Source organism: Thermogemmatispora carboxidivorans (assembly GCF_000702505.1).
GTDB lineage: Bacteria > Chloroflexota > Ktedonobacteria > Ktedonobacterales > Ktedonobacteraceae > Thermogemmatispora > Thermogemmatispora carboxidivorans.
In genome coordinates, this window is record NZ_JNIM01000001.1 from 2,821,959 (window position 1) to 2,879,629 (window position 57,671).

Genomic DNA, 57,671 nt, shown 5'->3' on the forward strand with positions numbered 1-57,671 from the left:
TGGCACCGAGCTGCATTATTACGAGCACGAGGGGGAGACCTTCCGCGGGCGCTCCGGTCCCCTGCACATCCCCCAAGAGCTTGAGCCGATTGTGGTCGGTGTCTTTGGATTGGACGATCGTCCCCAGGCCCAGCCTCATCTGCGCTTTGCCGCACCTGCCGGGGCGAGCGCCCCGGTAGAAACCGCCACCGTCAGCTATACCCCGCTGCAGGTCGCCCAGCTCTATAACTTTCCGAGCGGCCTGACCGGCAGCGGCCAGTGTATCGCCCTGATCGAGCTGGGCGGAGGCTACAACAGCGAGGATCTGGCCACCTACTTCCAGCAGCTCGGTCTGAAGCCTCCGACGGTCGTCAGCGTCTCTGTCGACGGCGGAGAGAATAGCCCAACAGGTGACCCGAATAGCGCGGATGGGGAGGTCGCCCTCGATATCGAGATTGCCGGTGCCATCGCTCCCGCAGCCCGCATCGCCGTCTACTTTGCGCCCAATACCGACCGCGGCTTTCTGGATGCTATCACCCAGGCCATCCACGATACTACGAACACGCCGTCGGTGATCTCCATTAGCTGGGGCGCCCCCGAGGGAAGCTGGACGCGCCAGGCGCTGACTACCATGAACGAGGCTTTTCAGGCCGCGGCCTCCCTGGGGATCACGATCTGTGTGGCTGCCGGCGATAACGGCTCAAGCGATGGGGTAAACGATCAGAAGGCCCATGTGGATTTTCCGGCCTCCAGTCCCTATGTGCTTGGCTGCGGCGGCACCCGGCTGGAGGCCCAGAACAGACAGATTGTCAGCGAAGTGGTCTGGAATGAGACCGCCAGCGGCGCTGGCGCGACCGGCGGCGGCATCAGCGATGTGTTTCCGCTCCCCACCTGGCAGGCGAACGCTCATGTTCCCCCCTCGATTAACGATCAGCACCAGGGACGCGGCGTACCCGATGTGGCCGGCAACGCAGACCCGCAAACGGGCTACCAGATCCTTGTCGATGGCCAGAGCATTTCCGTCGGTGGCACCAGCGCGGTGGCTCCGCTATGGGCCGGCCTGATTGCGCTGCTCAATCAGCGGCGCGGCCAGTCCGTTGGGTACCTGAACCCGTTCCTCTATCAGCATTACACCCAATTGCTGCAGCAAAAGGCGCTGCGCGACGTGACGAGCGGCAATAACGGCGGCTACAGCGCCGGCCCCGGTTGGGATGCCTGTACGGGCCTGGGCACGCCCGATGGCGCGCTGCTGCTGCAGGCCCTGCTGACTTCCTCAGCTAGCTAGCTCGCTCGTTCTATCATCATCGAGCGGGAGCCGCCTCGCAGCCAAGCAGGCAAAGCTTTTCCGACGCGGCGGCTCCCGACGCTGACCGGGCCGCGCCGTCCAGCGCCCGGCGGCTGGTCCCGTGCACCCGTGCCGCGGTGGCAGGTCCAGAGGAAGCTGCGCCATGCCCTGGCATCGGCGCCAGTCGTCAGAGCGGAGTCTGTTGCTGTCTGGGGCTACCCCCTCCCATCGCTGTTGAGCCAGCCAGGGTTTCTTTTTCAGCTTGGGTCTGCTATACTTTCACACATAGCTATCTGCCAGGCGGCCCTTAGACAACTGGGGCCGCTTTTGTCCAGATGGCGACCAATAGGCAAAACACAAGAGAAGCGGCCTGCTTCTCTGGAAAGCATAAGCGTATGGTGATCTGGGAACGTCATCTTTGTCCCGATTGCAGTTTGATATGGGAGCGCAATCTCGACGGCGCCTGGCGCTATACGGCGCTGATCGCCGTGCCCCTGCCTGCCGAGCGGCGCTGTCCGCTCTGCGCCAGCCACCTGCAGATCCGCTGGGTGCGTCCTCTGCCCGTGCTGCCAGAAACGGATAACGGCTAAGCTAAGGCCAGCCCTGGCACCTCTCAGCCCCGCTGGTTCTCTGCATTGATCTTGACCCCAGGGAGAGTAGAACAGAGGAGGGTAGGCAAGAGCTTTGTTTTCGCTCTCACCACCCTCCTCGCGTGTGGCTTTTTGCTGCCTCTGCTGCCTCGCTCAGGGCTTGAGCACGACCTTGGTATAGCCCTCGACGCGCTTATCAAATTTTTCATAGGCTGTGGGGGCGTTATCTAAGGGTACATGATGCGAGACAATGAAGCTGGGCCTGGCTCGTCCTGCAATGATCAGATCGCGCAGATAACGATTGTAGCGCTTGACATTGCACTGCCCGGTGGCCAGGCGCAGGCCCTTCTCAAAGAGCTTGCCAAAGGAGATGAGCAGGCGTCCCTCTCTGGCGTGCGGATCAACGCCTCCCGGATCGGCTGGCACGTAGAGGCCAGGAATGCCCAGAATCCCGGTCGGATTGACGATCTGAATAAGCGCCTCCAGCACTGCCGAAGGAGCTTCTTTGTCCTGACCTGGCTGGATGGCCTGATAGCCGACGGCATCGATGCCCTTGTCAACGCCATCGCCTCCCCGCATCTGACGGATCTGCTCGACCGGGTCCCCCTTGCTGAAGTCGATTGGAATGGCCCCGATCTCCTCGATCTTCTTCAGGCGCTCCGGCACGCGGTCGACGACATAGACCTCGGCGGCGCCCCGCAGCAGGCAGCTATAGGCGGCCATCGCCCCCACCGGGCCAGCTCCGAAGATCACCACGCTCTCCCCGGGCGAGACCTGCGCTAGCTCGGCCCCGTGATAGCCCGTGGGGAAGATATCCGCCAGCAAGACAAAGTCATCTTCGTGCTCGTCGCCAGGCGGCAGCTTGAGCGCATTGAAGTCCGCATAGGGTACCCGCAAATATTCTGCCTGCCCACCCGGATAGGGTCCCATCGCCACATAGCCATAGGCACCGCCGGCAAAGCCGGGATTGACGGTCAGGCAGAAGCCGGTAAAGCCGCGCTCGCAGTTCTTGCAGAAGCCACAAGCGACGTTGAAGGGCATCACTACGCGATCCCCTTTTTTGAGCGTCGTGACCGCCGAGCCGACTTCTTCGACGATGCCCAGGTTCTCGTGACCGAAGATGAGACCCGGCGGCGCCGCGGTGCGCCCCTCGTACATGTGCAAGTCAGAGCCGCAGATGCAGGTCGAGGTGATGCGGACAATCGCGTCGTTGGGATGCTGAATTTTGGGATCAGGGACCTGCTCGACCGCTACTTTAAAGGGTTCTTTGTAGACGACGGCTTTCATCTCTGGCGTCCTTTCTCTCGTCAACGTGACGTCAGCCTGGCCCCCACACTGGCCAGGCATGACACTACAACACCGTAGTACAGACAAAACAACGCCGTTTGTCAGACTGAGCAAGCTCCCGACAACGTCTTCTTGCGACCAGAACGATAGGCGCTGCAGATTGCTCAGCCGCGCCCATTCTTGAGAGGCCCCTACCACGTTTCAGAAAGAAACTCATCAAAAGTCGATCTTCACAACTATATAGTATATAATCCATAAATCAAAGTCAATGACAATAAACTCAACAATCTCAAGACAAAAAGTACATCCTTAATCCAGGCATGTAGCGCTCCAATCTGGACCGGCGCCACAGATGCGGCAGGCGCACATCCATAGGGCAGGAGCCGGCGAGCAGCCAGACAGAAGGGGAAGAGTGCTCGCCGACCCCTGTTCTTGCTCAAACCTCTTGCTGATCTTCCTCCTTTTGCTGGCTGCTCTTCAAGTGAATGTCTTGAAAAGTTAAGTAGGTAATTGTGTCCCAGGCGTTATGAATGCCAACGAGGAGCATAAGAACAGCGGCAGCGCCAATGACCAGGAGCGCGGGCCAGGCACTGCTTAGCAGCGCTACCCCTGCACCGAGAAAGGAGGCATAGGCGAGGAAGGGGAGAATCACATGCCAGATCCAGTCTTCTAAGACAGGCTGATAGCTCCTTTGGCGGCGCGCCCGTCGAATCACGATGAGCACATAGATGAGGCCAGCCAGGCCACCGATGTCTATTAGCAAGGCCGCCTGCCAGAGCGCCGGCCAGGGGACGGAGAGGATCAGGGAGACGAGGAAGGCAGCACACATATGGACCACTGTGGGCGTGCCAAAAGCTCCTATGGCCTCTTCACTGGCCTGATGTGCTCTTCTTGAGGCCAGCAAGGTGATCACAATAAACATCAGCCCGATCAAGGTGGCAGAGGCCGAGCCGAGAATGACGTAAAAATTCTGCCAGCTGCTCTGAATAGATTCCTGCATGAATCAGCTTTTCTCCTTCAACAAGTGACACAAGGCTAGCTCGCTAGCCACCTAGTCAGCCAGCTCGCCCGGCCTTTCTCTCCTCCGCCCAGCACCAAAGACGCCTTTCGGCAGCCGGGAACACTCGATCAGTCAGCCCTCCGGTTGCGGAGGAGGCTCCTGGGGCACTGAGGAGGCAGAGCCAGGCACACATACATACCACTGTTTGCCATCGCTGCGCTGGATCTCAAAGAGACCCTCGGCTCGCGCCTGCTCTAACAGCTCCCTCAGCGAGCGAAAACCATAGGTTTTGGGCTTGAACTGAGGCGCCCGTTTGTGCAGATGCTGCCCGAGCTGGGACTCGCTCATCCAGCCATCCTGGCGCTTGCTCGTCTGAGTGGCATCTTGATAGGCCAACAGCAACAGCTCTCTAGGCAGCGTTCGGGCCTGCTGACCCTCCTTCTCAGCAGTAGGCTGAGGCTGGACCTGCTTCGATGGCACAGTCGGGGAGGGCAGGGGCGGGGACGGCTCTTTCACAGGAGCTGGCTGCTCCCTGGTGGTGAGCTGGCTTTCCTGGGCTGTGGTCAGCGCTGTTTTGGGGAGCCGCAGCCGATGCAGCTGATCAGTGGTAATAAAAACGTGGCAGGCTTCGCAGAGCATCTGAGAGACCGGTGGATGGCCAATACCCACCACAAAGCAGCCTGCCTCGCGCAGGCGCCTGACCAGGGGCGCATAGTCGCTATCGCTACTCACCAGACAGAAGCTGCGCAGTCCTTCAACAAAGAGGAGATCCATCGCATCGACCGCGAGCGCGAGATCCACGGTGTTCTTGCCGGTCACGGCTCGTGGAACCTGGACCTGTTGGAAGCCACAGCACTCCGCGACGGTGCGCCATGAAGCCATGCAGCTTGTAGTCCAATCCCCATAGACGCGCCGGACGGTCAGGCATCCGAACTGGCTGGCTTTGACCACAATGGCCGCCGCCCACTCTGGTCCGATATTCTCCCCATCGACGAGAAGAGCCATCACCAATTGCCGGCGGTCCAGTTGAGACAGCCTTCTTCGTCGCCTCCAACCGCCGATGAGAGCTGCAATGAGACGAATCAGGATACGCATCGTTTTCTTCCTGCATGCTGAGGGGCCTCACTCGCCAGAGCAACAAGGAGAGAGCACGGGCAGGGCAGGAGCTGGCGCGCGGAGCATCCTCTCCGAAGATCGCCCTTCCTGCCTGCCAGATGATAATGTCTCCTCTACCACTTTCCGAGAGCGCTGCCCCTCTTCTGGCGATCCTCTTTTTTTCTGTTATGCAGACAGGAGAAAAGTGCTCCTGGAGAGTCCCCAGGAGTTCCGGCTCTTCAGACGCCAGGGCGTCAGCAGGCCAGCGTCCGTGCCCAAAGGGAGCGGTCACCCCTGACGCAGGGGCGCTCCTCTAACAGCCTGGGCCAGGCTTTCAATAGCACGAAACCAGACAACAACCGACCATTAATCAAGTCGAAGGCGGCCTCCGGGAAAGGCCGAGACTCCACGACGTTGCCCATCCCATCTGGAAGCAAAAGGCCAGCCCATAAGGCTCAGCCACCGGGACCGCAGGCCAGATCAAGGACTCGCCCCGTTGCCGGCAGGTTGATCCCCTCTTCCAGGAGAAGGCCCCCTTCGCTTCAGTGAGCAGGCGCTCCCGAGCAGAGAAAGGTCTCTAACAGGAGCACCTTCAGACCACTGTTGCCCGTTTCTGAAGCTGCCTCTTCAAGTGTAACAGCAGCCGGCCTGGCAATGAAAGGGGAAGATGAACGGGCAGCCCAGCCCAGGCCAGCACCGATGGCCAGTGACGGCGCTCGCCTCCCCCAGGCTCACCAGCGAGACATTGTATATATTGCCCAAAACCCAGCGGCAGATCCTCGGCTAAAGTGGCTATAGCCTCCGGCCTCCTTGCCTCCTTATACTCTCTACAGAGGGAGTGACGGCGCACGATCTGGGCACTTTGTCCTAAACAACTGACCTCACGCGGGGAAGCATCGCTGTCAAAGTTGATCAGCCACCACCAACAGCAAGCCAGCAGCATCAATGCGCGTCATCAACCTTTACTACATTTTCAACTTTATCGGTAAAAAGGGCGCTCTTTTTGGATAGTGACTAGAAGAGAGGTAGCGCTCTTTTCTTGCCTGTTTTACCTGTTGAGAGAGGCGAGTGTCCTCGACGCCCTTCTCTGCGCTTGCCGGCTCTCCCTCTATTGCCAGCGATTGGCCAGATGGGTCCGTCCGGTCAGGGTGCTGTGCAGTAAAGGGCTGACCTCGACTTTGGACGTGAAACCGACGGAGCGTCAGCCGATCACGAAGACCATGTCTAGGGAGGGAACAGGTTTCATGAGCTTCTTTCACAATCATGGCCTCAGCCATCGGGAAAGCAAGGATGCCTCCTTTAGCCGAGAAGATTTTGACGGGTATAGCGCAGCCCAGGCAGAGGCAAAGTTACCTCAAGCCCGTAGTGAGGCGGAGATAAGCCGGGCCATTGCTCTGGGGTTAGAAGCGGCCCAGAGCATCGAGGATCGAACGATCTCCTGCTTCAGTCGCGGGGAGCTCCCTCATTGGGCAGGCATCAATACCTTTCTGAAGATGCCCTTCCTTGAGAATGTCCATGAGGTGGATCAATACGACATCGCCATTCTGGGCGTGCCCTTTGACATCGGCACGACCTACCGACCAGGCACTCGCTTTGGACCGCAGGCCATCCGCCGCATCTCAGCCCTCTACACCACCTATAACTACGAGCTGGGCGTTGACCTGCGCGAGCAGGTCAAAATGTGCGATCTGGGCGATGTCTTCACAGTGGCCAATATCGAAAAGAGCTTCGACCAGATCAGCAAGGCCGTCTCGTTTGTGCTGAGCAAAGGGACCATGCCCATTATCCTGGGCGGCGATCATGCCATCGGCTACCCATGCCTGCGAGGAATAGCAGAGAACATCGAAGGCAACGTTGGCATTATCCACCTTGACCGCCATGTCGACACGCAAGAAAAGGACATGGATGAGCGCATGCACACGACCCCCTGGTTTCACGCTACCAATATCCCCAATGCTCCCCCCGCAAACCTGGTTCAGATTGGCATCGGCGGCTGGCAGGTCCCCCGCGCCGGCGTCGCGGTAGCACGCGAGCGAGGAACAACCATTCTGACTATCAATGATGTTGAACGCCTGGGCATCGAGAAAGTGGCCGAGATCGCCCTAGAGGTGGCCTGGAAAGGAGCAAAGGCAGTCTACTTAAGCTTCGATATCGATTCGCTCGACGCCGGGTTTGTGCCTGGCACCGGCTGGCCAGAGCCTGGCGGCTTCCTTCCCAGGGAGGCTTTGAAGCTGCTGCAACTGGTGGCCCGGGAAGGTGTCTGTGGCATGGAGGTCGTAGAGGTCTCGCCCCCCTATGACATCAGCGATACGACGGCCCTGATGGCAGTACGCGCCATTGTCGACGTGATCGCTACGATGGTTCTTCATGGCAAGATCGGGGGCCGCTGAGCTATCCTGCGCCGCCGCTTTGCCGTTCAGGATCAGTGACATGATGCGTTCGATAACGGAGGCAAAGGATGACTCGCGGAACGCGGATCTTCTACGCGAGCGATATCCACGGCTCGGAACGCTGCTTTTTGAAATTCCTCAACGCTGCTCAGTTCTATAAGGCCAACGTGCTCATCCTTGGCGGCGATATCACAGGAAAGATCGTGGTGCCTCTCCTTCGCCGCGGCAGCGGCTACGAGGCCAATTTCCTGGGACGCACCCAGCGAGCCGAGACCAGCGACGAGGTGCAAGCCTTGGAAAAGGCTATTCGCTTCAATGGCTTCTACCCCGTGCGCCTGGAACAGGATGAGTATGAGGCTATTCTGGCAGATAAAGCCAAACAGAGCGCCCTCTTCGAACGGCTCGTCGTGGAAACCCTTGAACGCTGGCTGACCATCGCTGAGGAGCGCCTGCAACACCTGGGGGTGCGCTGCTTCATCAACCCGGGCAACGATGATGAGTGGATAGTGGATCGCGTCCTGGGACAGACACAGTACGTGAAGAACGCTGACGGGCAGGTCACTGCTCTGGACGACGAACATGAGATGATCGTGGTTGGCTACAGCAATCGCACCCCTTTTGATAGCCCGCGCGAGCTGCCGGAGGAGGAGCTGGAAGCCCTGATCATCCGCCTCGCTGATCAGTTGGCTCATCCAGAACGCGCGATCTTTACCTTGCACGTTCCCCCCCACGGCTCAGGACTGGATCATGCCCCCCTGCTCCGCGATGGACAGGTGGTCACACGCGCCGGTCACACGGTGATGACCCCAGTGGGCAGCCTGGCTGTGCGTCGGACCATTGAGCGCTATCAGCCATTGCTAGGACTGCATGGACATGTCCACGAGTCGCGCGGCGCACGCAAGCTGGGCCGTACCTTGTGCCTGAATCCAGGTAGCGAGTATGGCGAGGGCGTGCTGCATGGCGCAATCATTCAGCTCGCCCGGGACCGCGTGGCTGGCTACCAACTGGTGACCGCATGACGGTCACCCGTTTGATTGGATGACTGTACATACGAAGGAGCGTCTCCATATGGTCAGCACTTTCTCTCGTAAAGCTACAGGGCTGGTGCGGCAGGCCAAAGCTTCCGATGTCTTCATCTACAATGTGAACTTCATCAACATTGCCATCGGGGTGGCCTTTATGTTCCTCTTCCTCCCGACCGACGCTTACCCCGGTGCTAACATGTATCTGGCCACGCTGCTCTGCTTCGTAGCAGTCCTGCCCTGTAGCCTGGTCTATGCCATGTTCGCCAGCGCGATGCCACGCTCCGGCGGCGAATACGTCTATGTCAGCCGCTCGCTCTCACCGGTCTGGGGCTTCGTCGCCAACTGGAATTACACGCTTTGGAGTTTTCTTTATATTGGCGTGCCTGCGGCTTTCCTGGGCAAGTATGGCATCTCCGCCCTCTGCCGTAGCCTGAGTGTCTATTTTCACGCTCCAGTGCTGGCGACCATCGGTAACTGGTTCACGACTCCCACCGGGGTCTTCTTGACAGGGAGCCTGCTGATCCTCGCCTACGTGGTCGTCTTTTCGATCGGCATCAACACCTATATGACCCTGCAGCGCTGGCTCTTCATTATCGCCTCTGCCGGGCTGGTGGCGATCTGCCTGGTCTTCCTATTTCATGCCAACAGCCTGGTCACTGCCTTCAATAGCTATCTGGCTCCTTTCACTGGCCTGAGCGACACCTACCACTACTTGCTCAGGAATGCCGGAAGCTCCCCATCTCCTTCCCTGAACTGGCTGTCAACCATCGCTGGCATGACCTGGCCTTTCAGTGTGCTTGGCTTCAGCATCGCCTCGGCCTATATCGGCGGCGAAATCAAAGGGGCGAACCGCGCCCAGATGCTCGGCATGCCAGGCTCACTCATTTACTCGACCGTCTGGATTCTGCTGCTGGTCTGGGCCGCTTTGCAGGCCGCTGCTCTGCCTTTCTGGCGTGCGTTGGACAGTGCCGATCTGGCAGCGCTGCATCTGAGCTTTATCCCAACGTTCGCAGAAATTGCGACGATGCTCACGCATAATCTGTTTCTGATCGTGTTGATGGGTGTCGGCTTCGCTCTCTGGACGTTTGCCTGGCTGCCGATCTATATCCTGACAACGACGCGCAATTTGATGGCCTGGGCCCTGGATGGCCTGGCTCCTGCACGTCTGGCCGAGGTGAGCGAGCGCACGCATGCCCCGATCTGGTCAATCGGGCTTTCGGGCCTGCTCGGTCTGGCGCTGCTGGCAGTCTATGCCTACGACCCTTCGTTCGCGACCATTGCCGGCTTCTTCGGTCAGGTGTTTACTTTCCTCTTGACCTCAATCGCGGCCATCGTCTTCCCACTCCGGCAGCGGGAAATGTTCGAGGCCTCACCGGTAAACTGGCGTCTGGGACGCCTGCCCTTGCTCTCTGTGCTGGGAGGGATCAGCGTGGCGGGCCTCTTACTCATTGAGTGGGCTTTCCTTCTGGACCCCAATTCGGGTATCAGCTTCGCGCAGCCAACCATGCTCTTGATCAATATCGCAGTCTTTCTGTCCGGCTTCCTCTACTATGCCGCCATGCGCTGGCTGCGCGCGCGCCAGGGCATCGATCTCGATCTCGTTTTCCAGGAAATTCCGCCAGAGTAAGCTTTGTCGACACTCTCGATTACTTCGCCAGGAGCAAACACCAATGGAGACAAGTCTGCCAACGAGCCACTGGTCGAAGACGCTGCTAGAAACCCTCGTGACGGGACCAGACATCGGTATACGGTTGCTCGGCGGGCATGCAGTGCAGTTCCATGCCGCTCGCGCTCAGGTCCCCCCTTCTCTACTCCGACAGCCCGGCGATCTCGATCTCTTCACGACAAGCTCTCAACGTCGCCGTGCACAGCAGTGGCTGGAAGAGCTGGGCCTTTTCCCAAACAAGGCTTTTAATGTGTTGCATGGCCGCTACCGCCTGATGTATTTCGCTCAAGGCGAAAAGGTAGATATATTCATTGATGAATTTCAGATGTGCCACCGCCTTGCATTCTCCGATCGCCTCGCCCTCCAGCCCGTGACGCTGCCGCTCGCGGACCTTTTACTGACGAAGCTTCAGATCGTGGAGCTTACGGAGAAAGATATGCGGGATGCACTCGCTCTGATGCTAGCGGCTTCCTGGGGCACACGCGATGAAGCAGGCATGTTGAATGTCAGTCGCATTGCCGCCCTGCTTGCCCGCGACTGGGGACTTTGGAAAACGGTGACGACGAATCTCTCCCTCCTAAGAGAACGCGCGCCTCTTCTGGTCGAGAGGAATGACGCTCTCGCTCTAGTGCATGATCGCCTCCTGCAGCTGCAGGAGGCGATCGAAAGCGCCCGCAAAGGCTGGCGCTGGCGTTGGCGGGCTATCATCGGTGAGCGCGTGCGCTGGTACGAACTGCCAGAAGAGCCTTAGTTGCCTCTAGCAGGTCCATAGGGATGAAGAGGGGGCAAGAGGCAGCAGCGGTCTTACCTATGAAATCACGGCGTTGGCTGCTCATCGGATGATCCCTATACCCAGGTTGGGAAAGCTGGCTCGATGCGATCAGGCTTCTCCCTCAGCCGCACAGCACCAGTCGCCCAGCCAAGGCTTTACTCGCCCTGCCTCTGAGCGGGCTGGGTCTGGTCCTGGACCACCTGCCGCCCTTGCGGACTGCTCTGGGTCTCCAGACTGTGGACAATGGCCTGCTCAACATCGTCGAGATGAGCGATCATAGAGGCACGGGCTGCCTGCGGATCATGGGCGGCGATTGCCTCGACGATGGCCGCATGCTGTTCGAGCGAGCGCCTGATACGCTCCGGTAAGACCAGACTGCGACTGCGCGCCGTCGCCAGCTCATCAAGCAGGGATGCCATGAGCAAGACCAGCAGGCGATTGGCCGTACTGGCGGCAATCAAGGCGTGGAGTTGCCCATCCAGCTCGCTGATGAGCGCGCGATCGATCTCCTCAGCCGTGCGCAGAGCGCGATCTCTGGCGAGGACGGCCTGCATCTCAGCAATCTGCTCCGGCTGCGCCCGCTGGGCCGCCCACTCCGCCGCGGCCCCCTCCAACACCCGGCGGATCTCGAAGAGCTGACGGATGCGCGCCACACTCTCCTCTTCCGTCTCGCGAGCCTCCAGCGCCAGCGACAGGCGCTGCGCCGTGGCCTGCAGCGATCCCCCAACCACAAAGACCCCACGGCCATGCCGCGCCTCCACCAGGCCGAGTGCCGCCAGCGTATGCAGCGCCTCCCGCAGCGCCGTGCGGCTCACCCGCAGCTGGGCAGCCAGCTCCCGCTCAGGCGGCAGACGCTCGCCAGGCGTCAGCACACCCTGCTCGACCAGGTCACGAATATAGGAAACGATGCGTCCCTCCAGGCTGCGATGATCATCCTGTACCGGTTGAAAGACACCCATTGCTCTACGGTGCTCTCCATACAAGCGGCCTGACGCCAAGCTCTGCACCCAGCGCGTCCAGCTCGGCGCGTGTCGCTGGATCAAGGGGAATGCCCTGAGCCAGGCGCTGGGTTCGCGTCGTTGCCCGCCGTGCCCCGGGGATACGAATCTGCTCGCCGGGAGCAGCAGGCTCCCGCTGGAGCGCCTCCAACAGGCTCCCCAGGCGCTGCTGATAGATCTCCAGGGGCATCAGCGCTGGTAGAGAGAGCGCCAGACACCAGAGGCCCGCATCGGTCGGCCCCGTCCAGTCTTGATACGGCGAACGCAGCTGCGGCCCCCAGCTTGATCCGGGGACGATTGCCGAGAGAATCTCGATCATGAGCGCAAGCGCGTAGCCTTTGGGGCCAGCCATCGGCAAGACAGCCCCCGCGAGAGCGGCCTGCGCATCAGTCGTCGGACGCCCTTCGCTATCAACAGCCCACCCCTCGGGGATCGAGCGCCCCTCACGGGCAGCCATGATAATATTACCACGCGCTACCACGGTCGTCGCCATATCGACCACTACCGGTGGCTCATCGGGCGCCGCGCCGGGTGCAGCAAAGGCCAGCGGGTTGGTGCCGAGAAAAGCCCGGCGCCCACCCCAGGGCGGCATGGCTGGCGGCGTATTGCAGACCATCAGCGCCAGACAACCAGCTTCGGTCGCGCGCTCAACATAGGCCGAGAGCGCCGCCGCATGATTCGTATGGGCAACCGCCACCATGCCGCTCCCCTGGCTGCGGGCCAGACGCACGGCCTCGTCCATCGCCGCCACCGCAGCCACCGGGCCGAGTGCGTTATCTGCATCGAGCAGGGCCACCGCCGGCGCCGGATGACTCCAGCGCAACCGGGGACGGGCGGCGGCCAGACCAGCACGCACCCGCCGTGCATAGAGGGCCAGGCGCGAAACCCCATGCGTGTCGATCCCTTCCAGATTGGCCGCCACCAGCGCCCAGGCCACCGTACGTGCATCGGCATCTGGCAGACCGACAGCCTCCATGACCGCTGCGGCAAACCGCTCCAGCTCCGAGGCCTCCACCAGAGCTGGCGCCGCGCTAGCCGTATCTGCCATTGTTGTCCCTCCTTTCGCAACAGACCCCACTCAGACCAGTCGCAGCCAACTGCTCTCTCGACTAGCTGACTGGGCGGTTCTCTTCCCCCTTCTGGAGACTCGCCAGGCGCTGCACGACCTCCGTGACCACCAGGCGCGAGGTTCGTTCCTGGGCCTCCGCCGTTAGACCAGCGATATGCGGCGTGAGAAGCACAGAAGGACAGGAGCGCAAAGGACTTTCCGCCGGTAGCGGCTCTTGCTCAGTGACGTCCAGCACGGCATACCGTAGCCGTCCTGCTGCGAGCGCCTCGACCAGCGCGCTTTCATCGACAATGCCACCGCGTGCCGTATTGATCAAGACGGCCTGGGGGCGCATCTGAGCCAGCCGAGAGGCATCAAGCAGATGATAGGTCTCCGGCGAGAGAGGCACATGCACGCTCACTACATCGGCCTGCGCCAGCACCTCGGCGAGCGGGAGCAGACGAATCCCCAGTTCCGCCGGTGCATAGTCGTAGGGACCGATAAAGGGATCATAGCCGATCACGCCCATCCCAAAGGCCAGGGCGCGCCTGGCCACCCGCCTCCCAATCTCCCCTACCCCAACCAGGCCCAGGGTACGCCCCCATAGCTCCGTCCCCCCGAGCTGCTCCCGCTCCCACTTGCCGGCCCGCACACTGTCATCCGCTGCCGCCAGGTTGCGCGTCACATGCAACATGGCCGCCATGACATACTCAGCGACGGCAATGGCATTGGCCTGGCGCGCCGTCACCAGCTCGATCCCCCGGGATCGCAGTGCCTCCAGGTCGATGTTGTCAAGTCCCACCCCCAGGCGCCCAACCACTCGCAGGCGAGGCGCCGCCTCTAAGAGGGAGGCCGTCACCCGCGTCTGGTTGCGTACAATGAGCGCCGCAGCGTCGGTCAGCAGCTCCCGCAGGCGCTCAGGATCTCGCCAGAGGATGGGATCAAAGCAAATCGTGTGGCCAGAGGCCGCCAGCAATTCGGGACCGGGCGAGGCCAGCCACTCGCTGACAACAATCAACACCGTGCTTCCTCCTTTGATCGAGGCTGCCAGCAGGCGCTCACCACTCACAGCAGAGATATTTGACCTCTTGAAACTCATCGAGGCCCTCATGCGAGCCTTCACGCCCCAGGCCGCTCTGCTTCAGACCACCCATCGGCGCATAGGCTACCGAAGGCAAGGGCGCGTTCAACCCAATGATTCCCGCTTCCAGCGCCTCCGCTACACGCCAGGCCCGCTCAAGCTGGCGCGTATAGAAATAGGCCGCCAGCCCCATTTCACTGGCATTCGCCTGCGCAATGACCTCCTCTTCCGTTTCGAACGGGAAAACGAGCGCCACAGGCCCAAAGACCTCCTCCTGAGCAAGCCCACTTTCGATAGGGAGATCAACCAGGAGGGCCGGCGCGACGAAGCTTCCCTGGACAGGAACCGCCACCGCGTCGGTGACAACACGGGCCCCCTGCGCTTGAGCCTCCTCCACCAGGCCGGTGAGCGCGCGCTGACGTTGCTCGTCGATCACTGGGCCGAGATCGGGAATCGGCTCCTGAACGGGATTGCCGACCCGCATGGCGTTGATACGGGCTGCGAAGCGCTCGACAAACTCGGCGAAGATGGGGGCCTCTACGAAGAAGCGATTGGCCGCGATACACGATTGCCCATTGTTGCGGAACTTAGCGAGCATGGCCCCCTCGACTGCACGCTCCAGATCGGCATCGGCGAAGACGATAAAGGGGGCGTTCCCTCCCAGCTCCAGCAGGGGACGAACCACCCGCTCCGCCGCCTGTCGCATAATCTGGCGTCCAACCTCGGTCGAACCGGTGAAGCTCACGACCCGTACGGCGGGATGGCTCAGCAAGGTCTGCGCGATCTCCGCCGCCGGCCCGTGGACCAGATTGGCCACGCCAGGCGGTAGACCAGCGTCGTCTAGACAGCGAAAGAGTTCCATCACAGCTAACGGCGCCTTCTCCGAGGGGCGCGAGACGACGGTACAGCCAGCCGCCAGGGCCGCTGCAATTTTGCGCGCCTGAATCGAGACCGGGAAATTCCACGGCGTGAAGCAGAGCGCTACCCCGCAGGGCTGCCGCAGGGTGAGCTGCCGCCGCCGAGCGCTCTCAGGAGACAACAGCTCCCCCGCCGGGCGCCGTACTTGCTCGGCAAACCAGCGCAGATATTCAACGGCGAAACGTACCTCCGCCACGGCTTCGGGCAAGCGCTTGCCCGACTCCAGAGCTAGTAGATAGCCGATCCGCTCGGCTCGCTCTTGTAACAAGCGACTGGCCTGCAAGAGCAGGTCAGCCCGCGCCCGCGCCGGCAGATTCGCCCAGGCAGGAAAGGCTCCCTGGGCCGCATCGGCTGCCGCCAGGGCCTCGGCTCGACCGCCATAGCCAATAGCCGCCACCAGTGAGCCATTGGCAGGGTTGCGTACCTCCCGCAGGCTCCCGGCATCAGGCAGGCACCACTCTCCCCGAATATAGAGCGAGGCTGGCCTCGAAAGACTGTGATCAGCCATAGCGATAGATCGTCCTTCTGTTCCGTTCGCAGTAGCAGTGCTTTCTCCTCGATCAAGCAAAATCAGTGGGCCTGTTCAGGCACTGCGGTAGAGTTTTGTCAGAACAAATTCACGGTGGCCCAGGGCTTCGGCACAGGTCAGACGACCATTGATGGTGCGATCGATGAGAGCCATCAGGCGGTCCCCGGCTTCTCGCAGGCCATACTCACGCCGGAGCAGCCCCGAGACATCAAGATCGATGTGTTCGGCCATCGTCTCCGCCGTCAGGGGATTGGCCGTAATCTTGATGACAGGCACAATCGGATGGCCAACGATGTTGCCCTGTCCCGTGGGGAAAAGATGCACTACAGCCCCCGCAGCCCCCATCAGGGTGATGAATTCGGCAGCCGCCGAGGAAGAATCCATGAAATTGAGGCCACGCCTGGTCGGGGCCCGGGCCGGCTCCAGGGCATCTACTACCGGTACAGTGCCGGTCTTGGCAATATTGCCCAGGGCCTTCTCCTCAATGGTGCTCAGACCACCGCGGATGTTGCCTTGTGTTGGCTGCGATCCCAGCAGATTGGCCCCACTGGCTTCAATTTCGCGAATGTAGTCTTCATACATGGCCTGGAAGCGAGCTCGCACGGCCTCGTCGATGCAGCGCTGGGCGATCAGATGTTCCCCACCCGTCAATTCTGAGGTCTCACCAAAGATCACAGTGCCCCCCGCCTGCACATGGCGATCAACGACCTGGGCCACCGTCGGGCAGGAGGCCAGCCCAGTGGTGGTGTCCGATTCGCCACATTTGATGCTGATGACGATCTCTTCGCGCTCCAGCGGCTCACGACGCAGCTCCGAGGCATCTTGCAGCATGAGCTGCGCTACTCGGGCCGCCCTCTCCAGCGTTTTCAGGTCGCCAAAGCGCTCGATAGAGAAACCTTCGACTGGCTTGCCGCTTGGGGCGATACCTTCAACGATGCGCTGGGTCCAGTTCGGCTCAATGCCGATGACGACCACCGCCGCTACGTTGGGGTTGGCCCCGGTCCCCGCCAGGGTGCGAAAGGTTAATTCGAGATCAGCACCATACTGCAGCCGCCCATAGGCATGGGGCAGGGCTAACGTGCCGGGTACGGTGCGCGCCACGGCCTCGCACACGGCATTTGAGAGGTCATCGACAGGGAGAATCACGACATGATTGCGAATGCCAACCCGTCCGTCAGGACGACGGTAGCCGGTCAGATGCTCTTCTGCCATCGCGCGCTCCTGATGTTGTGAGTGTGCACATGCTGCCCGGCCTGGATAGGCCGGCGCGCCAGTCCAATGGGTAGACCATATTCGATCACGGCCTGCCCTTCGTTCAGGTCGCTGAGGGCCACTTTGTGCCCCAGAGGAATGGCCTCCAGCACGGTGATGGTGATCTCACGCTCGCTGTCCATGTAGACAGCACTGTGGCGACCTGGCTGCACATCTTGGACGGCAACAGCGACATGGTCGCCTTCGTTGTGAATGAGGAAACCCGGCGCCGCTGAGGGGCTCCGCCGCTCCTCTCGGGCCTGACCTTGAGCCTGGCTCATGCTCATGGCTTTCCTGCTCCTCTTTCTCTTCCCGTTTCGCGATGCAGTGGCGGCTTGGGAAACCGCCGAACACCCCCGGACTCTCTCACTGGCGCAAGAGGTAGGAGGTATGACCACACGTTGAGGAGTATAGTCGCCGAGCAGAGAGCTGTCAAGGGTTGTGGCTCTCGCGCCGCTTGCCAGCGGCTGGCAGCCTCCTCCTCTCAGTCTCGCACACATAGGTTATCCGCATCACCTCTTCGCTTCCAGGGCGGCGCCCCTTGACAGGGGCGCCATCGCCGGGTATAGTCTTGGACAAGGCTTCAAATTAATTAACTAAATCAATTTAAGGTGTGGCGCGAGGAGGAGCGATGACCACCAGTCTGACGCGGCATGGGTTACGCGAGGTTAACCGGGAGCAGACCCTGCGCATCATCTTACGGGAAGGGCCACTGGCGCGGATCGATCTGGCACACCGCACGGGCCTGACCGCTGCGGCCATCAGCCACATTACGCGCGAACTGATCGAGGACGGGCTGTTGAGAGAGGTCGGACCAGCGCCAGGCAAACGAGTGGGGGCGAGCGCTATTCTGCTTGATCTGCCGGACGATGGTCCTCTCATTGGAGCAGTGCACCAGGGAGTAAGCGCGCTGCGTCTGGCGTTATGCACCCTGCGCGGGCGCGTGCTAGCGCGCAGCCAGGTCAACACCCCGTATCCCCTCAGTCCTGACGAGACGGTCGCCCTGATTGGCCAGCAGCTGGCCGATCTCCTGGCCGCCAACGGATATACGAAAGCCGCTCTTAGTGGTGTGGGAGCGGGCGTCGTTGGCCTGGTGGACAGCGAGCGGGGCCTGGTCAAGCGGGCGCCGCGTCTTGGCTGGGAAAAGGTCCCGCTGGGGGATCTACTAGCAGAGCAGCTGAGCTGTCCGGTGGCAATCGAAAACAATGTGCGTGCAATGGCGCTAGGCGAGGCGCTGCTCGGTCAGGGGCGTTTCTGGCCCGACTTCGCTTTTGTCTATGTCGGCACCGGCATCGGCTCTGGACTGATCGTCAACGGCTATCCCTATCGGGGGGCCCACGGCAGCGCCGGCGAGATCGGCCACATCACTGTCGACCCACAGGGCGAACGTTGTGCCTGTGGCAATCGTGGCTGTCTGGAGACCATTGCTGCCGAGCCGGCCATTGTGCGCCTGGCTCGCACCCAGGGCCTGGCTCTCCTCCAGGAGGCAGCCAGTCCCAAGGAAGCCGTGCGGTGGCTGGCGGCTCTTGCGCGCCAGGGAGACGAAGCGGCCCGCGCCGTTGTGCGCACCTGTGGCGAATCGTTGGGGATCGCCCTTTCGACGCTGACCGATATTTTGAATCCGAGCCGCATCGTCCTGCATGGTGCGATCGCCGAGGCTGGTGATCTCTTCTTCTCCGCCGTCAGTGTCTCGCTCCACCAGCGGGCCTTTCTGACCAGAGACGAATCTGTAGAGCTTGTCGCCCCCACGTTCGGGGAAGACGCCGGTCTGGTTGGTGCTGCCAGTGTGGCCCTTGAAGCCCTGGTACTACGGGCAGCTGGGCGAGAGCGCTAACCACCAACGGGGAAGAGCTATCGTCTTTCCAGGTCGAGTGAGCAAAGGACAAAGCACGTGAATGTGAGCAGCGAGAATCGACGAGAAGCGCCGCTACCAGCGCTGGCCTTTGCCAGCATTGCGCGCCCTACTTTCGCGGTTGAGTACGCCGGATCGATGGCGGAGAAGGCCCTGGCGGCCCTTCAACGAGAAGGGTGGCCAGTCTACGGCGACAGCAGCCTGCTGATGGATGCCCAGGCCGCACTCCAGCAGGCTGCCCGCCTCCAAGAACAGACTCCCGACGTGCTCGTTTTGCTATGCGCGACCTTCAGCGACGCCAGTATGGCCGTTGAGCTGGCCTCACATATCTCCGCCCCTGTTTGTCTGTGGGCCTTACGTGAGCCGGGGTCTCCTGGTGAGCGCCTCTGGCTCAACTCGCTCTGTGGGGTCCATCTGGCAGCTCATGCCCTGCACAAAGCAGGGAAGGTTGTACGCTATATCTATGGTGATCCGGGGGAGGCCGGTCTCTTTGAGCCGCTCAGGGCTTTGGCGCAAGCTGCAGCCACCCGCAAGCGCCTGCGTACGAGCCGTCTTGGTCTTGTCGGCGAGGCGCCTACTGGCTTCTATAGCTGCCAGTTCGATGAGCTGGAACTCGCCCGGGTGATCGGGACCACTGTGAGCCGGATCAATCTGGCTCAGATTTTCCAGGCTGCCAGTCAGGCGCCAGCGGAGGCCGTCGCAGCAGCCATCACCTCAACACAGCTGCGCTCTCCCAGTCTGCAGATGCTTCACCCGGACGAGGTTCAGCGTTTTGGAGCCGCCTACGTGACCTTGCGCACCCTGCTTGAGGAGCAGCAGCTTGATGGGCTGGCCGTGCGTTGCTGGCCAGAGTTTCCCCAGGATTTCGGTCTGATGCCCTGTGCCACGCTAGGCCGTTTGGCCGACGATGGTTTTATCTGCGCCTGCGAAGCCGATCTTCATGGGGCCGTCACGTTGCTGATCCTGCAGTGGTTGAGTGGAGCCGCTCCCTTGCTGGCCGATGTCGTAGCGCTCAATGAGGAGGCAGGCACGATCTCACTCTGGCACTGCGGCAATGCTCCCGCCTGTCTGGCCCGCCCGGGTGAGGAGGTCCCGCTCACCGTCCACTGCAACCGTCGGATCGGGGTGGCCGGTAACTTCGCTATTCGTCCCGGACCGGCTACACTGGCCCGCCTCGGCGTTGGCCCTCGCGGCTATCGCCTGCTGTATGTCGAGGGCGAGCTGCTTGATGAGCCGGTCAACCGCTTTGCGGGCAACACGGCAGTGTTTCGTCCTGGCTGTGCTGCTCGCCAGGTGCTCGATACCCTCATTGAAGGCGGTTGGGAGCACCACGTCGCTTTTGTTGAGGGCCATCAGGCAGCGGCGCTTGAGGCTCTGGCAGAGCTGCTGGAGATTGAGCAGGTCGCGCTCTAGCCAGTTGCGCCAGAGCTGAACGAGAGAGCGACCGGTGAGAGGTGGGGGTCAGTCGGGGCAGCCCGAGGAGCTGGCTGCCCAGCGCCCACGTGGGGCTACTGGCAAGCACTGATCCCCATGACTTGTCTTGCTCTTAGCACAACAGAAAGGTCGGTATGTCACATGGCAATCAATGAGGATGCTCTGCAGATGCAGTCTGTACGATCTGAGATGGAACCAGCGGCTGGTTCCGGTTCCCGGCTTGAGGCAGAGCCAGACCAGGTGAGCAGCCCCAGGCTCACCCGGCGCAAGTTGCTCGGCCAGGGGGTCAAGGCTGGCCTTGGGGTGACCGCCCTTGGCTCCTGGCTGGCCGCCTGTGGCGGCGCTCCGGCCTCTACAAGCGGCCCTGTGACCATCCAGTTCGCAGCTCTGGTCGATACCACCGGTGAGCAGACGGCGGAGATCAAGCGTTTCAATGACTTGCATGCCGGCAAGATCCATGTGGACTATGTCGAGCTGCCGTCGGTAGCAACTGATCAGTATAGTAAGTTCGTCAATGCCTTCCGCGCCCAGTCAGCCACGCCCGATGTGGTCCAGATCGATGTGACCTGGCCCGCGCAGTTCGCCCTCCCCGGCTGGCTGGCCCCCATCGATCAGTACGTCTCCTCCAGCTATCTGAGCCAGTTCTGGCCAAGCGCGCGCGCCGTGGGCCGCGTTAATGGCCATCTCTATGGCATTCAGCGCTATATGGATATCGGCATGTTCTATTACCGCACCGATCTGGTTGAGAAGTATGGCGGGAGCGTTCCACAAACCCGAGAAGAAATGCAGACAATGGCTGAACGCATCCTGGCTGCAGAATCCTCGCAGGGCATCAGCTATGGCTACCTGATGCCGGGGAAGAAGATCGAGGCCATTGTCGATGAGTGGCTAGAATTCCTCTGGGGCGCCGGCGGCTCGATTGGCGAGCCGGGCAAGCTGCAGGTCAATGGCGCGCTCCAGGTCGATGCTCTGCAGTATATGCATGACTTGATCTATAAGTTCCGGCTGGCGCCAACGGGGACCTCGACCTATGCCCCCAATGATATTTTGGCCCTCTTCAGCCAGGGGAAGGCACCGTTCATGCGCAACTGGGTCTTCGCCTATGCAATCGCGAATACGCCTTCGCGCTCAAAGGTGGCTGGAAAGGTCGGCGTGGCGCCCACGCTGGCCACCAGTGGTCACAGCGGTCACGGCTGCACTGGCGGCTGGGTCCTGGCGATCAACGCCAATTCGCAATATAAAGATGCCGCCTGGACCTTCATCGACTATATGCTGAGCAAGGAGACGCAGACCTCGATGGCTCTCAACGCGGGCTTGATTCCCAGCCGCCCCGATGTGGTCAGTGATGCCTCGGTCCAGGCTAAGGTGCCTTACTTTAAGCAGATCGGCAGTATCCTGAACAGCGGTCAGAATCGCCCGACGCTGAAGAACTATAACCAGTTCACCACTCCGCTGCAGGCGGCGATCAACTCTGTGCTGAGCAACCAGGCCAGTCCGGGCGAAGCTCTCAATAGTGTCCAGACACAGGTGGCCTCGTTGACATGAGGTAAGCCGCGCACGGCAGTGGAAGGAGAAGAGAGGAGAGGGCGGGGGCCAGCACCGCCGGGCAAAGGCTGGCCCTCGTTCCCGTCTCCAAACGAGCTGGGGAGAACCCATCGGCTTCTCCTGTCCTCTTGTCCGTCCCTTGCTGCCAGAGATCGAGATCCTGGCCTTTGTGACTCTGCCCAAAGCAAGAACGAGGTGTATTCATGGCTACGATCGGGGCGCCGCTGCTGCAAGCCAAAGAAGGTAGTCCTCGCGGTCCTTTGGAGCGCCGTGAGGAGCGGCTGGCTTGGCTGATGCTGCTGCCTGTGATTCTGGCCCTGCTTGCGCTGGGCGTCTACCCAGTGTTAAGTACGCTCTGGTTTTCCTTTCAGCAGGGTGGCTCTTTCGGCCTGGGGACGACGAGCGCAGGCCTGGCCAACTATCTGCGTCTGCTCCATGATGAGCAGTTTTGGAGCGCTCTGCGTTTCTCGCTGCTCTATAGCCTCGTGACGGTCTGTGGCCAGATGCTTTGCGGAACGGCCCTGGCACTGTTTGCCAATCGTCGTTTTCGTGGGCGCTGGTTGGCGCGGGCTGCTATTCTCTTTCCCTGGGCCATTCCTACCGCTACGAACTCGGTGATCTGGGCCTATATGTTTAACGACCAGTACGGCCTGATCAATAGCCTGCTGGAACACCTGGGCCTCTTGAACCCGGCGCACCCGATCGTTTGGCTGGGTTCCGCTCAGCTGGCGACGCTGCTCATCTATGTGCTGGCGATCTGGAAGGCCAATTCCCTGGTGGCCCTGCTGGTGCTGGCGGGACTGCAGGGCATCCCCGAGGAGGTCTATGAGGCGGCACGCGTCGACGGGGCCTCACGCTGGCAGCTCCTCTGGCGTGTCACGCTCCCGCTGCTGCGTCCAGTGTTGCTGGTGACGCTGATTCTGCGCACCATTGAGTCGCTGCAGGCTTTTGATCTGATCAGCGCTTTTACGAACGGCGGCCCGGGCAACGCTACCCAGAACCTTGGCCTGTATATCTATCTGCAGATCCAACAGTTCGGCGATTTCGGCTATGGCTCGACGATCGCTGTGGTACTGACAGCTATTACGCTGCTGTTCATCGTGCTCTATATGCGGACGCTTCTGCGGACAGGCACGAGATAACAGGGGTGTCGCTGAAGGAGAAACGAGCATGGCACTGGCTCCTACGACGACAGCACCAGCAACAGAATCCTCTCGCCCAACGGCAAGGTCCCGCGGTCCTCTGCTGAAGCCGCTGACTCGACAGACGCTGCTCTATCTTGCGCTGGCGGTGATCATCGTCGTGCAGTTTCTGCCCCTGATCTGGGCGCTCCTGACCTCGCTGATGACCCCCCAGGAGACCACTTCGATCCCGGCGACGCTCTGGCCAGTCCATCCTACGCTGAGCAGCTATATCGAGGCTCTCCAGGGAGATATTGGGCGCTACTATCTCAATAGCATCATTGCCTCGCTGGTCTCAACTCTGGTGACGATGGTCCTGGCCACACTGGCCGCTTATGCCTTTGCTCGCCTGCGCTTTCGCTGGAAGCGGCTGGCGCTGCTTTTCGTCGTCTCGCTCTCTCTTTTTCCACCGTTCTCCCAGGTGATTCCGCTGTATATGATGCTGCAGGGCGTGCATTTGATCGGCACGCTCCTGGCCTTGATTATTCCGTATTCGGTCTTTGGCCTGCCGATGGCGATCCTCATTCTGATGGCCTTTTTACAGGAGGTGCCTTTCGAATATGAGGAGGCGGCGGCTCTCGATGGCATGAGCCGTCTTGGAGCCTTCGTGCGCATCGTGCTGCCTATGATCATCCCCGGACTGTTCACGACGGCGGTGATTGTCTTTGTCGGGGATTGGAATGAATACCTGTTCGCGCTGAACTATACGACGACGGCGACGTACACGCTGCCTGTGGGGATCGTGATCCTGAGCCAGACGGAATTTACGACGAATTTTGGCGTGCTGTCGGCGGCAATGGTGATGTCGGTGGTGCCCCTGGTGGCACTCATTCTGTTGCTAGAGCGACGCATTGTCTCAGGTCTGACCGCCGGCGGTTTGAAAGGTTAAAAAGGAGGTTGCCCGGTTATGGAATTCTATCTTGATACGGCGCAGCTGGAGGAAGTGCGCGCGGCTGCCGCCTGGGGGGTACTGCGTGGCGTGACGACTAACCCCAGCCATATGGCGCGCGCCGGTGTGCGCGAGAGCGAGATGCGACGCCATGTGCAAGAGCTGTGCTGGATCGCCGACGTGCCAATCAGCGTTGAGGTGGTGGCCCTCGATGCCGAGGGGATGGTGACCCAGGGATTGGACTTTGCGACCTGGTCGCCCCATGTGGTGGTGAAGCTGCCGACAACCCCGGAGGGACTGAAGGCGATGGCACGCTTGAGTCGGAGCGAGGTCACGGCCTCTTGCCAGGGCTGCGCCCACTTGACTGATTGCCCAATCCGGGCCCGTTTCGCTCAGCAACAGCAACTGACCCGCCGACCTGAGATCAACGCGACGCTGATTTTTACAGTCAATCAGGCCCTGTTAGCCCTGGCGGCGGGTGCGAGCTATGTGAGTCCTTTTGTCGGTCGCCTTGACGCTGTCGGCGAGGATGGGGTGGCCCTGGTGGCTGATCTGGCCCAGACATTGCGCGTCCAGCAGCAACCCGGGAAGATTATTGCGGCAGCCTTGCGCCACCCTGTGCATGTGACGGCGGTCGCCAGGGCCGGTGCCCATATTGCGACGATGGCCTACACGATCCTGACGCAGTTGATCGAGCACCCACTGACAACAGCGGGCCTTGAGGCGTTCTTGCAGGACTACCGACGGAGCCAGGAGGAACAATGAGCGGAGCTGATCAGGTGGTGAGCAGCGACAGGCCGGTTATGGTGACGCAGGGCCATTATCTGAGGCGTCTGGCTCAGGTCACGCCTCTTCCGGGAGGGGTGCGGGCCGAGGTGGCACTGGTTCCATTTCGGACATTTGGCGCTCCGCTCCGTCCTGTGGTGGTGAGCGCCGAGCCGCTGGCCCAGCAGATGACGACGACAGGGGTGCCTAATCGCCCGACAGAGACCGGGAACCTGGCCGGAACCGGAGGTGAGGCCAAGGCCGGCGCTCAGGACGCCCTGCTGACGGCTGAGGCTCAGTTGAGGCTAGAGCTACAGGTGCTGGCTCCTCGCATTGTGCGCCTGCGGCTAGGAACGCCCGAGACCTTGCGGCAGGTGCGGGCCTCGGAGATGCTGGCGCCCGGCGCCCTGGAAGAGGTACTGGCCGCAACCTACGGTTCTCAGCCGCCATTCCCTGCTCTTGAGGAGACGGCGACAGGGCTTCGCGTGACTCTGGAGGGAATCAAGATCACGTTGGAGCGCGACCCTTTTGCCCTTCAAATGAGCAGCGACGCTGCTCCCGAGGTCACCTGGCGTACAGCACTGGACGATCGCAATGTGCATGGCCTCCTCTGCACGCCACCACCGGGCCTGCATGCGACGCCAGGGGAGCAGGCCGCCGCTGCCGCCTACTGGTCATGGGCCATCGATCCCGCTGAGCATTTCTATGGCCTGGGCGAGCGCTTTGCGCGCCTGGATCATCGCGGCACGATGGTCCACCTCTTCAATATTGACGCCTGGGGGACGACGACCGAAGGATCGTATAAGAATGTGCCTTTTCTGCTGTCGTCGCGCGGCTATGGCCTCTTCATGCACACAGCTGCGCCTGTGACCCTGGCATTGGGGACGCCTTCAGCCCGGGCTGCGCTGGTGCGCTGCGCGGAGCCGAGCCTTGATCTGTTTGTATTTTTCGGGCGAGAGGCGCGCGAGGTGCTGGAAGAGTACACGCGCCTGACTGGACGGGCGACGCTGCCTCCGCGCTGGGCTTTCGGCGTCTGGCTTTCGCGCTGTCGCTATCAGAGCCGGGCAGAGGTAGAGGAGGTGGCAACACGGGCCAGGGCCGAGGGCGTGCCTTGCGACGTGCTGCATATTGATCCAGCCTGGCTGGCGCATCCAAATCTCTCCTGTGATTTCACGGTCAACGAGGAGGCTTTCCCGGATCTGCCGGGGTTGATCCGCGAGCTGGGTGAGCGCGGCTTTAAGGTCTCGCTCTGGGAGCTGCCGTATATCTCCGAGCAGGCGCCGCGCTATGAGGAGGCGGCCAGGGCAGGCTACTTCTTGCACGATGAGCAGGGCGAGCCGATTGGGGCCGATTTTGGGGGGCCGCCGCCCGATGGTCGCAAGCGTGCGATCGTCGATTTTACTAATCCGGCGGCGCGCGCCTGGTGGCAGGATCTGCATCGTCCGCTGCTACGGGCTGGAGTAGCGGTTTTCAAGACGGACTTCGGCGAGGGTGTGCCGATGGAGGCATGCGCGGCCAACGGCATGCGCGGCCACGAGTTGCGCAATCTGTATCCGCTGCTCTACAATGCCGCCGTCCATGAGGTGATCACCCAGGAGACGGGGCGCCCCGGTCTCGTTTGGGGGCGCTCGGGCTGGGCGGGTACGCAACGCTATCCAGCCCAATGGGGCGGTGATCCCAAAACCGATGCGGTGGCGATGGCCTGCTCTCTGCGCGGCGGCTTGAATCTGGCCCTGAGCGCTCCGGGCCTCTGGGCCCATGACATCGGGGGCTTTTACGGGCCGCCGCCATCGCCGGAGCTGTATATTCGCTGGGCCCAATTTGGCCTTTTCTCGCCGCTGGCGCGGGCACACGGGACTACGCCTCGGGAACCCTGGGCCTTCGGAGAGGAAGCTCTGGCCATTTTCCGCCGCTACGCGCGGCTGCGCCTGCGCCTCAATCCCTATCTGTACAGCCTGGCCTGGGAGGCCCATGCCCACGGCCTGCCGATGCTGCGCCCGCTGCTGCTCGAATTCCCTGAAGATCCGACTGCCGCCGTGATCGATGATGCCTACTTGCTCGGCCCGGCGTTGCTCGTGGCGCCAGTCTTTAGCGAGGCCCGTGAGCCGGTGGCTCGCCGCCTCTATCTTCCTGCTGGGGAGTGGATCGATTTCTGGAGCGACGAGCGCCTGGAGGGTGGACGCTATGTGACGCGCCTGGCTCCGTTGGAGGTCTTGCCTGTCTATGTGCGCGCTGGTAGCGTACTGCCGCTCGGACCGGAGCGGGCTTTCTTGCATGAGGAAGCCCCCGACGAGGTGACGCTGGAGGTCTACCCTGGCGCTCCAGGTCGCGGGCGCCTTGTCTGGGATGCCAGTGGCGCAGCTACGGAATGGCAGCTGTTGCCCACCGCTTCAGACGGCTGGCAGCTGCAGATTACAGGCAAGCGCCCGGCCCACTGGTCGGTACGCTGGCATACAGCCAGAGGTATAGTGGAGCAGGTGGCGGGCTATACGGCCAGCGCTGTGGTTTCTCTGTAACGGGGCAGAGGCCGCCGATGGGAGGGTGAGTGATGCTGGTTGATCTCTGGCTGTCAGGTCGCCCATACTACTATAGGAAGTATCGCGAGGGGAGTAGCCAGATTGCCAGCGCGCTATTCCTCACAATTGATGTATAAGACAAAAAAAGAAAATACGGCTTTGTCGCTCTCTACCCTCCTGTCCAGCGTAGCTCGCCTGCGTCTATCAGGCCGATCTTCTGAAATATACACCGACAACAGAGTAATTAAAGTGTGAGAGATGTAGAAGGCGAGAGAGCATGGCTGACGCTGTCCCCTCTGAGCGCGCCTGGACATGCTCTCTTGCCTGCGTTCTCAGTCAGACGCTGCTGACCAGGGTCGAGACGCCCGAGCCAGAGAGGAAGCCAGACTACACCCGGCAGATTAGCCAGTGAGCGGCTTCTGTCCGTAGACAATCATAAAATAGCCTTTTGTCTGCAGCGCGTTCCACTCGTGATTAACCTGCTCGATCATATCGAGGACCTCCTGCTCCGAGCGGCCAAAGCGCGCGGCGATCGGCCCACTCACCGCTTTGGCCCCCTCTTTAAAGTCCAGGGCCATCAGCGAACCCAGGCGCCCGCCCCAGTCGCCGACCGGGACCTCCAGGGGACGGCGCTGGATGTTGATTAGACCAGCCTCTGCCAGATAGCGTTCGAGCGAGCGCATCACCTCGCCCTCGGTATCCAGCCCACGCAAGGCCGCCAGCTGCCCCATCCAGTCGAGCAGCTGCTGCGTCGCAGGTCCACAGGGCACAAAGCCATTGGCACTGATGCTTCCCTCCACCAGTTCAACCCAGCCACCAGGAGCCGTCACCCGCACCAGCTCCTGCACCACCCCCGGCCAGGCCGCCAGCGGAATCGCCAGCAGCAGCAAGCGCTGATGCACAAAATCAAAGGTGTTCTCCTCAAACGGCAGACCCTGCAGCACATCCCCCCGAACAAAGCGATAGTTCGAGGGCATGCGACTCGTACTCTTGGCCTGCTCCACATCCACCCCGATCACCTCCGCCTGCGGAAATTGCTGCGCCAGCTCTATGGCCCACCGTCCAGTCCCACAGCCCACATCGAGAATGCGCCTCGGCTGCCCAATCGGCGCCAGGTAGTTTCCACGCAGCGCGGCACGTAACATGTAGTGCTGGAAATCGAGTCGATTGACTTCGCCGAGATCCTTCGGCAACAAGTAGGGCTGCTCCTGCAGGTAGCGGCGCCGGCCCTGCAAGCGCGGCAAGGCTACGTCCCCCAGGCGCCAACCCGTTCCGCTGGCCTGTCCTGTCGCTCCCGTCGACAGCGTGCCCCCACCCCGCCGACGGAAAAACCACCAGGGCATCTACTCCTCCTTTCTGCTCTCCTAGTCATATCACCCATGCTGCTATCATCCGGTGTCGTATTCCTGGGAAGGCAAAAAGCTCTTGAATCATTTCCCAAACTCTATCAGCTGTAGCACATGAAGGTAGATAGTTCAGTGAAGAGTGTAAATAAGGAGATGTGTATCTGTCAACGCAGCTAGCAAGGAATAAGCGTAGACCTATTAATTTTTATCAATTTTTTATGGGGGAAGCGATCGAAGAGAGGACCTTCTACATCAGAGCTGGTCGGGAAGATCGCTCGCTTTATCTCGTGCAGAGACGATGAGGCTTCAGCAGTGTCTTCACGAGATGCTGTATCATCTTTGAGGAACTGCCCAAGGCGTGGGTAATGAAATAGTCACGAGAAGGAGGCTGAGAACCTGCCCAAGTCCTCAGCGGAGGTTGATCGCAAGCGGAGGATCAGATCGTGATCTCGGTCCTTTCGCCGGCAAGATCGATCCGACTACGGTGCACTCTCTTAGCCAGCCGCGTCCTTAGTGACGCTATCTCCCTGAGCCAGAGCACGAGCCTCGTCCAGGTCGCCAGCCTGGCCATAGCGATAGACGATGATCCTCTCGGTCCGCCACAGCGTGGGACTGATTTCCATAAGGCGAAACAGCACTCGCACCCAGAACGGGAAGCGGGAGAAGGCAACGAGTTCGCTGGGCTTGAGTTCTTTGACGAGGTCAAGCTTCGGCTCCAGCTGCCTGATATCCTGGGGATCATCGAGGCCCCACCTATAGGCGGCTCCTGTCCCTCCGACGTTTGAGCCTGCTCGCTTCACAATCAACCTGTTGCAGATGTCGAAGATCAGCTGGCCACTGGGAAAATGGGCCACCACGGCATTGAGCAGCGCTTTCACCTCTGGCTCACTCAGATAGTGCAGCACCCCCTCAGCGATCAGGAGGCCGGGCCGCTCCCGAGGAACCTCGTCTAACCAGTGCAGATCTGAGAGTGAAGCCCCAATCAGGCGATAGGTCTCGCGGTCAGGGAAGAGGCGGCGACGCAGGTCGATCACATCGGGATAATCAATATCGAACCACAGAACGGAGGCCGGCGGATCGAGACGGAACACCCGGCTGTCCATGCCGCAACCTACATGGAGAACCACCGCATCGGGATGCTCGGCCAGATAGCGCTTCGCCAGCAGATCGAAGGTCGCCGCTCGTGTGGCAATGATGGTACAGCCGATTTTCTCCCACATCTTCCACGACCCGGGACCTCGATACTGTTTGCGGATATCGTAATCGATCTGCGTCATCGCTGCTTCAGCCCAGGGGTCACGCAAGATGGGCTGCTTCCACTGACTCTGAAGGGCTCGCCCACTCAAGGTCATGAGCATTGTCTCTTTTTCTTTGGAAAAGCGGATCTTCTCAGAAGCCATAGAGAGCCTCCCCTTTGTTCGACTAGGTTCATCCATCGGCAGTGCCAGGCCGCTGTCCTCTGCCAGCAGACCAGCGCCTTCCTCGTTTCAAGCGAGCAAGGAGTCACGGAGCCTGGGCGCAGGATCCTCTTGTCAACCCGGCCACAACTAAGATTATACCTCTAGGCCTCCATGAACCGTAGTTTAAGCGCAGCTCTTTCGCACGGGTGCGATAGTAGCGGCAATCGTAAGACGCGCAATGCTCAGGAGTCAGGGGAGAGAAAGGTGCTGGCTTTGAGGCGTGAGATCGGCTCGCCGTGCAGGTAGTATCGGGCGTTGGTGTTCTCTGCGCCGGCGTCATCTTGAGGGATAGGCTGGCGGTTCGCGGCCTGAACACAGCAGGAACGCTGTAGTGCGTCGCCGCAACAGAGGTCCTCGCGGCAACGGGTCAGTTTGCGCTGGCAGCGCAGAGCACGCTGATGATCGTGGGGTCCATTTGGCCTGGCGACCGCTGGAGCGGATACACCACCGAGCAGCGGAGTGCCTGCTACTGAGCGCAGCCGGCTCCCACGAGCGAGTTACAGGAGGGGACAAGGCCGGGCCAACGGCCAGCCCTCTTCAGTTCAGCTTAGCTGGCGCAACAACTGAGCAGGCGGACATCCCGCGTGAAGGAGAGCGCCACCAGCTTGAGTGCCTCCGCCATCGTCGGATAGACATGGATCAACTCCGTGAAATCCTCCAGCGTGGCCCCAAAGCGCAGCGCCATCGCCGCCTCGTGGATCACTTCCCCCGCACTCTCCCCCAGCAACGAGACCCCCAGCACGCGCCGACTGGCCCGCTCCACGACCATCTTGACCAGCCCTTGCGTCCGATGGATCGCTCCCGCCCGCGGCACCAGGTTCAGCGGCAGCACCTGACAGGCACAGGCCAGCCCTTCCTGCTGCGCCTGCGCATCGGTCAGGCCCACCATCGCCAGCGGCGGATCAGTAAAGATACAGCGTGGGATCACCCGATGGTCCACCGGACGTGGTGGCTCCCCAGAGAGGGCATTGTGTGCGGCCAGCCTGCCATCGGCAGCCCCCACCGGCGTGGCGAACTGATTGCCCCAGGCCCAGCCAATGACATCACCTGCCGCCCAGATGTGTGGCACGCTTGTCCGCAGTGTCCGGTCGACCTGCACCGCTCCATCGGCCTCCAGCACTATCCCAGCCCGCTCCAGCCCCAGCCCGTCGGTATTGGGACGCCGTCCAGTCGCAACCAGCAGCTGCTCGACCTCCAGCGTCTCTCTCTGCCCTCCCCACTGGAAGGTGACAGCCACGCCTCTGACCCCTGGCGCCACTCGCTGCACCTGGACCCGCGTTCGCAACTGCAGCCCCTCCGCCTCCAGCAGCCCGGCGAGTGTCCACGCCAGCTCTGGCTCCACGCCAGGCAGTAGCTGCGCACCCCGCGTCAGGAGAGTCACCTGCGTCCCCAACCGGACGAAGAGCTGACCCAGCTCCAGGGCAATCGCCCCAGCACCCAGGATCACGAGCGAGCGCGGCTGCTGGCGCAGCGACGTCTGCCAGGGATCATCGGCGCTACTGAGCAGATCGCTGGTCAGGAAAGGAACTTTCTCTAATCCCGGCAGCGCCGGGACGACCGGGCGCGAGCCGGTGGCGATCAGCAGCTGCTGGCCACGCAGGCGCCGCGCGCCGTCAGGACCAGTCACTACCACCTCGTGCGGCGAGAGCAGCTGCGCTCGCCCCCGCACCAGACCCAGGCCCGCAATCTCGTGCAGCAGATGCTCGTAGCGCTCCCAGCGATAGGCCTGGACCAGGACATCCTTCTGCTCCAGTAACTCGCTCCAGCTGGCCGGCATTCGCAAAGGGGTCAGGCCAGGATAGCGCGGATGAGCCGCCTCGTGCACCAGGCGCGCCGCCTCGATCAGATTCTTGGAAGGCAGACAGCCCCGATTAGCACAGGTTCCCCCGATGGTGCGCTCCTCGGTCAGCAGGGCGGTTTTACCCAGTTCAGCAGCGTGTAGCGCCGCAGCGAAGGCGGTCGAGCCGCTGCCCAGGATTAAGAGATCAGGCTCGCTCACGATCGTCATTGCTCGGATACTTCCTTTCCTTGGTGACGGGGAAGGGATCAGCAGCTCGCTGGCCCCGACCAAACAGGCACCAGCTGGATAGCCCTGGGAGCCAACAGCATTCGGCTGTTCAGGATACCAATATATCCGCTTATACTGATATGTTCAATCTTAAGATGCCGGGCCTCACCTGTCAAGGGGACCTTCCCCAGAGAGAAGAGAGACGCACGAGATTGCAGAATCGGGGAAATAGGCATAGCCAGCCATCGCTGACTTTCACGTTTATCAAATAGAAGGTGCTCCACCTTACCCCCGGGCGGGGCTGGCAAAACCTCTAAGTAGGCTACTGAACGTCTTCTTGATCACTTTCCCTCTCCAGGCTCCCTACCCCACTTGACAGTAACTCTACTATAATGGTATATTCGAAGCGTGAGCATGCACAGCCACCATCTCGACAGGAAATTGCCGAGATGGATGGTTCCCAGCCAGCGAGAGCTGGCCACCGATTCAGACCTGGCGTAGATCGTCCGGTCCCTGTGTTTGAAAGCGAACAGCAACCCACCTGCTCCTTCCTGGGGGGGAAGGCTCAGGGGGAACCCAAAAGAGTTCGCCATGCTCGCGCCCAGTTCCTCAGGTCATAGTCAGGTAGATCACTCTCAGGCAGGCTCAGTCATACTGGATGACAGGTTGGGTGGCAGGAAATAAATCGAGAGAAAGAAACGCTTCGATCTGCGGGCCTGAGCCGTGCTACAAGGCTGATCTACCATGCCAGAAGACAGCTCACTCAAGAGCAACGCTGCTCGGTGATTGGATGTGAAGGAGCATCGATCTAGCATCACCAAGGTGTATTACGGGAGTGAGTGCCTTTCCAGTCTGGCAGACTGCCAGCGCCGGCTCCGCAAGATAATACGCTAAAGGTTGCGCCTACCACCTCGTTAGAGGCATGCCACTCCTTTCCACCTTCACGCATCCGAGTCCGGGCGCCTAAACTACGGGCATGAGGCGATACTGCCCTCTTCGGCCCTGTCGTGTATCGCTCGCCGAGCGCGCTAGAGGGACAGTTTTGCCTTCACATAGGAGCAAAAAAAGCACTTGAAGAGAAAGGAGCTAAAATTGAAAGAACTGCACGGCGAACTCGCTCAGCTCGAACTCGATGGCCTCACCCTCGACGATCTGGAGATCGAGGACCTGAAGCTCTCTCCCGAAGGTGGCCTGGAGCTGCTCACCACCGGCCACGGCATGGTAGAGATCGGCGCCTCTTCTGGCCAGGGCGCCTGCTGCAGCTGCTGCCTCCTCTGCTGCTGTTGTCCCTGTTTAGGCTAAGGCATACAGCCTTAGAAGATAGCAAGCGCCGGTCTGTTTCCCGATCGGCCTCCCGTGCGGGTTAGAGACAAGGAACAAATAGGGCAAGTATTGCTTCATGTCACAGACGCCAACCTATCTACATGATGTACAAGGAGGTTACTCATGCAAGATTTGCACGGCGAACTCGCTCAGCTCGAACTTGATGGCCTCACCCTCGACGATCTGGAGATCGAGGACCTGAAGCTCTCTTCCGAAGGTGGTCTGGAGCTGCTCACCACCGGCCACGGCATGGTAGAGATCGGCGCCTCCTCCGGCACGGCAGCCTGTTGCAGCTGCTGCCTCGTCTGCTGCTGTTGCTGGTAGTTCCAGACTAACCCTGGCATAGCCCACTGCTCTCTCTACGCGCCGCCCGAAGCGATACACGACCTTCCCGCCGGGAGAAAGGAGACCGTCACATGGAAGACCTGAAGCAAGAACTTTCTCACCTGAACCTCGAGGAGCTACAACTGGATGACCTGAGCATTCAGCCACTCGAGGCAGATCACAGCGGGCTGGAAGCGCTCACGCTTGGCCACGGTATGATCGAGATAGGCGCCTCTATCCTGCCCACCGCCTGCTGCAGCTGCTGCATACCCTGCTGCTGCTGCTGCTAACGAGCTACAGGACAGAGATCCTAAGCGCCGCTAGAAAAGAAGCACGGCGGCCCAATTCGGCCTATCCGAGGTGCAGCATAGTTGCTCGTAGTTGCTGCGCCACTATGCCTGCACCTCTCTGCAAATCAGCCCGTCGTTGTAGAGTATCTATGCGCACGCTGAGGGGAGAAACTGGCCATGCGCCCCAGGATGAGAGGCGATGTCTTCTATTTTCCTACCCCCGAAGGGGTCTACTTGCGCAACAATCAGGGCGCCTACCACATGAAAGGGAAAGGTCTTGCCCGGTTGCTCGACTTGCTTTTGCCCTATCTGGACGGTCAGCATACCCTCGAGGAGATCACTCAGCAGGCCCCAACAGAGCACCGCGCCTTGATCAACAGGCTCATTGAGGTACTGGCTACCCGCGGCTTCATCAAGGATCTGGCTCTCGATCGCCCCCATCAGTTGAGCCCGGCTGAACAGGCAACCTACGCCGCGGAGATCGCTTTCATCGAGGCTTTTCAGGATTCAAGCGCCTGGCGCTTCGAACGCTACCGCCGGAGCCGCGTACTGCTGATCGGCTCCGGTCTGACGCTACAGGCACTCGTGCAGGCCACACTGCAGTGTGGCCTGGCCGACGTCCACGTCTTGATAACCAGCGAATGCTCACTAGAGCACCAGCGCCTACAGGACTATCTGACCCTGCGCCATCAACACGATCCGCGCCAACAGCTGCACGTGCTCGAACCTCTCGATTGGGACGACGAGCAGGCTGTGACACAGGCTCTCACGCCGTTTGAGGCCGTCCTGCATCTCTCAGATCGACCAATGATGCGGCGCAGCGTTCTGCTCAACCGCCTCTGCTATCAACTTGGTAAGCTCTTCCTCGCCGCGACGATCATTGACACTCAGGCCTGGCTGGGACCGCTGGTTTCCCCTCCTCAGAAGGGCCAGGAGCTGATACACGGCTGCTGGGAATGCGCCTGGCTTCGCTTACAAGCCAATCTTTCTGCCGAGACGGTCACCGCTCCCTACGATTTCGCCGACTACCCCGAGGCGGTGATCAGCTATGCTCTGGCCGCGCCAACCGCCGCCGTGGTCGCCAATACTCTTAACTTCGAACTATTTAAATATATTACAGAAGCAGGGCCGCTGGAGACGAGGGGTCACCTGCTGTTGATCGACCTGGAAACGCTCCAGAGTCAGCGCCATTCTTTCAATGCCTCTGCCCACTGCCAGTGCTGCTGCCAGGCCGCTCCGCTGACAGCCCAGCACTTCCAAGATCTGCTGACAGAGCGCAGCGCCGGACCGGTGCTCTCACAGGAAGAGTTCTCTCGCAAGGCGGCGCAGCTCTTCGATGCCAGGCTCGGGCTTTTCAGCAGGCTGGATGAACATAACTACACTCAGATTCCTTTGAATATAGCATGCGTCGATCTGGGGCGACCAGGACCCCACCTCCCCCTAGTGCAGACCTGGCGTGTTTTCGGGGCAGGCACCGATTTTGGCGCGGCTCGCCGGGCTGCCACGCTGCGGGCTTGCGAACACTACGCAGCCTGGTGCTATGATGCTCGTCGCAGCCTGAGCGGGAGCGCGCCAGAGCTGACCGGGTTGGCGCGGGAATCACTGATCTGCTATACCCGCAGCCTGGAGCCTGCGGCCTCTCTCGATCCGGAGGAAGACTATCTCTGGGCCTGGGAGCTGCCCAGTAAGCGGATCACCCTGGTCCCGGCAGCAGCCATCTTCAGGCTGTCCGCAGAGGAAAAGCTGCCCCAATCCCTGCCACTTGGAGTGGCCGCCGGTATGAGCTGGCCCGAGGCGCTCTGTCGGGCACTCTTCACGCACGGACTTGCAGAGCTTAAGCAGCGACTGACGGAGAGTCGCGAACCCTTCCCCCGCGTCGCAGTCGGCGCCCTGGCTCTCTCTGAGGCAGCGCGACGCTATGAGCACCTGCTGACTCTGCAAGGCTTTCCTATTAGTGTCTATGATCTCTCAGTCTTGCTCTCTGACTGGGGACTGCCGGCCTTCGCTTTCTGTTGCGACGGAGAGACCTGGGCCTATACTTGTCACTTGCAGGCCCAGGCAGCTATTGAGGAGGGCCTGCTGCTCTGCCTCCAGCACGCCCAAGCTCTTCATAATGGAGAGCCTGACTACACGCTGCCACCAGTCGCGCCCCTGCCGATGGCTTTGCGCAGCACAGCCTCAATCGTTCCCCACTACCCGCCCGCAGAATCGTGGGAGCAGATGCAGCAGGCGCTGCTTACCGCTCTCGAGGCCCAGGGACGGCGGGCGCTGATTGTGCCGCTCGATCACGATGCCGCTCTCTGCGCGGCGCTGCCCTATATTGTACGTGTTGTTCTGGGGAGGTCCGCCAATGACTGCTAGCTGGCAGGAAACACAAGTTAGGCCGCTGTTGGGTTTGCTGGCCGAAGGCAGTCTGGGACAGACTATCCGCGAGCGCCTGCGGGAGGAGTGGGGCCAGCCTGTGGAGGTAACGCGGGCCGATCTGCAGGCAGCGTCGGGGCCAGCCTACACGCTGCTGCTGGTCATCAGTGAACGCTGGCACGGGCTATTGTTCCAGGAGGTCAATCGTTGGAGTCTGGCTAACGGGACGCCCTGGCTGGGGCTTTCGATCGAGCCGGGGTGCGCTGTGCTTGGCCCTTGTGTGTTGCCAGGACGCAGCGCCTGCGCCACCTGCGCTGAGCGGCGACGGGCCAATGCGCAGAAACAGGCAGAAGAGTTTCAGGCGGAGCGCGCTTATCTGGCACAGCAAGCGTGCTCGGAGCTGCCTCCAGATCCGGCCTCAACTCAGGCCAGAGCCTGGCTGACTGCTTCCGTCCAGACCATCCTGTCACAGCTGGTCGCGTTGGAGGTCGCTCGCTTTGGACGCGACCCGGAGACAATGCTGACCTACAACGCCCTGCTCTATCTCGATCTGGCCACCTTGAGTATTAGCCGCCATCCCTTCCTGCCTGAACCACACTGCCCTGACTGCGCGGCACTGCCAGCCGATAGCGCCGCTGCTGTCCAGGCCGCCATGAGACTTGTGGCGCGGCAGAAGCTCGCTCCCCAGACCTACCGCGTACGCGATCTGCTCTCTCTCAAGGATCGGCTGCTGGCGCGCTACGTCGACCCGGAGTGCGGCTTGATCCGTGGCCTGACCAAGGATACCAGCAACCTCTATGCGAATTTCGCTGCTCACATTCCTCTGCAGGAAGGAAGGCGTCAAGAGGTCGGCTTCGGGAGGGCCTTCAACTACGAACAGGGCCAGGTGGCAGCCATTGCTGAGGCCCTGGAACGCTACGCCGGTATGCGACCAGGCGGCAAGCGCACGGCAGTGCGCGCGAGCCGACGCGAATTAGGCGAGGTGGCTCTTGATCCGCGCACGTTGGGCTTGCACAGCGAGGCACAGTATAATCTGCCCCATTTTCCCTATGTACGCTATAGCGACGATCTGGTACTCAATTGGGTCTGGGGCTATTCCTTCGCGCGTCAGCAAGCGGTGCTGGTGCCCGAGTGCAACGTCTATTATGGCCTTCACCAGTGGTCAGGTGAGAGACCCTATGTCTATGAGATCTCCAATGGCTGCGCGATCGGCAACTGCCTGGAGGAGGCTCTCCTGCATGGCATCTTAGAGATCGCCGAACGCGACGCCTTTCTACTGACCTGGTATGCCCGCCTGCCCATGCCGCGTATCGAACTGCAGTCGGCGCGCGACCCGCTGATCGGGCTGATGTGCGAGCGTCTCTATCATCTGACAGGCTATCAGGTGCATGCTTTCAACATTACCCTGCCGGAGCGCATTCCTTGCTTTTGGGTGATGGCCGTCGATGAACAGCAGCGACCGGATTATCCATACGTGTTGTGCGCCGCAGGCTCGCACCTGCTGCCGGAGAAAGCTCTTATCAATGCTTTGCAGGAGCTGGCGCCGATCGTCGGCAGCCATATCAGTCTCTATCGTCAGGAACGGGAGCGCGCTCGCAGCATGCTGGCCGACTCCTCGCTCGTGATGCAGATGCGCGACCACGCTTTGCTCTATTGTCTGCCGGAAGCCTTTGAGCGCCTGGCCTTCCTGTACCAGACTCCACAGACGCAGACCTTCGCTGAGGCTTTCGATGGCGATAAGCCGCCCGCTCATGCGGATCTGCGCGCGGATGTGCTCGATGTAATGGCGCGCTATCTGCGCAGCGGCATCGATGTGATCGCCGTTGATCAGACAACACCCGAGCTGGCGCTGGAGGGCTTCTGCGCTGTGCGCGTCCTGATGCCAGGCATGCTGCCGATGACCTTTGGCCATCACGCCCGCCGCTGCTATGGCTTCAAGCGCCTCTATGAGCTGCCTTACGAGCTTGGCTACGCAGCACGGCCTTTGACCGACGCCGATCTCAACCCCTATCCTCATCCATTCCCGTAAGCGAGCGGAAGGAAGGAGCGTCTATGAGCAATCAAGATCGCGAGATCGGTCTGCGCTATCTGCAGGCTACCTACTACGGCCTATCCTCCCTCCTTGCCGAGGGTCAGGGTGAGGAGGGCATGCCCGGCGAGCCGCTGAAGTTCAAGATCTATCGTGGCATCCCTCACTATCCGCTCAGTCAGCACCTCCCCCTTTCCCTGGGCGATCTACGACGGGCCTTCGCCAGCCAGGAAAGGCCCAACGAGGAGGGACCTCGCTCCCTGGATGAACGGACGCTTTCCTGCCTGCTCTACTACAGCTATGGCTTCTCGCGCCACGATAGTGGCCTCGATGTCCGCTGGCCTTTCCACCGCCTGGTCGCCTCCGCTCGCTGCTTTTTTCCTGCGGAACTCTACGCCTGGTTGCCAGCGTCGGCCCCTATCCCTCCGGGCTTCTACCACTATGACAACCTGCATCACGGCCTGGCCGCTCTCAGACAGGGCGACTACCGCGCCGTGCTGAGCACGGCTCTCGGCTGCGAGCTGGCCGACAGCCTGGGTGTGCTCTTCGTCAGCGCTTACTTCTGGAAGAATGCTTTTCGCTATCGCAACTTTTCTTATCGGCTGTGCTCGCAGGAAGTGGGGATGGTGATCGGCAACATTTTGCTGGTCTGCGGCGCGCTGGGCCTTGCTGCCCAGGTCCACTACCAGTTTCTCGATCGTGCTCTGATCCGCCTGCTCGGCCTGGAAGAGGGTGAGGAGAGTCCTTTCGCCACGCTAGTGCTTTACCCCGCCGGCAGCAAGCGGCAGGCGAGAAAAAAGCTACCCGCTCCCGCAGTCAGCGCCGAGGCCCTGCTGACGGAGATCGAGGCCATTGCCCCAGCCCATATTAAGTTGAGCGCACTTGACCGCGAGCACTGTCAGAAGCTGCTGGAGATCGACCAGCATTCACGGCTGGAGAGCAGCGCCGAGCTGGCGCTTTCGCTGCCACCCACCAGGCCGGCCTGTGCTGAGACCGCCACCCCGCTGCAGGCGCCGGCACCCTGGCCAGAGGAGCTTGAGCTGGTGCAGGCCCTCTACCGGCGCAGCTCTGGCGACGCCTTCTTCCTCCCCCTGTACAGACCCGTGAGCCAGGCCGCTTTCTGGGAGACCGTGCGCTATAGCCTGGCCCCTTACGAGAGCGACCTCGGCGGCGCTAGCGCATCGCCCGCGTTGGAGCTGTTCATAGCCATCAACAACGTTGCCGAGATCCCCGCGGGGATCTACCGCTTCTGCCAGCGCTGCTGCGCGTTGCATGTGATTGAGCAGAAGGCGGTAGCTTCTCAGCTCCAGGCTATTCACAGTACACCGGCTGTTAACTGTGGCAGCGCTCCTTTTGTCGCCTATCCGGTTGCCAACTACGGCGCACTCAGCGCTACACTGGGAAACCGCGCCTACCGTATCATGCACATGGAGTGCGGCCTGGTGGCGCAGCGCCTCTCTGTTTTGAGTGCGGCCTTTGGCCTGGTGGCACGCTGTAGCGATAGCTATCATCTCGATCGCTGCGCACAGCTGCTGCATCTGAGCGAGCAGGTAGAGACGCCCTTGTTTCTGATCGCTTTTGGCTATGAGCGCCCCGGCGCGGGAGCCGGGGCACGCTATCGGCATAGCATTCGTCTCTGAAGAGAAGAAGAGGAGGCATGAAAGAGCAGCATCTCTGCAGTGTGTCAGGGGACTATGTCGTACGGGTCGCCGGCCTGCCTCTGACGGCCCTGGCAGTGCTGCGCTTCGAGCGGAGCCTGGTGCTGATTCAGGAGCTGCTACGCCTTGAGGAGAGGCTGAGCAGCAGCGGCACCCACCTCTCGGAGCAGCTGCACGCGGTGATCGGCACCTTGACGGGCGCTGAGCAGCGCCGACCACGCCAGCAGCTGATCGAATTGCGGCGCGCTCTCTTCCAGGGTCGTCAACCAGCACCGGCGCTGCTGGCGCCGGATCTGCTGGCCTGCTTACCCGCTGAGCTGCGGGCCGCGATTGGACACTGGCAGGCAGAGCTTGAGCAACGCGCTGCGCTGCTGGCAGAAGTTCGACGCGTGTTCGTCGCAGAGCTGGACGAGCGCCGGGCGGCCCTGCGCGATCTGGCCGGTCGAGAGCGCTTTCTCCAGGGCGTGCTCCTCGCCAGTCCAAGCCTCTATCTGGATTGTAGCCGCTGGCTGACGGCAGCTCCGGCTGAGGCCGGTCGCTTTCTCGATCGCAAGCTGGAGGACGGGCTGCTCAACTACCTCACGCGCATGGCCGCCAAAACCAGCCCCTATAGTACCTTTACTGCCCTTGCTCACGGTCACTTTGCCCCAGCACAGGAGCAGCAGGACGAGTTCACGACGGCTGGCACTGAGCGACGCGAGTCAGGGGAGGGGCGCAGTGTCATTGAGCTGAATCTGCTGCTGGTGGACCATATCGCCCGAGCACTGGCTCAGTGGCCCGCGGTTCGCCACTCTCTGCGCGTGAGCGTGAACCCCTCTCTCGTCAGCAGCGATAGCGTTCTGCGCTTCATCAGCCGGGATGAGCTGGGCCGCGAGCGCCTGGCAGCGGTGCGCGCTACGCCATCGCTGCGCGCCGTGCTCCAGCTTGTCGAAGGCCGACAGCCGCTGAGCTATGGGGAGCTGCTCGAGGCGCTGAGCGCTCTGGACCCGCAGGGAAGACGGCAGGAGCTGGCGGAGGCACTTGATCAGCTCTGTGCTCGTGGCCTGCTGCAGCTCGATTTCGCTATCCCTGAGCAGGCTCAGGACCATCTGCTCCGCCTCTGTGAGGCGCTCGCCCCTATCGAGCAGAGGCCCGTTCAGGCGATACGAGGGCTGTTACTGGAGTTACACCAGTCCCTGGCCACTTACGAGCGGACAGCTCAGGCACGCCAGCGTTATGCGCTTCTGCAGCAGCTGCGCGCTCTATTGGAGCGTCTCTTCTCTGAGCTGGGGCTGAGCGAGCGGCCTGGTTTTGCCCTGCCAGCTAAGAATCTGATCTACGAGCATACTCTGCTGAAGACGGCGCCCGGCAGCAGTCTCCCTGCCCTGGAGAGCGATCTCCTGGCCGATCTGGCCCTCGTTCAGCGACTGACCAGCCTTTACGATCCGCTGCTCACCGGGCGCCTGGCGTTGGCCTCCTTCTTCAGGCGGCGCTATGGGGTAGGGGCGACAGTGGACCTGATGACCTTTTACGCAGACTGCTATCGAGAGTGCCAGCAGCTGGCGCCCGCACTCTTCAGCCAGCCCGCAGGGATGCGCCCAGGGCCATCGACTGCTCCCAGTGCGGCTCAGGCGTTGCAGCTCTTCAGCGCACTCCTCTCTGAGAACGGCGTTGAGCAAGAGGAACTGGCCCGCGTTATGGCCCTGCGCCAGGAGATAGCGCGCGTTGTGGCCGACCAGCCACCAGACAGCATCAGCGGCATTCGCGCCCTCGATCGTCAGCGGCTGCATGCCCTACTGGAGCGCTGTCCCGCTTCTGTGGAACTACCCTCCTCGCTGGCGCTCCATTGCCAGCTCTACTGGCAGGACGGCCAGCGCTGCCTGGTGCTGAACTCTATTCAGAGCGGCTTCGGGCGCCACCTGCGCCGCCTGGGCTACCTGGAGGCTCAGCTTGCTCCCGCCTCCCGGGAGAGCGAGATGCAGGCTGGAGGTGCTGCTCTGGCCGACACGGCAGGGCCTCTGCCCGTTGCCATCCAGGGCATCTTCGGCTCCAATCTGAACCTGCGCTTGCCCGGCAGCGAATACGAGATCGCTTATCCCGGCAGCCCGAGTAGCGGCAGTCCGGAGCGGCTGCTCCCCCTGAGTGACCTGCTGGTCCAGCACGATTCGGTCAGCCAACGGCTGGTACTGCGCTCCAGACGCTTGAACCGCCAGTTGCTGCCGATGCACCTGGGTCTGATGTCTGATTACTGGTTGCCGCCGCTCTATCGTTTTCTGCTGTGGGCTTGCGGTGAGACGCCTGGTGAGCGCCTGTGGAGCCTGCGTCTGCTCCTGCTCGATCCTCCCCTGACACGCGGCAGCAAGGACGCGCGGGAGCCACAGCCGCGCTACCAGCCACGCACCTGTTTAGGGAGGATCTGCCTCAACCGCGCGCATTGGTACCTGCCGCCGGCCTGCTTACCAGTCCGTCAAAAAGGCGAGTCGCACTTCGACTACTTCCTGAAGGTGCAGCGCTGGTCTGCGCAGCACCGCCTGCCGGCGCGCTGCTTCCTGCGTGTCAATCCTTTCGACTTCCAGGCTGCCGAAGGACCTGACGGCTCCGCCTATTCGCTCAGCAAGGAACGTAAGCCGGTTTACCTTGATTTCGAGAGCTATTTCTCGCTCAGTATGTTCGAGCACTTGATCGAGAAGAGCAGCTTCGGTCTCCTGCTGGAGGAGGCCCTGCCAGCAGAGACCGATTTGCTGCCTGCTCATGAGGGTGGCTACGTCTGTGAATATGTCTTTGAAGTCAACCGCCAAGGAGCTTGAGATGACGGAGCAGCCCCGCTGGATCAGCGCCCATCTTTTCTATCACGGCGATCTGAGTGCGCTCCTGGTGGACTGCGTCCAGCCCCTGCTTACGCGCCTGGAGCAGCGTGGCCTGATCGCGTCCTATTTCTTCGTGCGCTATTGGCAAGGGGGACCACACCTTCGCCTGCGCCTCTTGCCACAGACGGCCAATGCTTCGGAGTCGATCATGGATGAGGTGCGCCGGGCCGCCGCTGGCTATTTTCAGCAGCATCCAGCTCCCGACTCGCTGGACCCAGGGCACTACCAGGAGATCAGCAGCTATCTCTCCTTGATGGAGTATGGCCGCGCTGAGTCAGGGCCGCTCTATCCGAATAACAGTGTGCACTTTCTGCCCTATATGCCAGAATATGAGCACTACGGTGGGCAGCAGGCCATGCCTTCCATCGAAGAGCATTTCTGGAAGTCGAGCGCCATCGCCCTGGCCTTGCTGTGCCAGGGCGCCGACCGCAAGCAGCGCACGGCTCATAGTACGGCGGCTATGCTACTGACCGCCGCCCTGGCAGATCCGACGCGCACCGCAACGGCCCGGGTGATCGAGCACTTCTACTTTTCCTGGGAGCGCATGCCCGTCAGTCTACGCTCCCAGCTGCTGGCTCGCTTTGATCAGCAGTACGAGCAGCAGCGCCAGCGTCTTGAGCGGCTCAGCGAACAGCTCTTGCAGCTCTCCGCCCAGGAAGAGCCAGACCTCGACGGCTTCTCAACGGCCCTCGGGCGCTGGCTGCACAGCATTCGTCAGCTCTACCGCAAGCTCCAGGAGCTGGATCAGGCCGGCCTGCTGCTGCCACAACCGCTGTCCGCCAGGCCGGCGAGGCCGTCGTCGATCACGATCGGCACGCCGTTGAGTATTGTGCTCCGTTGTGCCCATATGCACAATAACCGTCTTGGGCTGCTGATCCTCGAGGAGGCCTACGTCCTTCACCTTCTCAAGCGCGCCCTCAGCGAGGAGGACTGGACCAGCGACTCCAATCAGCAGCCCGAGCCGTTCGCTGGCAGCCCATTTTAGAGACAGGAGCAAGCCATGTCTGGCAGTAGCGTCGCTCGTCCCGAAGCCTGCGCCTGGCAGAGTGCCCACGTGTACTACTACGATGAGCAGAAAGATGCTCTGCTCCTCGACTGCATTCAGCCGCTGTTCGCGCAGGCCAGGCCCATTACACCCCGACTCTTCTTCGTGCGTCACTGGCTGCGCGGTCCACACCTGCGCCTGCGCTTTTATTGCTCGTCGATGCAGTTTGCTGCCACGCTCAAGCCGCTGATCGAGTCGACCGTCGGCGGCTACCTGCGCCAGCATCCTTCTACCACTCGCCTGGACGAGGAGCAGCTGAAGCCCCTCTATGCCACGCTGGCGCGCCAGGAGCAGGAGACCGGGCCGCTTTTTCCGCTCTACCCCGACAATTCGATCCAGTATCTGCCCTACGACCGTCGCCTGCAGGTGCTCGGCTCCGAGGCCCTGGCAAGCCTGTTGGAAGATTTCTACGTCGACACCAACGACCTGGCCTTTGCTATGCTGGCCTACCTGCGTCAGGGCCATTCGCTGCTAACTCTCTGTTTCGATCTGATGATCACCGTGGCCCATCGGCAAGGCCAGCATCTGGCGCGCGGCTTTCTCTCCTATCGCTCTCATGCCGAGGGCTTCATCATTGCCAGCTCCGACCCTGCTCGGACACGCGCCCTTCTTGAGAGCCGCTATCAGCAGCAGGCCAGGACGCTGGTCGCCCGACTACGGCAGCTACTGGCCGCCCTGGATCGGGCGCAGGATACCTTTCCTTTCACTCTGGCCTGGTCGCAGTTGATGCAGCGCTATCAGGAACGCGCCGCTCAGCTGATCACCACCGGTCAGATCGATCTGAGCCTGGCCAGTCTGGAGACAGGCGAGGGGGACAGCTCATCTGTACGCCGAAATCTGGCCGCCAGCGCCTTCCATAGCGCTCTGGAGCGTGATCAGGAGCGCAAGCAGGCGCTCTACAGCGATCCCTGGTTCCAGAGCTACCGTCTGGTACTGAACCTGCTCTACCTGCACTTCAGTCGTCTGGGTCTGCGCCCGCTCGATCGTTTTCTGCTCTGCCACCTGGCTGCCAATGCTGTCGAGGAGGCTCTCAAGATCGATGCCGTTGAGATGGTGAGCGCCTTCAGCGCTGGAGCCTGGTCAGGGCCAACACATTGGCCAGCAGAAGGAGGGAGACAGCATGCTGGAGGCTGAGCGCACGGCCTCGCTGCCCGGGCAGCCGCCAGAGGAAGCGCCGCTGACAGCGCTCCAGCGCTATATCGCGGAGGCCCAGCATTTTCCGGAGCGCGAGGTGGTGGACTGGCAGCACGCTCCGCTGAAATATAAAGTCTATCGCGGCGGTGATTGCCTGCGCCTGGCTTATCTGAGACCACCCTTACCAGGAGCCAGCCAGGAGAAAGCTCGCCAGCGCCAGCCGTTTGGAGCCGCTCAGTTCGGCCAGATGCTGGCTGCTATCTATGGTCTGACGCGCCAGCGCTGGACCGGGGCCGAGAGCTATAACGCTATCGCCGCCGGGAGTACGCTGCCGATCCTTGACCCGCATACACACCCCTTCAAGCAGGATCTGCTGCGTCCCGTGCCTTCCGGCGGGGGCCTCTACCCCTGTGAGGTCTATGCCGTGATCGGCGCTGGCCAGACCCTGCCAGCCGGCGTCTACCACTATGACCCCGTCCACCACGCTCTGGACGTGATCCAGGACGTCGAAACCTGCTCTGGTCAGGGCAACCAGCCCCTGACTGCGCTGCTGGAGACGCTGCTTGAGCCACCAGCCTGCAACGCCGACTTCGCGCTGGTCCTGAGCTGCTTCTTCTGGAAGAACGCCTTCAAGTACGGAGAATTTGCCTACCGTTTGCAAGGTCTCGACCTGGGGATCGTGCTGGGCCAGGCGCTGGCGGTCGGCAGCTCCTACGGGCTAGAGAGCAGCGTTCATTTCCGCTTCGTCGACAGCGCTGTCAATGCACTGCTGCAGCTGGACGAGGCCTATGAGAGTGCGTATGCGGTCATCGTTTTCAGTCTTGGGGAGAGGCCGCGCGCTCCAGGCGTGGGCTGGCAGCGCTGGCAGAAAGCGGCTGTCTCCCCGTCCAGCGCGGCAGACGAGCGGGTACGTCTGCAGCCCCTCAGTAGTCTGCCGCTCTCCGCAGCCCTGCATCGCGCCTCACTGATCAGAGCGCGTAGCCAGTCTCAGCCTCAGCCTGGGGATCACGGAGCAGAGGAAGATCTGCGGGGACCAGTCGCGGCCTCTACCATCGCTCTGAGCGACGATCTCGGGCTGGAGCTGGCCAGGGGTACGCCACGACGCCATTCAGCGCGCCACTACTTCCAGCCCGGCCTCATCAGTGAGCAGCAGTGCGCACAGTTGCTCTATGCTGCTGGGCGCGCCCTACAGAGCGATCTCGCCCTTCCCGGGCCCTGTCCGCCTCGCCTGCTGCTCTATTGTCTTGTCGCTGACGTACACGGCCTCGATCCCGGCATCTACTGTTATACGCCCGGTGCTCGCCATTGGCAGCTTGTCAGGCCAGGAGATAACCGTCTACAATTACAGCAAATCGTGGCTCATACCGGCTATCACAATGTCTATCACATCAATCTGCATATCTTCCCAGTCGGAGAGTACAGCGAAGGAGTACGCCGCTACGGACCCCGCTGGTATCGTATCCAGAACATGCTGGCAGGGAGCGCCATTCAGCGCCTCTATCTGGCTGCTGCGCTGCTCGGCCTGGGCTGCCATACCAGCCTGGCCTATTCCATTGAAGGAGTCAACAGGTTGCTTGGCCTCGAAAGAGGAGCAACAGCGCTGGCTCAGGTATTGATCGCGCCCGAGCGACTCGCGGGGCAATATTATGAGCTGCCGCTCGTGGCAGCCCTGGCAGCAGCGTGGCCAGAAGGATAAGAGAGCGCTCGCTACCAACCATTGAGCGTAAGGAAGGAGGTCAGCGTCGTGAGCGGGAACAGTGCCGCGATTATCTCAATAGAGAGCGTCCATAAGTCCTATGGGAGCCTGAAGGCCCTCGATGGGGTCTCCTTGCAGATCTGCAGCGCTGAATGCTTTGGTCTGCTCGGCCCCAATGGGGCCGGGAAAACCACCCTGCTCTCGTGCATTGAAGGACTCATCAGCTTTCAGGAGGGACATATCACCGTCAACGGCTATGATGTCGCCCGCCATCCCCGCAAAGTGAAGAGCATACTGGGGGTGCAACTTCAGGATGAAACGCTTTTCACTGACTTGAAGGCTATTGAGGCTATACAGTTCTACGGTGCACTCTACAACACCTTCCCATCGCGGGCCGAGGCCCTGGCCCTGCTGGAACGCTTTGACCTGGCCGAGAAGCACAATGCCCGCATCGGCACGCTCTCGGGTGGTCAGCAGAAACGCCTGACGCTGGCGCTGGCGATGGTCCACGGGCCAGCCATTGTCTTGCTGGACGAACCAACCACCGGGCTTGATCCCCAGGCACGTCATCATATCTGGGACATCGTGCGCCGTCTGCGCAGCGAAGGCAAAACCATCATTCTGACGACGCACTACATTGAGGAGGCCGAGATCCTCTGCGACCGCGTGGGGATCATCGATCACGGCAAGATTCTGGCACTGGGCACACCGCGCGAGCTGATCGAGCGCATGGGCAATCTCTCAACGGTGCGCGCCAGCCTCTATCTGCCAGCCGAGAAGCTACAGCAGCTGCAAACGGCGGACTGCGTCCAGGCAGTGAGTAGCGACAACGGCCTGCTGAGTGTGCAGACTAGCGATCCGCAGCGCGTCCTGGCCCTGCTGGAGGAGATCGGCCAGGAGACAGGAAGCCGCCCGCAAAACGTCTCGATCCGCCAGCCCAATCTCGAAGATGTCTTTCTCTCGCTGACGGGCCGCAGCATTGGACCAGCGGACTAATGGCTGGCTCCCCCTTACGTTCGGCTCCACGCTGCCTCGTTCGGCCTCGCCATCCAAGATGAGAGAGAAAGGAATCGCCTATGCGTCGCTTTGTCACTGAGTTTCGTTTCTTCACCATTTTGGCTTTTCGCAGCCGCACCTTGCTCTTCTTCAGCTTGCTCGTCCCGACAGGTTCGCTGCTGCTCTTCGGCTTCGTCTTCGGCCAGAACGTCATTCCACTGCCGGGCAGTGGCGGCGTCTCTTATTCGGTCTGGCTACTGCCGGGGATCATCGTCATGAACATGATCGCTTCCGGTCTTATGGGGAATTCCACAGCCATGATTACCTGGCGCGAGCGCGGCATCTTCCAGCGCATCCTGGTAACGCCAACGGCGCCCTGGGAGGTCATGCTGGCCCGCGCCTGCACCCAGGTGCTGGTGATCGTCGTTCAGACCATCGTGGCGATCATTGTCGGCAGTCTGGTCTTTCACTTCACCTTTAACCCGCTCTATGCCCCGCTGAGCTTGCTGTTCATCGTCCTCGGTTCAGCTGTCTTTCTGCTGCTGGGGCAGGTTATTGCTTCCTTCACGGATCGCGTCGAGATTGGCAATATCATCAGCCAGGGCCTGTATATTCTTCTGACCTTCCTGACAGGTATCTTGCTCCCTCTGCAGATTCTGCCAGATATTGTCTCCAAAGTCGCCCCTTTCACTCCCTCCTATATGGTTGCCGAGCTGCTGCGCAGTGCGATGCTGCAGGGGAACGCAGGGAGCGCGCCGCTCGCCGATATCGTCGGCTGTCTGTTGTACTGCGCCGCCGCCCTTGGCCTGTCGGCGGCCTTCTTCCGCATGCTGCGCTAAGGTTTCAGGGGAAGCGACGATGAGCTACACGATCCTGCGCGACGTCCGCCTGATTGAGGGCACGGCAGAGGAAGGTATCAGGGAAGGGTGCGATCTCTGGCTGCAGGGGGAACGCATCGAGGCCATTACGGAGGCCCGCGAGCGCTGGCCGCTCCGGGGAGAAGGGGAAGAGATTCCTTGTTCTGGCCTCTACTGTTTGCCCAGCCTGATCGATATGCACACGCACGTCACCTCGCCCGGCGAGGAGCGTATTCAGAATAGCGATGACTTTCGCCGCCTACTGGCCAGGCATGGCCGCCAGGCGCTGGGGGCTGGGGTGACCACGCTGCGCGATCTGGGAGGCTGGCCGGAGGTGCTGCTTCGCCTGCGGGCGAGCGCGGCGCGCAGCCCCTTCTTTCCCAATCTTGTTGTGGCTGGTCCTTTCCTGACGGCACCCGGCGGCCATCCCACCACCAGCCTCTTTCACGGACTGACGGCGCTGCGGAGAGCGGCCACCCGTGAGCTGAGTGAGCCAGAGCAGGCGCGCGCTGTGGTCGACCAGCTCGCCGCCAGTGGCGTCGACTTCATCAAGGTCGTCTCCACAGCCTGTTTGATCGTTCCCCAGGAGGAGACACAGGTCCCCAAGCTGCGCCCCGAGGTCTTTGCGGCGATCGTCGCCGCGGCCCATGCCCACGGCCTGAAGGTCGTTGCTCATACTATGACGGCGGCAGATGTACGTGAGGCGGTGCAGGTCGGTTGCGATGGCATCGAGCACGGCATCGTCTGCGACGCTGTCGAGGCAGCTTGCGAGCCGGAGCTGATCGACCAGCTGCGAGAGCGCCAGATTTGCTATGTGCCGACGCTGGCCGCTATTGAGCAACTGGCGCCTCGCTTCCTGGAGCAGGCGATGCACAACGCCAGGTATCTCGCCGAGCATGGGGTACTCATTGGTGTAGGCAGTGACGCCGGCAATCCAGGCGTCCCCTTCGGGACGGGGCTGCTGCGCGAGTGTGAATTGCTCTTCTCGGCAGGCATTCCGCCAGCGCAGATTATCGCTGGAGCTACCAGCAGCGCCGCGGAGCAGCTCGGGCGCAGCGCGCAATTGGGCCGTCTCAGCCCCGGCTATCAGGCCGATCTGTTGCTGTTGCGGGCCAATCCACTGGAGCACCCCGGCAATCTCAGGCAGATCGAGGCTGTTTTCAAGGGCGGCTGTTGCGTGGCTTCACGTCCCGCTTCCGTTTTTCGCCGTCAGCGTCCATCAGCTTCTTTCCAGGAGTCCCTTTCGTGAGTCACGAGAATCTGCTTCCGCTTTCTTCTCGCCGCGATCGTCAGGGCCGACCCAGCTTCAATTTGCTGGGCGTTGCCGAGGGCCTGTTTGCCCTGGGGACGCTGGCGCTGCTGATTTCGGTCTTTCTGCCCTGGCGCTCGACCGTGCTCAATCGCCCTGGCGAGCCTGTGCTGGTGCTCAGTGGCTGGCAAACCGGCCTGTCAGGTGGCCAGGGTCTCTGTCTGCTGGCGATCGTTGTCCTGGTCCTCTTGCTGGCACTCAGGCGCTGGCTGGCGCCTGGCTGGCGCGCCATCGGGGAGACCGTGGCAGCTGTGCTGCTGGGGATCATCACCGTGGTGACCTTCAAGGACGTGCTCGATTTCTATAGCGGGTCACTGGCCCTTTCGATTAAGCGCAGCGTGCTGGGGGCCGGCTTTTATGTGGCTATGCTGGGCCTCGATCTTCTTTTGGTGGCCTGTTTCCTGCTGATAAGGCAACGTCAGCGTCTGGGAACTCCTGCCCCTGACCAACGATCAGAGCGCTAAGGGCAGAACAGCCCTACTGCTGGCCTGCGCTCCCGGCTTCCGGCTGCCTGACACCTCCCTGCCAGGAGGAGCCTCCACCCCAGCCAGTTCCTGAGCGGGAAGCCCTCGGGGCTGGCTGGGAGCGCTTCCGCGGCCAGTTGGTCAGGCTGCCGGCCAGGGAAGAACGGGCGGTCGCTACCGTCGCTGCCGTCAACCAGGGCTGTCAGCAGAGTGTGACCTATTTCATAGGCGGGGGCGCCACACTGTGGTAATCTATAAGAAAGGCGACGCTGAGGAATAATGCTGGCGTGAAAACCGAACCGTATCGGCTCCTTTGCTTGCTTTTCAGATTTCATAGAATCTCATTTATTCATGTCTCATCCTCAAAAAGAACAGGATATTCTTCATGAAAAAGAGTACCCGGCCAATCGTTCTTTTGTTGTTGGCGTTGGCCTTTCTGGCGGGTTGCAGCGGGAGCCCGGCCAGCTCTCCCAGCACGGGAGGCGCCGCCTCTCCGCCGCCCACAAGTGCCTCTTCGACCGCCAGCACGACCCCTACATCGACCGCGACAGGGCAGCAGACTCCTTTCAAAATCACAGCGGTAGATATGGCAGTCAGCCCGGCCTCGATCGCGGGCCAGACCTGCGGTACTGCCCTGACGGTGACCTACAAGGCTACCTTCCACGCCGTTCCTGATCAGAGCGCTCCTCATACTGTGCAATTCGCGTATACTATGAATAACGGGCGCGGCGAACAGAGCGCCAGTCTGCAGTTTTCGCCAGGGGAGACGACCAAGACCTTCACCTTCAGCTGGCATGGTTCCCTGCCGCTTGATCATACGGCACCCGGCGCGGGGGGCGTCCTTGTCATCAGCCCCAATCAGCTCATCTCAACGCTGGTGAAGCCAGCCGGACAGTGCTCGCCGGCACCCTTTCACGTGACCTCGGTTAGTATGAGCGTCAGCCCAAGCACTATCAGTGGTGTCCACTGCGGCACGAAGCTGACGGTGACTTATACGGCCACCTTCCATATCGCTCCCGGGAGCGAGGGCGGGATCATCAAGTTTGGCTATACCGTTGATAATGGGCGCAGCGGCGGCGACAAGACGCAGACGCTCACGGTTGGCCCAGGAGTCACCACGCAGACCTATTCCTTCACCTGGAGCGGGGCCTTGCCAGCTGATCATACCTTCCCCGAGCCGGGCGGGGTGCTCGTCTCCAGTCCGAACGTGGTACACTCGCCGCTGCTTGGACCAGGCGGCCAGTGCAGCTAAGGGCCTGGGCAGCCCCAAGATCCCTGCACACAGCCCATGCACGGTCTTGGCGTCTTTAGGAAGCAGCTTCGCCGGCAGAGCCCAGGTGGATCTGCCGGTCGGCTATCGTGGCGATCTGTGGGTCGTGGGTGGCCACGAGGACCATGTCTACTCCAGAGCCAGGCGGAGATCGCAGTGAGCGGCGGCGCTGCCATGCCGTGCCGCGACCCCCGCCAAAAACGGACGCTGTTGTCTCGCGATGGCCACAGCCTCTTTTCAGACGGCGCGCATTCACAGGCTGACCGGGCAGCCGTTAGCCGGCTGCTGGGGAGGTTTCTGGATGCGTATGCGTGGCCGGCTTCTGACCCCAGACGGTCAGCAAAGTCCAGAGGGCGCAGAAGTCATCGGCCTGCATCTCGGCAACGGTCTGCTGATAGAGGGCGGCCAGCTCCTCGGCTGTCGCTACGCCTATCTTCGCCAGGAATGGCTGCACCAGCTCCAGCCCGATGAGATAGTCCTTAAAGACGGGATAGTGTCCCTCGGTTCCCATTGACCACTCGATAGCGCTGGCGCGGAGCCGCACGCGCTCAAAACCAGCCTGCCGCACCAGCCGCGGCAGGACCGGGGTAATGCCGATGTGGCGCCCATCGGGCGAGAAGCTCTGGCCCGCCCGTTTAAGGGCCTCGGTTCCCAAGGCGCTGAAGCGTTCGAAGGCGAGGCTACTGGTGAGCGGCGGCTCTGTTTCGGTACAGCGCAGGATGCCGCCCGGCCTGAGCAGGCGGAAGCATTCGGCGAGCAGTCGCGGCCAGGCCGCTGGCAGCATGAAGCCGAAGAGGAGCCGCCCATTGATCAGGTCAAAGGAGTGGTCAGGGAAAGGCAGAGGGTCCATGACGTTGCCCACCTGGAAGTGGGCATTCTCCAGGCCACGTGACCAGGCTTGCGCGTTGGCATACTCGACGACTGACGGGCTGATGTCGATGCCGAAGATCTCCGCCTTGGGGAAGCGAAAGGCCAGCTCTAAGGCCCAACCGCCCGGGCCACAGGCCAGATCGAGGACACGGCCCGTCTCGGGGAGGCTGATCCCTTCCTCCGGCAAGAGGCCCCCCATCGCCTCCGTGAGTAGCCGATCCTGCTGCATCAGGCGGGCCAGCTCGGCAGTCTGCTCGGAATCGATGATGTAGGTGTTCCTGACGGTCGTGGAAGCTGTCGAGGGGGGAGACCCCGCCTGGCTGACCGGGGCGGCTGCTGCATCTGGCTCGTTCATGAAGGCTCCTTTCTGCATGCTGGTCGTTCTGTCCCCTCGGAAGAGGGCAAGTCGCGTTACGGTGAGTGTCACCGCTGTTTCTAGTATAGTCGATCGATGCGCCCGTTGTCTGCTATCTCTTGCTATCAGTATGAGCACCGGCTTTCGCCCGACGGGCGCCTCCAGGGCGCTTTCTTGGGGTCACGCAGCATAGAAGCCGCTCCCGCTCTCTCCAGTAGGTGACGTGGGCAGCAGGGGCAAGCGCCCTGGTCGTTCGCTCGCTCGGCGTCGAGGACCGCACAAATGAGGGTTGTATGGTCAAAAAAAAAGTGCTGGTGCTTCTCTATAGAGATACTACTCCAATAATTAAAAAAGATGCATTATTGGCATTTGTCAGCAACTCTGTACTCAGTCAACCACAACAAAGTTAGACAAAATATGATAATTATTTATATAGATTACTATCAAAGTATTTTAAATTTTAAAATTATTTTTGTCTTTTTATATTACTCGGGCAAAAGAAATGCATCGAAGCCTAGGGCATGATAGTATCCGTAAAGGGCAAAACGGAGAAACCAACTTGCCATCTGTGTGGGGGTATACTGCTGTTCACCTTCGAGCCACCAGGTAACCATGCCAATAAAGGCGTTCGATACTGCAGCAATGGCGATTGCGGAAGGCATTCTGTACCGATGGAATGGTTGCCGCGATGCCTCAAGGCGCTTGTACACCAGGTCTGCAATATACTCACACATCTGCGCCACAAACCAGGGGCTCCCACGCTTACCGAGCAGAGCCCGATACATCCTGGCATGCTCAGCGAAGTGCTCAAAGAGCTTGACCCACATCTGAGGGGGCTGTTCAGGATCAACACGCCCTGGCCCCTCTTGCGGTATCCCGAGGCTTTGGGAAAGCTCATCAATCGCTTCCTTGAAGATGCTCGTCACCAAGTCATACTTATCTTGATAATGGAGATAGAACGTCGTGCGATTGACCATCGCTCGCTCGGCAATGTCACCCACGGTCACCGCATCAAAACCGCGTTCTTCGACGAGTGCAATAAGCGCTTTGCGCAACATCATCTGCGTCCGCCTCACTCGCAAATCGGTCTTCTTTCTCGTCAAAATGTCCTCCTTGTCGAATATTCAACAGATCTGAAGAATTGATGAGTGAGAGGAAAGGCTTCCAAGGCTATACTGTTTCTCACAACAGTATAGCAAATATCCGACAGACTGTTGTGTGATGTTGTGAGCTGAGGGCCACCTGAGCCTTGAGAGAAACGAGAAAGGGAGAACCTCATGTCATCAAATCCACTGCAGCTAGAAGCCAGTGACGGTCGTCTGCACCTGGCGGCCAGTGAGTTAGTCGATTTCCAGTATCTTCGAACCCTGGCTTACGAATTGTATGGCGCGGCATCGGTTGGCGAGGTGTTGAGAGCCGCCCATGACATCGCCCGCAAGGGAGGGACAAGAGACGTCTACATCGACACCTGGGCCGAGCAGGGACGGCACAATGCCAGGAGAGCACAAGAAGCGTTGGCGCTGGGGCAGCACCAGACGGCACGGACCCACTTCTTGCGAGCGTACAACTACTTGCGCGCTGCAGAGTTCTTCTTCGACCGGCGCGACCGAGCCAACTTCGACGCCATCTACTTTGAAAGTGTCGCCGCCTTCGATCAAGCCATTGCCCTGTTTGAGATGCCGGTCGAGAAAATCGACATTCCCTTCGAGAACGGCGTCAGCATGCCCGGGTACTTCTTCAAGGCAGGGAAGGACGACCAACCCCGCGCGACGGTAATCTTGAGCGGCGGAGGCGATGGGCATGGAGAGGAGACCTACTTTCTTGGCGGCGTTCCCGAAGCCCTTGCACGGGGCCTGAACGTTCTGCTCTTTCACGGCCCTGGTCAGCGAGGTCTTCTGCATCGCCATCCCGACCAGGTCATGCGCGTCGACGCAGAGATCCCCTTTGGAGCTGTGGTTGAGTATGCCCTCTCGCGTCGCGACGTCGATCACAGGAGGCTGGCGCTCTATGGGATGAGCTTCGGGGGCTATCTCGCACCCCGAGCCGCCGCTCACGATGCACGAATCAAAGCCCTGATCGCCAACGCCCCCATCCGCAATTTTTACGATCTGTTGAGCAAGCAGGCGCAGGAAGCGGAGGCTCGCGGCGAGCAGGCGCCGGTCTCAGACTGGGCCTGGGAGGCCATGATAGACAACTATATGCTCTGGAACAATGGAGCCAGTTCGTTTCCAGATTTTGTCGCCAAGGCCTGGGCCTACACCCTGGAAGGACTAGAACAGAAGATTACCTGTCCCACCCTGGTCCTGTCAGCAGAAGGGGAAGGAGCTGAAGCGAGAGCACAGGCCCAGCAATTTTATGAAGCACTGCAGTGCCCGAAATCCTTTCACGCTCTTTCCATCGCTGATGGGGCCGATGGCCACTGTGGACTCAACAACATTGCCTTGACCTCAGCCCTGGTCTACGATTGGGTCACTGGGATCTTTGGCCGGTAACGGCCCCAGCGCGCAATCGGCAAGCGGGTGCTTCGCCTGACGAGATAACAGGAGAGCTATTCTTTTCGAGGATCACTGCGTCAGCAGCCAGCCAGGCGCAATGATCCTCAAAGTGACGAGCACATACCTCAAGAAGAAAGGATATCTCCTTTATAATAAGGAGCTTCTTTATTCAAAAAGCAAGCGATAAGTTACTGCCACAGCGAGCCTCTCACGAGGAAGGCGGCGGTTGCACCAGCTCCAGGGTAATGCCGTCCGGATCTAGCAAATAGATGGAGTAACCACCTTTGTTGACTCCCTCGGTGATGGCATTGGGCGTCTCAGACTTGAAACGCACGCCCATCCCCTGCAGGCGGGCTACTGCGGCATGAATGTCGTCCACCTCAAAAGCCAGGTGCGCAATCCCAACGTTGTTCGTCGCTAACTCCAGCCGCTGCCCCTGCGGCCACACATACTCAACAAGCTCCAGGTGATGCTGCGAGCGCGTCGGCCCTGCCCCTGGAATGCGCAACTGTGCCACTTTCAAATGCGCATTCGGGAAGTTTACCAGCCGGCTCGTGTATTCATTCTGTTGAACCTGTCCACGGACAAACTCCAGTCCCAGGACCGTTGTATACCACTCCAGCGAGCGTTCCAGATTACTCACTGTAAACGAAAAATGCCACACGCCACTTATCATAGGTCGTCTTCCTTTCCTTGATCGGCAGCTAATCCATCTCCAGGCCACCGCAGACGTTCAAAGCCTGTCCATTGACATAGCTGGCCTCATCGCTGAGTAACCAGGCAACCACTGCAGCAACCTCCTCCAGCGCTGGCAGGCGCTTCAAAGGAATGGCCTGCAGGACGCGCTGCACGGCTTCGGGCTGACGCTGACGCCAGATACGTTCCGTCATCTCAGTCGGCAAGACCCCTGGACAGATGGCATTGACACGTACCCCCTGGGGACCAAAGTAGGCTGCCGCCGACTTGGTGAGATGGAGTAGTGCCGCCTTGCTGGCGCCATACAGAGGCTGATCAGGACGCGCCGAGCGTCCCGCGACACTTGCAACGTTCACTATAGCCCCTCTCCCCCGCATAGCCATGCGCTCTCCCACAGCCTGCATCAACACAAAAGGCGCCAGCACATTGACCCCAAAAACCGTCTGCCAATCCTCAATAGTGGCACTGAGAAAGGATTGCGTGATGCAGATACCCGCATTGTTCACCAGTCCCACCAGCGGACCACACTCTTGCTCAATGCGTTCCACCAGCGGCTTGAGCTGCTCGGCGGCCAGCAGATCGGTCGGCCAGACGCTGACCAGGCCCTGACCCTGAGCGCTCATCTCCTGGGCCACCGCATGCAGACGTGTCTCTTGACGATCCAGAAGAGCCAGCCGATAGCCCTCACGCCCCAGGCGGGCCGCAATGGCCTGTCCCAACCCCTGGGCGGCTCCGGTAATCAAGACGGCCTCCCCAGTATCACTACTCATCTGACAGCTCCCCCTTATCTTGTAGAGCAGGTCCTCAGCCGAGATGTGCCTAGCGCAGCAGCGTGAGCACCGCCTGTACTACCTTTTCGACAGTAGGAAGATAGAACGCATCAAAGGCAGGAGAGAAGGGCTTCGGCACATCGCAGGCAGCTACACGAGCAACAGGAGCATCGAGATAATCAAAGGCTCGCTCCTGCAAGAGCGCAGCAATCTCTGCCCCCAAGCCACCGCGCCGCCAGGCTTCATGAACAATGAGCGCGCGATTGGTGCGCCGAATCGAAGAGAGGAGAGTCTCCTCATCCAGGGGCGCCAGGGAGCGCACATCAACCACCTCGGCAGAGACGCCCATCTCTGCCAGGCGATCCGCGGCCTCCATGACCACTGGCAGCATAGCAGCATAGGAGAAAAGCGAAACATCCTTTCCAGAACGCACCAGGCTGGCACGTCCCAGAGGAATCACCTCCTCCGCCAACGGCACCAGTCCGGTAGTAGAATAGAGCAGTTTGTGTTCGAGAAAGACCACTGGATCATCGCAACGAATGGCCGCCTTGAGCAGGCCCCGGGCATCACGCGGCGTTGCGGGTGTCACTACACGCAACCCCGGTATATGGGCAAAAATGGCCTCAAAACACTGAGCATGCTGAGCGGCAGCCCCTGGGCGCGCTCCCTGCTGTGTACGTATCACCAAGGGGACCCGTACCTGACCTCCAGAAACATAGGCCAGCTTGGCAGCTTGATTGATGATTTGATCCATCGCAACGCCGGTGAAGTCGACATACATGATCTCTACCACGGGTCGCAAGCCACACATGGCAGCCCCGACAGCACAGCCAAGAAACCCCGCCTCAGAGATAGGCGTATCGAGCACACGATGAGTCCCAAAGCGCTCTTGCAACCCCTGGGTAACGCGAAAAACCCCACCATAAGCACCGATGTCCTCCCCCAAGAGAATGATACGCTCATCTCGCTCCAT

The 57,671-nt window shown here is 61.0% G+C and carries 46 protein-coding genes (2 of these 46 cut by a window edge); 29 read left to right on the forward strand and 17 right to left on the reverse strand.

The features are described 5' to 3' along the window. Positions 1-1,264: the 3' portion of a S53 family peptidase gene (locus tag N688_RS11005; protein ID WP_052889322.1), read on the forward strand. The gene continues 347 nt to the left of window position 1, outside the view; only the last 1,264 of its 1,611 coding nucleotides appear in the window; its start codon lies beyond the left edge, outside the window; the stop codon is at positions 1,262-1,264. 395 nt (positions 1,265-1,659) lie between these two features. After that, on the forward strand, positions 1,660-1,854 hold the full coding sequence (locus tag N688_RS11010; protein WP_052889323.1) for a hypothetical protein: 195 nt from the start codon (positions 1,660-1,662) through the stop codon (positions 1,852-1,854). 153 nt (positions 1,855-2,007) lie between these two features. Here N688_RS11010 and N688_RS11015 read toward each other — a convergent pair whose 3' ends face one another. The 3 genes from N688_RS11015 to N688_RS11025 all read right to left on the reverse strand — a co-directional run bounded on the left by N688_RS11015 (position 2,008) and on the right by N688_RS11025 (position 5,236). Then, positions 2,008-3,141, reverse strand: coding sequence for a glutathione-independent formaldehyde dehydrogenase (locus N688_RS11015; protein WP_052889324.1), 1,134 nt, complete (start codon positions 3,139-3,141; stop codon positions 2,008-2,010). Between the two features lie 436 nt (positions 3,142-3,577). Further along, positions 3,578-4,141, reverse strand: coding sequence for a hypothetical protein (locus N688_RS11020; protein WP_052889325.1), 564 nt, complete (start codon positions 4,139-4,141; stop codon positions 3,578-3,580). A 132-nt stretch (positions 4,142-4,273) separates the two neighbouring features. Beyond that, entirely contained in the window at positions 4,274-5,236 is a 963-nt protein-coding gene (locus N688_RS11025) for an NYN domain-containing protein (protein ID WP_081838737.1), read from the reverse strand. Positions 5,237-6,480: 1,244 nt separating this feature from the next. Here N688_RS11025 and N688_RS11030 point away from each other — a divergent pair. From N688_RS11030 to N688_RS11045, 4 genes are all read left to right on the forward strand, one after another. Beyond that, positions 6,481-7,626, forward strand: coding sequence for an agmatinase family protein (locus N688_RS11030; protein ID WP_052889327.1), 1,146 nt, complete (start codon positions 6,481-6,483; stop codon positions 7,624-7,626). A gap of 68 nt (positions 7,627-7,694) precedes the next feature. Next, complete coding sequence (locus tag N688_RS11035; RefSeq protein ID WP_052889328.1) at positions 7,695-8,645, forward strand: metallophosphoesterase family protein; 951 nt, start codon at positions 7,695-7,697, stop codon at positions 8,643-8,645. Positions 8,646-8,694: 49 nt separating this feature from the next. After that, entirely contained in the window at positions 8,695-10,278 is a 1,584-nt protein-coding gene (locus N688_RS11040) for an APC family permease (protein ID WP_052889329.1), read from the forward strand. Between the two features lie 43 nt (positions 10,279-10,321). Next, positions 10,322-11,068 (forward strand): hypothetical protein, encoded by a 747-nt coding sequence (locus N688_RS11045; protein ID WP_052889330.1) that lies wholly within the window; start codon positions 10,322-10,324, stop codon positions 11,066-11,068. Between the two features lie 176 nt (positions 11,069-11,244). On the opposite strand, the gene N688_RS11050 is transcribed toward N688_RS11045, so the two are convergent. The 6 genes from N688_RS11050 to N688_RS11075 form a co-directional block, all read right to left on the reverse strand. Then, on the reverse strand, positions 11,245-12,048 hold the full coding sequence (locus N688_RS11050) for a FadR/GntR family transcriptional regulator (protein WP_052889331.1): 804 nt from the start codon (positions 12,046-12,048) through the stop codon (positions 11,245-11,247). A gap of 4 nt (positions 12,049-12,052) precedes the next feature. Beyond that, complete coding sequence (locus tag N688_RS11055; protein ID WP_081838739.1) at positions 12,053-13,135, reverse strand: Ldh family oxidoreductase; 1,083 nt, start codon at positions 13,133-13,135, stop codon at positions 12,053-12,055. A 61-nt stretch (positions 13,136-13,196) separates the two neighbouring features. Further along, a complete protein-coding gene (locus N688_RS11060) occupies positions 13,197-14,234 on the reverse strand; it encodes a hydroxyacid dehydrogenase (protein ID WP_238321078.1) in 1,038 nt (345 codons plus the stop codon). Then, positions 14,194-15,642 carry an NAD-dependent succinate-semialdehyde dehydrogenase gene (locus tag N688_RS11065; protein WP_081838740.1) on the reverse strand — a complete coding sequence of 483 codons (1,449 nt, stop codon included), beginning with the start codon at positions 15,640-15,642 and terminating at the stop codon, positions 14,194-14,196. Before N688_RS11065 ends, N688_RS11060 begins: the two co-directional genes overlap by 41 nt. Positions 15,643-15,717: 75 nt before the next feature. Continuing rightward, the gene (locus N688_RS11070; protein WP_052889332.1) at positions 15,718-16,875 is read right to left on the reverse strand and encodes a UxaA family hydrolase; all 1,158 of its coding nucleotides are present in this window, start codon (positions 16,873-16,875) and stop codon (positions 15,718-15,720) included. After that, positions 16,857-17,195 carry a UxaA family hydrolase gene (locus N688_RS11075; protein ID WP_052891466.1) on the reverse strand — a complete coding sequence of 113 codons (339 nt, stop codon included), beginning with the start codon at positions 17,193-17,195 and terminating at the stop codon, positions 16,857-16,859. The genes N688_RS11070 and N688_RS11075 overlap by 19 nt, the downstream gene beginning before the upstream one ends. Before the next feature lie 350 nt (positions 17,196-17,545). On the opposite strand from N688_RS11075, the gene N688_RS11080 reads away from it, so the two are divergent. The 7 genes from N688_RS11080 (at position 17,546) to N688_RS11110 (ending at position 27,096) form a co-directional block, all read left to right on the forward strand. Continuing rightward, positions 17,546-18,748, forward strand: coding sequence for an ROK family transcriptional regulator (locus N688_RS11080; protein ID WP_052889333.1), 1,203 nt, complete (start codon positions 17,546-17,548; stop codon positions 18,746-18,748). 57 nt (positions 18,749-18,805) lie between these two features. Beyond that, positions 18,806-20,179: a hypothetical protein gene (locus tag N688_RS11085; RefSeq protein ID WP_052889334.1), complete on the forward strand. Its 1,374-nt coding sequence runs from the start codon at positions 18,806-18,808 to the stop codon at positions 20,177-20,179. A gap of 189 nt (positions 20,180-20,368) precedes the next feature. Beyond that, the gene (locus N688_RS11090; RefSeq protein ID WP_162179537.1) at positions 20,369-21,745 is read left to right on the forward strand and encodes an ABC transporter substrate-binding protein; all 1,377 of its coding nucleotides are present in this window, start codon (positions 20,369-20,371) and stop codon (positions 21,743-21,745) included. 203 nt (positions 21,746-21,948) lie between these two features. Further along, positions 21,949-22,887: a carbohydrate ABC transporter permease gene (locus N688_RS11095; RefSeq protein ID WP_052889336.1), complete on the forward strand. Its 939-nt coding sequence runs from the start codon at positions 21,949-21,951 to the stop codon at positions 22,885-22,887. Positions 22,888-22,915: 28 nt separating this feature from the next. Beyond that, a complete protein-coding gene (locus N688_RS11100) occupies positions 22,916-23,815 on the forward strand; it encodes a carbohydrate ABC transporter permease (RefSeq protein ID WP_052889337.1) in 900 nt (299 codons plus the stop codon). Between the two features lie 18 nt (positions 23,816-23,833). Continuing rightward, a complete protein-coding gene (locus N688_RS11105; protein WP_052889338.1) occupies positions 23,834-24,580 on the forward strand; it encodes a transaldolase family protein in 747 nt (248 codons plus the stop codon). After that, positions 24,577-27,096, forward strand: coding sequence for a glycoside hydrolase family 31 protein (locus N688_RS11110; RefSeq protein ID WP_052889339.1), 2,520 nt, complete (start codon positions 24,577-24,579; stop codon positions 27,094-27,096). The genes N688_RS11105 and N688_RS11110 overlap by 4 nt, the downstream gene beginning before the upstream one ends. A 401-nt stretch (positions 27,097-27,497) precedes the next feature. On the opposite strand, the gene N688_RS11115 is transcribed toward N688_RS11110, so the two are convergent. The 3 genes from N688_RS11115 to merA form a co-directional block, all read right to left on the reverse strand. After that, a complete protein-coding gene (locus N688_RS11115; RefSeq protein ID WP_052889340.1) occupies positions 27,498-28,439 on the reverse strand; it encodes a class I SAM-dependent methyltransferase in 942 nt (313 codons plus the stop codon). Positions 28,440-28,936: 497 nt separating this feature from the next. After that, positions 28,937-29,842: a class I SAM-dependent methyltransferase gene (locus tag N688_RS11120; protein WP_052889341.1), complete on the reverse strand. Its 906-nt coding sequence runs from the start codon at positions 29,840-29,842 to the stop codon at positions 28,937-28,939. 607 nt (positions 29,843-30,449) lie between these two features. After that, positions 30,450-31,910, reverse strand: coding sequence for a mercury(II) reductase (gene merA, locus N688_RS11125; RefSeq protein ID WP_052889342.1), 1,461 nt, complete (start codon positions 31,908-31,910; stop codon positions 30,450-30,452). Positions 31,911-33,002: 1,092 nt separating this feature from the next. On the opposite strand from merA, the gene N688_RS11135 reads away from it, so the two are divergent. The 15 genes from N688_RS11135 (at position 33,003) to N688_RS11215 (ending at position 51,494) form a co-directional block, all read left to right on the forward strand. Then, positions 33,003-33,212 carry a thiomuracin/GE37468 family thiazolyl RiPP peptide gene (locus N688_RS11135; RefSeq protein WP_202901898.1) on the forward strand — a complete coding sequence of 70 codons (210 nt, stop codon included), beginning with the start codon at positions 33,003-33,005 and terminating at the stop codon, positions 33,210-33,212. Between the two features lie 144 nt (positions 33,213-33,356). Further along, positions 33,357-33,557, forward strand: a complete 201-nt coding sequence (locus N688_RS11140; RefSeq protein WP_052889344.1) for a thiomuracin/GE37468 family thiazolyl RiPP peptide — start codon at positions 33,357-33,359, stop codon at positions 33,555-33,557. A 92-nt stretch (positions 33,558-33,649) separates the two neighbouring features. Continuing rightward, positions 33,650-33,847, forward strand: a complete 198-nt coding sequence (locus N688_RS11145) for a thiomuracin/GE37468 family thiazolyl RiPP peptide (protein ID WP_052889345.1) — start codon at positions 33,650-33,652, stop codon at positions 33,845-33,847. A gap of 177 nt (positions 33,848-34,024) precedes the next feature. After that, positions 34,025-36,208, forward strand: a complete 2,184-nt coding sequence (locus N688_RS11150; RefSeq protein WP_052889346.1) for a TOMM precursor leader peptide-binding protein — start codon at positions 34,025-34,027, stop codon at positions 36,206-36,208. Beyond that, entirely contained in the window at positions 36,198-38,237 is a 2,040-nt protein-coding gene (locus tag N688_RS22795) for a TOMM precursor leader peptide-binding protein (protein ID WP_052889347.1), read from the forward strand. The genes N688_RS11150 and N688_RS22795 overlap by 11 nt, the downstream gene beginning before the upstream one ends. A gap of 23 nt (positions 38,238-38,260) precedes the next feature. Then, complete coding sequence (locus N688_RS11160) at positions 38,261-39,877, forward strand: SagB family peptide dehydrogenase (protein ID WP_052889348.1); 1,617 nt, start codon at positions 38,261-38,263, stop codon at positions 39,875-39,877. A gap of 17 nt (positions 39,878-39,894) precedes the next feature. Next, the gene (locus N688_RS11165) at positions 39,895-42,681 is read left to right on the forward strand and encodes a lantibiotic dehydratase (protein WP_052889349.1); all 2,787 of its coding nucleotides are present in this window, start codon (positions 39,895-39,897) and stop codon (positions 42,679-42,681) included. A 1-nt stretch (position 42,682) separates the two neighbouring features. Then, the gene (locus N688_RS11170; protein WP_052889350.1) at positions 42,683-43,726 is read left to right on the forward strand and encodes a thiopeptide-type bacteriocin biosynthesis protein; all 1,044 of its coding nucleotides are present in this window, start codon (positions 42,683-42,685) and stop codon (positions 43,724-43,726) included. Positions 43,727-43,741: 15 nt separating this feature from the next. Beyond that, positions 43,742-44,920: a thiopeptide maturation pyridine synthase gene (locus tag N688_RS11175; RefSeq protein ID WP_052889351.1), complete on the forward strand. Its 1,179-nt coding sequence runs from the start codon at positions 43,742-43,744 to the stop codon at positions 44,918-44,920. After that, positions 44,907-46,616 (forward strand): SagB family peptide dehydrogenase, encoded by a 1,710-nt coding sequence (locus tag N688_RS11180; RefSeq protein ID WP_052889352.1) that lies wholly within the window; start codon positions 44,907-44,909, stop codon positions 46,614-46,616. The genes N688_RS11175 and N688_RS11180 overlap by 14 nt, the downstream gene beginning before the upstream one ends. Before the next feature lie 48 nt (positions 46,617-46,664). Next, positions 46,665-47,612: an ABC transporter ATP-binding protein gene (locus N688_RS11185; protein ID WP_052889353.1), complete on the forward strand. Its 948-nt coding sequence runs from the start codon at positions 46,665-46,667 to the stop codon at positions 47,610-47,612. A gap of 80 nt (positions 47,613-47,692) precedes the next feature. Next, positions 47,693-48,451 (forward strand): ABC transporter permease, encoded by a 759-nt coding sequence (locus tag N688_RS11190; protein ID WP_052889354.1) that lies wholly within the window; start codon positions 47,693-47,695, stop codon positions 48,449-48,451. Positions 48,452-48,470: 19 nt separating this feature from the next. Further along, complete coding sequence (locus N688_RS11195; protein WP_052889355.1) at positions 48,471-49,718, forward strand: amidohydrolase family protein; 1,248 nt, start codon at positions 48,471-48,473, stop codon at positions 49,716-49,718. Further along, complete coding sequence (locus tag N688_RS11200) at positions 49,715-50,242, forward strand: hypothetical protein (protein ID WP_052889356.1); 528 nt, start codon at positions 49,715-49,717, stop codon at positions 50,240-50,242. Before N688_RS11195 ends, N688_RS11200 begins: the two co-directional genes overlap by 4 nt. Before the next feature lie 385 nt (positions 50,243-50,627). Next, positions 50,628-51,494 carry a hypothetical protein gene (locus tag N688_RS11215; protein ID WP_156025388.1) on the forward strand — a complete coding sequence of 289 codons (867 nt, stop codon included), beginning with the start codon at positions 50,628-50,630 and terminating at the stop codon, positions 51,492-51,494. 292 nt (positions 51,495-51,786) lie between these two features. On the opposite strand, the gene N688_RS11220 is transcribed toward N688_RS11215, so the two are convergent. Together N688_RS11220 and N688_RS11225 are read right to left on the reverse strand one after the other, a co-directional pair. Further along, positions 51,787-52,737, reverse strand: a complete 951-nt coding sequence (locus tag N688_RS11220) for a class I SAM-dependent methyltransferase (RefSeq protein WP_052889360.1) — start codon at positions 52,735-52,737, stop codon at positions 51,787-51,789. 485 nt (positions 52,738-53,222) lie between these two features. Then, a complete protein-coding gene (locus tag N688_RS11225; protein WP_052889361.1) occupies positions 53,223-53,840 on the reverse strand; it encodes a TetR/AcrR family transcriptional regulator in 618 nt (205 codons plus the stop codon). A gap of 174 nt (positions 53,841-54,014) precedes the next feature. On the opposite strand from N688_RS11225, the gene N688_RS11230 reads away from it, so the two are divergent. Next, entirely contained in the window at positions 54,015-55,229 is a 1,215-nt protein-coding gene (locus N688_RS11230) for an alpha/beta hydrolase family protein (RefSeq protein WP_052889362.1), read from the forward strand. 211 nt (positions 55,230-55,440) lie between these two features. Here the strand turns inward: N688_RS11230 and N688_RS11235 are convergent, their stop codons facing one another. The 3 genes in view from N688_RS11235 to N688_RS11245 are tightly spaced (at most 49 nt apart) and all read right to left on the reverse strand, a layout consistent with a single transcriptional unit that may run on beyond the window. Beyond that, positions 55,441-55,908 carry a VOC family protein gene (locus N688_RS11235; RefSeq protein WP_052889363.1) on the reverse strand — a complete coding sequence of 156 codons (468 nt, stop codon included), beginning with the start codon at positions 55,906-55,908 and terminating at the stop codon, positions 55,441-55,443. Positions 55,909-55,936: 28 nt separating this feature from the next. Continuing rightward, positions 55,937-56,698, reverse strand: a complete 762-nt coding sequence (locus N688_RS11240) for an SDR family NAD(P)-dependent oxidoreductase (RefSeq protein ID WP_052889364.1) — start codon at positions 56,696-56,698, stop codon at positions 55,937-55,939. A 49-nt stretch (positions 56,699-56,747) separates the two neighbouring features. Next, on the reverse strand, positions 56,748-57,671 hold the 3' portion of the coding sequence (locus tag N688_RS11245; RefSeq protein WP_052889365.1) for an alpha-ketoacid dehydrogenase subunit beta. It continues 51 nt past the right edge of the window; the window shows 924 of its 975 coding nt (coding positions 52-975); its start codon lies beyond the right edge, outside the window; the stop codon is at positions 56,748-56,750.

Coding starts and splice junctions, on each gene's coding strand:
- merA (WP_052889342.1), bottom strand. CDS start 31,910: ATGACGATCGTGAGCGAGCCTGATCTCTTAATCCTGGGCAGCGGCTCG.
- N688_RS11055 (WP_081838739.1), bottom strand. CDS start 13,135: ATGGCAGATACGGCTAGCGCGGCGCCAGCTCTGGTGGAGGCCTCGGAG.
- N688_RS11015 (WP_052889324.1), bottom strand. CDS start 3,141: ATGAAAGCCGTCGTCTACAAAGAACCCTTTAAAGTAGCGGTCGAGCAG.
- N688_RS11070 (WP_052889332.1), bottom strand. CDS start 16,875: ATGGCAGAAGAGCATCTGACCGGCTACCGTCGTCCTGACGGACGGGTT.
- N688_RS11150 (WP_052889346.1), top strand. CDS start 34,025: ATGCGCCCCAGGATGAGAGGCGATGTCTTCTATTTTCCTACCCCCGAA.
- N688_RS11180 (WP_052889352.1), top strand. CDS start 44,907: ATGCTGGAGGCTGAGCGCACGGCCTCGCTGCCCGGGCAGCCGCCAGAG.
- N688_RS11060 (WP_238321078.1), bottom strand. CDS start 14,234: ATGAGTTTCAAGAGGTCAAATATCTCTGCTGTGAGTGGTGAGCGCCTG.
- N688_RS11110 (WP_052889339.1), top strand. CDS start 24,577: ATGAGCGGAGCTGATCAGGTGGTGAGCAGCGACAGGCCGGTTATGGTG.
- N688_RS11025 (WP_081838737.1), bottom strand. CDS start 5,236: ATGCGTATCCTGATTCGTCTCATTGCAGCTCTCATCGGCGGTTGGAGG.
- N688_RS11030 (WP_052889327.1), top strand. CDS start 6,481: ATGAGCTTCTTTCACAATCATGGCCTCAGCCATCGGGAAAGCAAGGAT.
- N688_RS11165 (WP_052889349.1), top strand. CDS start 39,895: ATGAAAGAGCAGCATCTCTGCAGTGTGTCAGGGGACTATGTCGTACGG.
- N688_RS11160 (WP_052889348.1), top strand. CDS start 38,261: ATGAGCAATCAAGATCGCGAGATCGGTCTGCGCTATCTGCAGGCTACC.
- N688_RS11040 (WP_052889329.1), top strand. CDS start 8,695: ATGGTCAGCACTTTCTCTCGTAAAGCTACAGGGCTGGTGCGGCAGGCC.
- N688_RS11090 (WP_162179537.1), top strand. CDS start 20,369: ATGCAGTCTGTACGATCTGAGATGGAACCAGCGGCTGGTTCCGGTTCC.
- N688_RS11020 (WP_052889325.1), bottom strand. CDS start 4,141: ATGCAGGAATCTATTCAGAGCAGCTGGCAGAATTTTTACGTCATTCTC.
- N688_RS11215 (WP_156025388.1), top strand. CDS start 50,628: ATGAAAAAGAGTACCCGGCCAATCGTTCTTTTGTTGTTGGCGTTGGCC.
- N688_RS11075 (WP_052891466.1), bottom strand. CDS start 17,195: ATGAGCCAGGCTCAAGGTCAGGCCCGAGAGGAGCGGCGGAGCCCCTCA.
- N688_RS11095 (WP_052889336.1), top strand. CDS start 21,949: ATGGCTACGATCGGGGCGCCGCTGCTGCAAGCCAAAGAAGGTAGTCCT.
- N688_RS11115 (WP_052889340.1), bottom strand. CDS start 28,439: ATGCCCTGGTGGTTTTTCCGTCGGCGGGGTGGGGGCACGCTGTCGACG.
- N688_RS11105 (WP_052889338.1), top strand. CDS start 23,834: ATGGAATTCTATCTTGATACGGCGCAGCTGGAGGAAGTGCGCGCGGCT.
- N688_RS11220 (WP_052889360.1), bottom strand. CDS start 52,737: ATGAACGAGCCAGATGCAGCAGCCGCCCCGGTCAGCCAGGCGGGGTCT.
- N688_RS11175 (WP_052889351.1), top strand. CDS start 43,742: ATGTCTGGCAGTAGCGTCGCTCGTCCCGAAGCCTGCGCCTGGCAGAGT.
- N688_RS11035 (WP_052889328.1), top strand. CDS start 7,695: ATGACTCGCGGAACGCGGATCTTCTACGCGAGCGATATCCACGGCTCG.
- N688_RS11190 (WP_052889354.1), top strand. CDS start 47,693: ATGCGTCGCTTTGTCACTGAGTTTCGTTTCTTCACCATTTTGGCTTTT.
- N688_RS11230 (WP_052889362.1), top strand. CDS start 54,015: ATGTCATCAAATCCACTGCAGCTAGAAGCCAGTGACGGTCGTCTGCAC.
- N688_RS22795 (WP_052889347.1), top strand. CDS start 36,198: ATGACTGCTAGCTGGCAGGAAACACAAGTTAGGCCGCTGTTGGGTTTG.
- N688_RS11140 (WP_052889344.1), top strand. CDS start 33,357: ATGCAAGATTTGCACGGCGAACTCGCTCAGCTCGAACTTGATGGCCTC.
- N688_RS11045 (WP_052889330.1), top strand. CDS start 10,322: ATGGAGACAAGTCTGCCAACGAGCCACTGGTCGAAGACGCTGCTAGAA.
- N688_RS11145 (WP_052889345.1), top strand. CDS start 33,650: ATGGAAGACCTGAAGCAAGAACTTTCTCACCTGAACCTCGAGGAGCTA.
- N688_RS11050 (WP_052889331.1), bottom strand. CDS start 12,048: ATGGGTGTCTTTCAACCGGTACAGGATGATCATCGCAGCCTGGAGGGA.
- N688_RS11235 (WP_052889363.1), bottom strand. CDS start 55,908: ATGATAAGTGGCGTGTGGCATTTTTCGTTTACAGTGAGTAATCTGGAA.
- N688_RS11080 (WP_052889333.1), top strand. CDS start 17,546: ATGACCACCAGTCTGACGCGGCATGGGTTACGCGAGGTTAACCGGGAG.
- N688_RS11100 (WP_052889337.1), top strand. CDS start 22,916: ATGGCACTGGCTCCTACGACGACAGCACCAGCAACAGAATCCTCTCGC.
- N688_RS11065 (WP_081838740.1), bottom strand. CDS start 15,642: ATGGCTGATCACAGTCTTTCGAGGCCAGCCTCGCTCTATATTCGGGGA.
- N688_RS11240 (WP_052889364.1), bottom strand. CDS start 56,698: ATGAGTAGTGATACTGGGGAGGCCGTCTTGATTACCGGAGCCGCCCAG.
- N688_RS11195 (WP_052889355.1), top strand. CDS start 48,471: ATGAGCTACACGATCCTGCGCGACGTCCGCCTGATTGAGGGCACGGCA.
- N688_RS11170 (WP_052889350.1), top strand. CDS start 42,683: ATGACGGAGCAGCCCCGCTGGATCAGCGCCCATCTTTTCTATCACGGC.
- N688_RS11120 (WP_052889341.1), bottom strand. CDS start 29,842: ATGGCTTCTGAGAAGATCCGCTTTTCCAAAGAAAAAGAGACAATGCTC.
- N688_RS11010 (WP_052889323.1), top strand. CDS start 1,660: ATGGTGATCTGGGAACGTCATCTTTGTCCCGATTGCAGTTTGATATGG.